46 protein-coding genes (2 of these 46 only partly in view) are annotated in these 57,671 nt (G+C 61.4%); 24 read left to right on the top strand and 22 right to left on the bottom strand.

The features are described from left to right. The 3 genes from E8E95_RS04605 to E8E95_RS04595 all read left to right on the top strand — a co-directional run. On the top strand, nucleotides 1-1,204 hold the 3' portion of the coding sequence (locus E8E95_RS04605) for a tyrosine-type recombinase/integrase (protein WP_280348485.1). Its footprint begins 17 nt before the window's first position; 1,204 of the gene's 1,221 nt are visible here — the last part of the coding sequence; its start codon lies beyond the left edge, outside the window; the stop codon is at nucleotides 1,202-1,204. Between the two features lie 481 nt (nucleotides 1,205-1,685). Beyond that, on the top strand, nucleotides 1,686-2,477 hold the full coding sequence (locus E8E95_RS04600; RefSeq protein ID WP_280348484.1) for a hypothetical protein: 792 nt from the start codon (nucleotides 1,686-1,688) through the stop codon (nucleotides 2,475-2,477). A 1-nt stretch (nucleotide 2,478) separates the two neighbouring features. Next, nucleotides 2,479-2,784: a hypothetical protein gene (locus E8E95_RS04595; RefSeq protein ID WP_280348482.1), complete on the top strand. Its 306-nt coding sequence runs from the start codon at nucleotides 2,479-2,481 to the stop codon at nucleotides 2,782-2,784. A gap of 43 nt (nucleotides 2,785-2,827) precedes the next feature. On the opposite strand, the gene E8E95_RS04590 is transcribed toward E8E95_RS04595, so the two are convergent. After that, on the bottom strand, nucleotides 2,828-3,235 hold the full coding sequence (locus E8E95_RS04590; protein WP_280348480.1) for a hypothetical protein: 408 nt from the start codon (nucleotides 3,233-3,235) through the stop codon (nucleotides 2,828-2,830). 194 nt (nucleotides 3,236-3,429) lie between these two features. Continuing rightward, nucleotides 3,430-7,764, bottom strand: a complete 4,335-nt coding sequence (locus tag E8E95_RS04585; RefSeq protein ID WP_280348478.1) for an AAA domain-containing protein — start codon at nucleotides 7,762-7,764, stop codon at nucleotides 3,430-3,432. A gap of 725 nt (nucleotides 7,765-8,489) precedes the next feature. On the opposite strand from E8E95_RS04585, the gene E8E95_RS04580 reads away from it, so the two are divergent. Both E8E95_RS04580 and E8E95_RS04575 read left to right on the top strand, forming a co-directional pair. After that, nucleotides 8,490-9,302: an endonuclease NucS domain-containing protein gene (locus tag E8E95_RS04580; RefSeq protein ID WP_280348476.1), complete on the top strand. Its 813-nt coding sequence runs from the start codon at nucleotides 8,490-8,492 to the stop codon at nucleotides 9,300-9,302. A 165-nt stretch (nucleotides 9,303-9,467) separates the two neighbouring features. Next, entirely contained in the window at nucleotides 9,468-10,034 is a 567-nt protein-coding gene (locus tag E8E95_RS04575; protein WP_280348474.1) for a GIY-YIG nuclease family protein, read from the top strand. Nucleotides 10,035-10,489: 455 nt separating this feature from the next. Here the strand turns inward: E8E95_RS04575 and E8E95_RS04570 are convergent, their stop codons facing one another. The 7 genes from E8E95_RS04570 to gcl all read right to left on the bottom strand — a co-directional run bounded on the left by E8E95_RS04570 (nucleotide 10,490) and on the right by gcl (nucleotide 19,045). After that, nucleotides 10,490-11,089: a hypothetical protein gene (locus E8E95_RS04570; RefSeq protein WP_280348472.1), complete on the bottom strand. Its 600-nt coding sequence runs from the start codon at nucleotides 11,087-11,089 to the stop codon at nucleotides 10,490-10,492. 385 nt (nucleotides 11,090-11,474) lie between these two features. After that, the gene (locus E8E95_RS04565; protein ID WP_280348470.1) at nucleotides 11,475-12,392 is read right to left on the bottom strand and encodes an urea transporter; all 918 of its coding nucleotides are present in this window, start codon (nucleotides 12,390-12,392) and stop codon (nucleotides 11,475-11,477) included. A gap of 148 nt (nucleotides 12,393-12,540) precedes the next feature. Then, nucleotides 12,541-13,956 carry a pyruvate kinase gene (pyk, locus tag E8E95_RS04560; RefSeq protein ID WP_280348468.1) on the bottom strand — a complete coding sequence of 472 codons (1,416 nt, stop codon included), beginning with the start codon at nucleotides 13,954-13,956 and terminating at the stop codon, nucleotides 12,541-12,543. Beyond that, nucleotides 13,946-15,226: a glycerate kinase gene (locus E8E95_RS04555; RefSeq protein ID WP_280348466.1), complete on the bottom strand. Its 1,281-nt coding sequence runs from the start codon at nucleotides 15,224-15,226 to the stop codon at nucleotides 13,946-13,948. Before E8E95_RS04555 ends, pyk begins: the two co-directional genes overlap by 11 nt. A 261-nt stretch (nucleotides 15,227-15,487) precedes the next feature. Beyond that, on the bottom strand, nucleotides 15,488-16,378 hold the full coding sequence (locus E8E95_RS04550) for a 2-hydroxy-3-oxopropionate reductase (protein WP_280348464.1): 891 nt from the start codon (nucleotides 16,376-16,378) through the stop codon (nucleotides 15,488-15,490). A 16-nt stretch (nucleotides 16,379-16,394) separates the two neighbouring features. After that, on the bottom strand, nucleotides 16,395-17,177 hold the full coding sequence (gene hyi, locus E8E95_RS04545; protein WP_179057783.1) for a hydroxypyruvate isomerase: 783 nt from the start codon (nucleotides 17,175-17,177) through the stop codon (nucleotides 16,395-16,397). 92 nt (nucleotides 17,178-17,269) lie between these two features. Beyond that, on the bottom strand, nucleotides 17,270-19,045 hold the full coding sequence (gene gcl / locus E8E95_RS04540) for a glyoxylate carboligase (RefSeq protein ID WP_280348461.1): 1,776 nt from the start codon (nucleotides 19,043-19,045) through the stop codon (nucleotides 17,270-17,272). 361 nt (nucleotides 19,046-19,406) lie between these two features. On the opposite strand from gcl, the gene E8E95_RS04535 reads away from it, so the two are divergent. Further along, nucleotides 19,407-19,844, top strand: a complete 438-nt coding sequence (locus tag E8E95_RS04535) for a heme-binding protein (protein WP_179057785.1) — start codon at nucleotides 19,407-19,409, stop codon at nucleotides 19,842-19,844. A 251-nt stretch (nucleotides 19,845-20,095) separates the two neighbouring features. Here E8E95_RS04535 and E8E95_RS04530 read toward each other — a convergent pair whose 3' ends face one another. Further along, nucleotides 20,096-20,725 (bottom strand): TetR/AcrR family transcriptional regulator, encoded by a 630-nt coding sequence (locus E8E95_RS04530; RefSeq protein ID WP_280348458.1) that lies wholly within the window; start codon nucleotides 20,723-20,725, stop codon nucleotides 20,096-20,098. A 201-nt stretch (nucleotides 20,726-20,926) separates the two neighbouring features. Between E8E95_RS04530 and moaA the strand changes: the two genes are divergently transcribed. The 5 genes from moaA to E8E95_RS04505 all read left to right on the top strand — a co-directional run bounded on the left by moaA (nucleotide 20,927) and on the right by E8E95_RS04505 (nucleotide 25,809). Then, entirely contained in the window at nucleotides 20,927-21,922 is a 996-nt protein-coding gene (moaA, locus tag E8E95_RS04525) for a GTP 3',8-cyclase MoaA (protein ID WP_280348456.1), read from the top strand. A 155-nt stretch (nucleotides 21,923-22,077) separates the two neighbouring features. Continuing rightward, entirely contained in the window at nucleotides 22,078-23,436 is a 1,359-nt protein-coding gene (locus E8E95_RS04520; RefSeq protein WP_280348455.1) for an 8-oxoguanine deaminase, read from the top strand. 66 nt (nucleotides 23,437-23,502) lie between these two features. Then, a complete protein-coding gene (locus E8E95_RS04515) occupies nucleotides 23,503-24,321 on the top strand; it encodes a transporter substrate-binding domain-containing protein (protein ID WP_280348453.1) in 819 nt (272 codons plus the stop codon). A gap of 234 nt (nucleotides 24,322-24,555) precedes the next feature. Next, the gene (locus tag E8E95_RS04510) at nucleotides 24,556-24,876 is read left to right on the top strand and encodes a hypothetical protein (RefSeq protein WP_280348451.1); all 321 of its coding nucleotides are present in this window, start codon (nucleotides 24,556-24,558) and stop codon (nucleotides 24,874-24,876) included. A gap of 123 nt (nucleotides 24,877-24,999) precedes the next feature. Next, on the top strand, nucleotides 25,000-25,809 hold the full coding sequence (locus E8E95_RS04505; RefSeq protein WP_280348449.1) for an outer membrane protein OmpK: 810 nt from the start codon (nucleotides 25,000-25,002) through the stop codon (nucleotides 25,807-25,809). A 252-nt stretch (nucleotides 25,810-26,061) separates the two neighbouring features. On the opposite strand, the gene E8E95_RS04500 is transcribed toward E8E95_RS04505, so the two are convergent. The 6 genes from E8E95_RS04500 to puuE form a co-directional block, all read right to left on the bottom strand. Beyond that, nucleotides 26,062-26,913 (bottom strand): nucleoside-binding protein, encoded by an 852-nt coding sequence (locus E8E95_RS04500; protein WP_280348447.1) that lies wholly within the window; start codon nucleotides 26,911-26,913, stop codon nucleotides 26,062-26,064. Between the two features lie 168 nt (nucleotides 26,914-27,081). Next, a complete protein-coding gene (locus tag E8E95_RS04495) occupies nucleotides 27,082-28,428 on the bottom strand; it encodes a nucleobase:cation symporter-2 family protein (RefSeq protein WP_280348445.1) in 1,347 nt (448 codons plus the stop codon). A gap of 239 nt (nucleotides 28,429-28,667) precedes the next feature. Then, on the bottom strand, nucleotides 28,668-29,987 hold the full coding sequence (locus E8E95_RS04490; protein WP_280348443.1) for a urate hydroxylase PuuD: 1,320 nt from the start codon (nucleotides 29,985-29,987) through the stop codon (nucleotides 28,668-28,670). A gap of 53 nt (nucleotides 29,988-30,040) precedes the next feature. Further along, nucleotides 30,041-30,544 carry an ureidoglycolate lyase gene (locus tag E8E95_RS04485; RefSeq protein ID WP_077521645.1) on the bottom strand — a complete coding sequence of 168 codons (504 nt, stop codon included), beginning with the start codon at nucleotides 30,542-30,544 and terminating at the stop codon, nucleotides 30,041-30,043. 161 nt (nucleotides 30,545-30,705) lie between these two features. After that, nucleotides 30,706-31,221 carry a 2-oxo-4-hydroxy-4-carboxy-5-ureidoimidazoline decarboxylase gene (gene uraD, locus E8E95_RS04480; protein ID WP_280348440.1) on the bottom strand — a complete coding sequence of 172 codons (516 nt, stop codon included), beginning with the start codon at nucleotides 31,219-31,221 and terminating at the stop codon, nucleotides 30,706-30,708. Continuing rightward, complete coding sequence (gene puuE / locus E8E95_RS04475; protein WP_280348438.1) at nucleotides 31,218-32,147, bottom strand: allantoinase PuuE; 930 nt, start codon at nucleotides 32,145-32,147, stop codon at nucleotides 31,218-31,220. The genes uraD and puuE overlap by 4 nt, the downstream gene beginning before the upstream one ends. Before the next feature lie 425 nt (nucleotides 32,148-32,572). On the opposite strand from puuE, the gene uraH reads away from it, so the two are divergent. After that, nucleotides 32,573-32,926 (top strand): hydroxyisourate hydrolase, encoded by a 354-nt coding sequence (gene uraH / locus E8E95_RS04470; RefSeq protein WP_179057999.1) that lies wholly within the window; start codon nucleotides 32,573-32,575, stop codon nucleotides 32,924-32,926. 547 nt (nucleotides 32,927-33,473) lie between these two features. Here the strand turns inward: uraH and E8E95_RS04465 are convergent. Continuing rightward, nucleotides 33,474-34,823, bottom strand: a complete 1,350-nt coding sequence (locus tag E8E95_RS04465; RefSeq protein ID WP_280348436.1) for an NCS2 family permease — start codon at nucleotides 34,821-34,823, stop codon at nucleotides 33,474-33,476. 616 nt (nucleotides 34,824-35,439) lie between these two features. Here E8E95_RS04465 and E8E95_RS04460 point away from each other — a divergent pair. Continuing rightward, nucleotides 35,440-36,210, top strand: a complete 771-nt coding sequence (locus E8E95_RS04460) for a GntR family transcriptional regulator (RefSeq protein WP_280348434.1) — start codon at nucleotides 35,440-35,442, stop codon at nucleotides 36,208-36,210. Between the two features lie 376 nt (nucleotides 36,211-36,586). Here E8E95_RS04460 and guaD read toward each other — a convergent pair whose 3' ends face one another. The 4 genes from guaD to xdhA form a co-directional block, all read right to left on the bottom strand. Continuing rightward, nucleotides 36,587-37,894 carry a guanine deaminase gene (gene guaD, locus E8E95_RS04455; protein ID WP_280348432.1) on the bottom strand — a complete coding sequence of 436 codons (1,308 nt, stop codon included), beginning with the start codon at nucleotides 37,892-37,894 and terminating at the stop codon, nucleotides 36,587-36,589. Nucleotides 37,895-38,024: 130 nt separating this feature from the next. Further along, on the bottom strand, nucleotides 38,025-38,858 hold the full coding sequence (gene xdhC / locus E8E95_RS04450; protein ID WP_179057799.1) for a xanthine dehydrogenase accessory protein XdhC: 834 nt from the start codon (nucleotides 38,856-38,858) through the stop codon (nucleotides 38,025-38,027). 244 nt (nucleotides 38,859-39,102) lie between these two features. Then, complete coding sequence (xdhB, locus tag E8E95_RS04445) at nucleotides 39,103-41,499, bottom strand: xanthine dehydrogenase molybdopterin binding subunit (RefSeq protein WP_280348429.1); 2,397 nt, start codon at nucleotides 41,497-41,499, stop codon at nucleotides 39,103-39,105. Between the two features lie 137 nt (nucleotides 41,500-41,636). Next, the gene (xdhA, locus tag E8E95_RS04440) at nucleotides 41,637-43,076 is read right to left on the bottom strand and encodes a xanthine dehydrogenase small subunit (RefSeq protein WP_153917078.1); all 1,440 of its coding nucleotides are present in this window, start codon (nucleotides 43,074-43,076) and stop codon (nucleotides 41,637-41,639) included. Nucleotides 43,077-43,479: 403 nt separating this feature from the next. Here xdhA and E8E95_RS04435 point away from each other — a divergent pair, with 403 nt between their 5' ends. The 4 genes from E8E95_RS04435 to ligA all read left to right on the top strand — a co-directional run bounded on the left by E8E95_RS04435 (nucleotide 43,480) and on the right by ligA (nucleotide 51,135). Then, the gene (locus tag E8E95_RS04435; protein ID WP_280348426.1) at nucleotides 43,480-44,139 is read left to right on the top strand and encodes a GntR family transcriptional regulator; all 660 of its coding nucleotides are present in this window, start codon (nucleotides 43,480-43,482) and stop codon (nucleotides 44,137-44,139) included. Between the two features lie 13 nt (nucleotides 44,140-44,152). Beyond that, nucleotides 44,153-47,641: a chromosome segregation protein SMC gene (smc, locus tag E8E95_RS04430; protein WP_280348424.1), complete on the top strand. Its 3,489-nt coding sequence runs from the start codon at nucleotides 44,153-44,155 to the stop codon at nucleotides 47,639-47,641. 234 nt (nucleotides 47,642-47,875) lie between these two features. Continuing rightward, nucleotides 47,876-48,691 (top strand): cell division protein ZipA, encoded by an 816-nt coding sequence (gene zipA / locus E8E95_RS04425; RefSeq protein WP_077520958.1) that lies wholly within the window; start codon nucleotides 47,876-47,878, stop codon nucleotides 48,689-48,691. Nucleotides 48,692-48,759: 68 nt separating this feature from the next. Further along, nucleotides 48,760-51,135, top strand: a complete 2,376-nt coding sequence (ligA, locus tag E8E95_RS04420; protein WP_280348422.1) for an NAD-dependent DNA ligase LigA — start codon at nucleotides 48,760-48,762, stop codon at nucleotides 51,133-51,135. Nucleotides 51,136-51,138: 3 nt separating this feature from the next. Here the strand turns inward: ligA and E8E95_RS04415 are convergent, their stop codons facing one another. Next, complete coding sequence (locus E8E95_RS04415; protein WP_280348419.1) at nucleotides 51,139-52,002, bottom strand: response regulator transcription factor; 864 nt, start codon at nucleotides 52,000-52,002, stop codon at nucleotides 51,139-51,141. A gap of 371 nt (nucleotides 52,003-52,373) precedes the next feature. Between E8E95_RS04415 and E8E95_RS04410 the strand changes: the two genes are divergently transcribed. From E8E95_RS04410 to E8E95_RS04380, 7 genes are all read left to right on the top strand, one after another. Then, the gene (locus tag E8E95_RS04410; protein WP_280348417.1) at nucleotides 52,374-52,568 is read left to right on the top strand and encodes a Flp family type IVb pilin; all 195 of its coding nucleotides are present in this window, start codon (nucleotides 52,374-52,376) and stop codon (nucleotides 52,566-52,568) included. Nucleotides 52,569-52,593: 25 nt separating this feature from the next. After that, nucleotides 52,594-53,112, top strand: coding sequence for a prepilin peptidase (locus E8E95_RS04405; RefSeq protein ID WP_280348415.1), 519 nt, complete (start codon nucleotides 52,594-52,596; stop codon nucleotides 53,110-53,112). Nucleotides 53,113-53,127: 15 nt separating this feature from the next. Continuing rightward, nucleotides 53,128-54,450: an AAA family ATPase gene (locus tag E8E95_RS04400; RefSeq protein ID WP_280348413.1), complete on the top strand. Its 1,323-nt coding sequence runs from the start codon at nucleotides 53,128-53,130 to the stop codon at nucleotides 54,448-54,450. 12 nt (nucleotides 54,451-54,462) lie between these two features. Continuing rightward, nucleotides 54,463-55,260 carry a Flp pilus assembly protein CpaB gene (gene cpaB, locus E8E95_RS04395; protein ID WP_280348411.1) on the top strand — a complete coding sequence of 266 codons (798 nt, stop codon included), beginning with the start codon at nucleotides 54,463-54,465 and terminating at the stop codon, nucleotides 55,258-55,260. Nucleotides 55,261-55,310: 50 nt separating this feature from the next. Beyond that, the gene (locus tag E8E95_RS04390; protein ID WP_348532570.1) at nucleotides 55,311-56,819 is read left to right on the top strand and encodes a type II and III secretion system protein family protein; all 1,509 of its coding nucleotides are present in this window, start codon (nucleotides 55,311-55,313) and stop codon (nucleotides 56,817-56,819) included. A 15-nt stretch (nucleotides 56,820-56,834) separates the two neighbouring features. After that, the gene (locus tag E8E95_RS04385; RefSeq protein ID WP_280348407.1) at nucleotides 56,835-57,110 is read left to right on the top strand and encodes a hypothetical protein; all 276 of its coding nucleotides are present in this window, start codon (nucleotides 56,835-56,837) and stop codon (nucleotides 57,108-57,110) included. A gap of 71 nt (nucleotides 57,111-57,181) precedes the next feature. Further along, a protein-coding gene (locus E8E95_RS04380) for a Tad domain-containing protein (protein ID WP_280348406.1) crosses the window boundary here: on the top strand, nucleotides 57,182-57,671 show its 5' portion. It continues 830 nt past the right edge of the window; only the first 490 of its 1,320 coding nucleotides appear in the window; the start codon lies at nucleotides 57,182-57,184; its stop codon lies beyond the right edge, outside the window.

The following is a 57,671-nucleotide window of genomic DNA, read 5'->3' as shown; positions in this document are numbered from 1 at the left end:
CTTCGGTGATGCAGCGATCCGGCGCGCGGCGGCAGATGAGGACGTGCGCGACTTGCGCGATGCGCGGTATCCGGACGTGCGGCTGCGATTCCGCCAGGACCGCCGGCAAGGCACCTGGGACGTGCGGCATGACGGCAAGTGGAGGAAGGCCGGCAACTGGCCGGCGATGGGCTGGGGTGATTTCGAGGAAGCCTTGCCGGCCATCCGCTCAGTGCGGGCTGGCGGGGCGCAGCCGACCAGAATGACCGGGGCGTTGCTCACCGTGGGCGATCTGCTGGCCTGGCATCTGAACCGGCTGCTGAATGATCGGATGGTGTCCGGGAGTCGCAAGGCGGGCTATCGCTCGATGTTCGGCAACTGGCTGCTGCCGCGCCTGGGGCCGGTGCTGTTGGCCGCACTCGACCGGGCGTTGGTGGACCGGCTGCTGATACAGCCGATGCGTCGGACCCTGGCACCGGCCACCGTGGTGCACGGCTATCGGATGTTGGTCGCGGCCATCCACGCGGCGCAGGCATTGCGCCTGCTGCCGGGGAATCCCCTGGAGGGTGTGAAGGTCAGCGACTTCGGATTGGGTTCGCTGAAGCCGAAGGAAGCGCGCTTGCTGCCGAAGGATGCGCCGGCCCTGGCGGCTGAGTTGGTCGCGTTGTTCCCGAGTAAGCCGAGCGCCGCCATGCTGCCGCTGCTGATGCTGGCCACCGGGGCAAGGGTGGGGGAAACGCGGCGGGCCCGCTGGTCGGACTTCGACCTGGGGGCCGGATGGTGGGTGATTCCGGCGGAGTGCACCAAGACGCGGACCCAGTTGGAGTTGCCGCTGCCGCCCGCGCTGGTGGCGCTGCTGCGTCGGTATCAGAGCGGGCAGGCGTGGAAGACCAGTGTCTTCCTGTTTCCAGGGGAGCGGGGGCAGCCGCTGTCGTCGTCGGCAGCGCAGGAGGCGATCCGCGCGGTGAGTGGTGGGGCGTGGTCCAGTCATGACCTGCGCAAGATGGCGCGGGCCGGGTGGGCGCTGCTGGGGGTGGACTACCTGGTGGCGGAGCTGCTGCTGAATCACGCGATGCCGGGGCTGTCCGCGACCTATGTGCAGGCGGACCTGTCCAGGCTGAAGCGGGAGGCGCTGGAACGCTGGCAGGGCGTCGGCAATGCCGGGGGAGCGAGTCTGGACCTGGGCGGTCTGCTGGCCGGTGTGTGCGACGCGGAGAAAACCTGACCACCTGGAACATGGCGAGCTAGATGGCTGTGCCAGGGGAAGCGGGGTGCCGCCTGTAAAATGATGTTTTTTTCGTGTGTTTTTCGCGGGTGTTTCTAATAGGCTTTTCCGTGCGGGTGGCGCGGTGGAAATAGGGAATGGCCGTCTAGGCCGGGGGTTGTCGGGTGGTGGGCGGAAAGGTCCGCCACCTCCAAGGCGTTAAATTTCTGAAGAGGCGATATGCGGCTCTGCGGCGCGGGTTTGCTCGGTCAGCGAAAGGAGCCCGAATAGCGCTAAATTATCGCCCGCCCGCGCTAAGGGGCGTTTCTGCACCGATATCGTATTTATCCTGCTGTCATATTTCTCGCCAAATCAGGCACTTGCGAGAAAAACGGCGGGAAATCGCGGCTTCCCCGGTCGAAGATGACGGTGTTCACGCTCTTCATGGTGATCGGTGTCACCGGGTCCACCCAGGACGCGCCGTTATACCGGGCCGGTCGATTTGATCGAGATCAAGGTCAAGGTCCAGATCGAGGTCGATGATGACATCGTCACCGACTGCCACGGTGAGCGGACCGGGCAAATGGTCCTGTTAGACGACACCCTCGACGTGGTTCTCGGCGACTACCTGTGCCTGTCGCAGGTGCTTAGCGCTTCGTCACCATTCTTGTCGCTGGCCCGTCGGACCATGGCGAGGTCAGTGACAGCCGATAGGGGCAGGAGTGTTTCAGGTGGCCGCCATCGCGGCCATGCTATCGGACCAGCGAGGCCACATGAGCAAAACCTCCATCTCTCAGCACTTCTTCAACCTGGGCGTCAGGGCACTGGGGGTTGCGCAATGACCATCAAGAAACGAGTGGACGGGCAAGTCACGGGCCTCTCGGGTGAACTTTTCGTGGCTGCCGAGCTGTTGAAACGCGGCTTGCAAACGTCGATCACCTTCGGTAATGCCAAGGCAATAGATCTGCTCGCCCATAACCCCGACACGGGCCGAATGTACAAGGTTCAGGTGAAGTCGATCCGAAAGCGCGGGGCTTTCCCCATCAATCACCAGAAGGTTCAGCGCGACTGTGTGTATGTCTTCGTCGTGCTGAATAAGGTCGGTGTGTCGCCTCAGTACGCCATCGTCCCCGGCGCTTCGCTGGCTGATGAGCCTGAGCGGTTCTCCAAGTGGTTTCTCGACGTGAAGTTCCCTGGCTTTCAATGGTCTGTTTTGGTGAGCCAAGGCTTTGAGGATAATTGGCAGGTGTTTTCCGAAGCCTCATCAGCCGGTAACAGCGAAGTAGGGGGCTGACATGCACAAACTTATGCCGTTCCTGCTGGCGCTGGCATCGATATCCACGACAGGCTGCGCGGAGATGATTGAGGCACGCCGTGACTACCTGCAATGGGTCGATTCGCTGAACTTACCTCGACAAACAACGCCACCTCAGCAGCAATTGCAGATGCAACAGCAATACGGCCAGCCGGTGTACCGCGCGCAGGATTGCATAGGCGCTGTGGTCAATGGCGTGTGTCATGGCAGTACGGGTGCAGCGCAGCCCCAATCGACCTGCTATGGCCAGATGCTCAACGGACAATGCACCGGCCCCCAGTTCTGATCTGCCAATAGACGTAATTACCGTGGGCAAATTTCGTCTGGGGTCACATGGCTGTCGGTGAGATGTCCATGCTGAACGATGTATCGATAGAGATTCGATACCGCTTAGTTTTGCCGCTTTCGATGACGACTTCTCGTTCCTTGAGCCCCGTGTAGCAGGCAGCGTTGCCTTCTGCCGCGAGAATAAATCCGCCAGCGGGAACGTAGAATGCTGCGGTCTCACCTGGTCCGATAAGTGCGGCCAGGCGGCCGTCGATCAATACTCTTGTATTGCAGGCACTGCCAGTGAAACCAGTGTCGCGGGTTACTACTAAGCGCGCAGGGCCATCCGACGAGGTTTGGTAGCTATACAGGCGATCGCTAGGGACTTGGTCGGCCTGCTCTGCCGAAATGGGGGAGGTAGCGCACCCAACCAATGCCAGCAATACGGCCCCTCCTATGGCGTTCCTCATGCTTCCCTCCTTTCGAAGAATGTTGGGGATCGCATCAACAGCTTCCCTCAATTTGGCTCCGGCCGAACGCTTTCGTGAACCTTAAACGCCGCTCCTTAGTTGCAACCTGGAGAGATCTCTCGGCTTTGTGGTTGAGGGGGCGATCAATATTTCTTTGGACCTTTTGCATTGTCTTTGCGACCGCCCCTACTCAGTTAACGCCAGCGCCGTTGGTCGTATCCGCGATGGCTGAGGTGCGTTGATTTCTCTTTCGCCTGGCCACGTTTGCAGGGCATGCACACTCGTCCATAACTACCGGCGCCACCAGACAGTGTCTGGTCGAAGTATTCGACCTTTTCTCGGATCTCACCGCACCGCGTACACGGCTTGAGATCCTTGGTTGCCAGCCCCTTTGCTTGGGACTGTATGTGGTTCACAGCGTCCGATATCTGCTCGCCAACCGCCATCTCGACCAACTGGTAAAGGCGATCCGACATTGTTTCCACAGGATCGGCGCCCAAGTTGAAACGATTGATACGGAGGAACCGGTACCCGTAGCTCTCCAACGTCAGCTGACGCTCCACGTCTGCCTCATTCAAGTAACGTTCGTGGTTGCCCACGTGGATATGCTTGCCCTTGGCGAAATGATACTCAAATCCATCGTACTCGATCACAATCTGTATTGGACCTTTCTTGGACTGGTACGTGACCAGAAAATCCACTCTCCAGTTTGGGTGCTCGTAGGTTGGGTCGAGCTGTCGCAGGTAAGCACCGAGCTCGAATTGGGCAAATACGTCAATGACGTCCATGTTGGCCTGATAGAATTTGGTCTTCTGGAACCAATCCAACACCTTGGCTTCCATCGGGCTGGACTGATCGGTGTCCCCCACAGTTGGGAGCCTTTCCGCGTTCTCCAGCACGTTTGCGTAGTGATTTAAGGCTTGGCCAATTGCACCACGGAACTCACTCAATGGTTTAGAAAGCACGAACCAAACCATCTCTTGAGCCCGACTGAATCCAACGTTAAGCCGTTGCACTTTCAATTTTTGCTCAACAGCCTGTTCAGCGTCGCTCAGCTCGACCGGGAAGATGTAGTTCAGAGCATCTGCATCAACGGTGGCTACCATCGAATAGAAGATGATTTTGCGTTCTTCACCTTGGCAACTGTCGAATGTCATTACCTTCAAGCGAAGCAAGCGCTCGAAGTCCGCCCCGTGAGGATGATTGAACAGTAACTTTGAGATAAGTGTCTGCTGTTCGCGGAAGGGCGTGATGATGCCCACTGTCGGCGGTTCTTCCTCCTCAACCAGTTTAAGGAGCCGTTCAAGGATAAATTCGGCTTCCGCTCCATTGGTGCCGCGAGTGACTTTATGGCCAGAAGGGTCGACCTGATTGAATCGGATTACCTCATCAACCGGGATTCCCCGGATCTTGATCGCCTGTAACTGGTGTCCGTAGAACGTGCCGGACGAGTACCCAATCAGCTCCTGGTAGGACCGGAAATGCTTGAGTAACATGATGGAGTACGAGGCAGCATGGTTGCAGAACTCAAGGATGGAGCGTTTGACATCAAACATGGATAGACGCTGAAGGGAATCTGCTGCATCGCTCACATGGGTCCTGAAGTAATTCTTCAGTTCACTCCGGTACTTCTCGTTCTGTTCGATGCTGGCATTGGCTGACTTCACGTTCGAGAACTGCTTGTCATCACCCAACACAACGACCTTCTTCGCTCGGAGTAACGCGGGAAGCGCCTGGGCGACCGACACCTGAGACGCCTCATCGATGACCACCACGTCGAACATATCTGGGGCTAGTGGCATGAACTCACCAAATTCCCGAATGCTCGCAATGATGACCGGGAAGCTCTCCCGAACGTAGTCGAACTTGTCCTCGGGGAACTTCTGTCGGTTAGCAATCACCCCGGCCAAGGCACGTGCATCCGACCGGTAGTTCTCCATGAAACTCAGCAGACGACTGTCAACATGAGCATTCATCACGGAGGTATTGAGGCGCTCGAGTTGATTTTTGGTGCCCACGTAGTCGTACTGAGGGGCGGCAGCGAAAATATCTCGAGTCCGAAGCCAGCCGTAAAGGAACCTCACAGACAGGGCCCACAACTGCGGATCGTCTTCGGGCTCCTCAAGCAGCACGTCAACTATCTCCGCATCGATGCGGCGGAAAATTGCCAGAGCCTTGATGACTACTTCTGAAATGGCGCTCGGCATAGCGCCCCGTGCCAGCGTACGGTAGCAGCTCTCAAACTCGTCCTCGAGCTTCTCACTTTGCAGCTTCTGGCGCAGCTGACTGGCCGCTTCCACAAGCTCGCGCAGTCGCATCTGCTCTTTTTTGAGCTGCATGGGACTTGAGACGGGTAGGGCATTGAGCTGGTTTTGAAGGTCACGAACCTGACTTGTGCGGAAGAGGTAGCCGAACAGCGGCATCCTCAACTGAGTGAAGTTCAGAAGCAGGTTTCCAAGCGTGCGCAGCTGGTCCGGGTTTAACGACTCAAATAGGTCCCATTGCGGGGTCGGATTACCTAAGAGGAACTTCGCCATCAGCGCGTCCCGCCTAGTCCTGTTCCATAGGCTCAAGGGAGTGAAATCCCCCTCTGCGAAAACGTCGGTGAGGTACTGCTCGACACCCTCCAGTTGCTCGGAGATGACCTTCAGCTCAGAAATGAGGTTAGAACTGCTTGCCCGCTTTAGGACCTCCAACAGCTTCGGCGACTTGCTTGCCAGCGTAGCTTCGTCCTGATGCATCGCCTGGACGCTTGCCAATTCGACTGTCCCCAAGGTCGTCACAGTCCGCTGAATCTGTTCCTTCAGATGCTCAGACCGACTCAAGCGTTCAGCCTCGAGCTTGGGCTGATTTGCCTTCATCGCTTTGGCGTAGGCCCCGATCTGTGCCACCGCCTGGTTTGAGGTTAGTTTGCGGAAATTGTGAGCCTGTTGACCCAACCGGAGGATCGGATTTGGAAATTCCGGATCGTGGCGAACGCGGGACATGGCTTCCGAAAGCTTGTCGTAAACCACATCCAAGGCCTCGGTCTTATCTGAAAGCACAAGACAGGAGCGCTGGTTAAATGCGCAGTCCGCAGCAATCGCTGTAATGGTGTGGCTCTTCCCAGTTCCAGGAGGACCCGAGACGACAACAATCTTGCCTTCCTCGCTCCGGACGGCCATCAGTACCTTACGTTGCTCCTCGTTCAGAGGAATGGGGGAGTCATAGACCATTCGGTCAACCATCGGCAGAGAGTCCCACTCGTCCTCCACCGCCGGCTTAATGGACTTTGGGTTTTCGCGCAGGACGCCGCCGACAATTCCCTCGAACAGGTCCACTACGGCAGACCCGCCACGTTTGAGCGAGTCAAGGATCTCCTCGTAGTCATTGAGCAATGCCTCGTCCGATCGCTCGTATGCGGCGAGAAAGAGGGCACTCGAGAGTCCCGCGGCCGAAGTTGAGGCGTCAGTGGCAGTCGAAGCGAGGTCGACCTTGCCACCCAGATCCATAGCGTTTGCCACTCGCTGGAACAGAACGCGAGCCTCTTCGTAGATGGATTGTTCCGGTCGGATATAGGTGATCCGCTCAGAGATCGGGGCAACCCAGGAGCGCTCCATTCCCGCTGCCAACTCCTGCAAGACGAAGTCGATCGCCTTGCGGTTTGCATAGAGCTGGTTGTGCAGCTTCAGCGTGTATCCGGAGTCGCGCTCCGACCTATGCACGTCAATAGGGATGAAGAACAGCGGGTATTGGTTTCCGCGGTATTTAAGTGCTCCGATGTATAGGTAAAGTTGCATTCCGTCGCTGGTGGCAACGTAAGTCTCCAGGTCGCGAAATTCATGATAGGCATCTGCTGCCACGAACCCCTCAAAGAAGGACATCAGGGCTTGGCGAGTACCTTCAAGCGTTAGAAACTGCGGGATTGCTTCCCTCAGCGGTGCTGGGTCCTGGGTAGCGAGCAGTTTGGCCAGGAGCTCGGGTAAAACACGGGCCAAATCGCCGCAGACCCGGTCGACAAGATCATTCTCCGCAGCAAACAGAGAATCCATCACCCAGTAAGCCTGGCTACGCAATGGACCATCCAGATGGGCGAGCAACGGCTTGATGATGTGTTCGGCAGCCTGGCTTCCCAGGAGGCCCTGAATCGACTCAACCCACCGCTCCGGATCATCGACGGCCTTCGCGTAGGTTTCGACAGCCTCGCTATCTACCGCTGCATGGACTGATTCCAGGGAAGATGATGGGATGGCGTTGACCTGTTCTTGAATGACCTTGCGAAGCACATCGCTGATCGGACGCGTATATCGCCGAGGGTCCATCGTCAGTGACAGATCCTCACCCGAGGGCCGGCCGAGGAGATTCCACAAATCGCGGTCCAGGGCTGGATAGGGTGACGTTCGCATCCCCGACCGGAATCCTGTGTCCGTGGTTAGTACGATCCGCCGGCGCGGCGCTTGCTGACGTTTAAAGTCGGACTCCAGAAAGTCTCGGAAGTACTGACTTATCCGAATGGCGACTGGCCGAAGTTCGTTTCCAAGAGTTTCCATCAGGTACTCCTAAAATCTTTGGCTGGTGCAGCCGGCCAGCAGGTAATGTGAACGCGTCATTTTGCACCGCCGTTGCAAGTCTGATGGTTCCAGCGGTTGCGCAGGTAAATGCCATTGACCACCCACAGTAGGCTAACGCCTGCCAAGGTGGTGGGGACGGTTAGAAGCCTTTGCATATGAACTCACTACAGGAGGTCGCGGCGACCTCAAAACCGAGGGGTTACTGCTTCCCTCGATTTCAACATGCGCCACGGCCAGTTGATCCCAATTGACATGCGGCAATGTCTTGTAGAAGTCCCCGACCGGTCCCGACCAGCGGCTGGCAAGCTTGCAGCACGCACTCGGCGTAGTCTCTGTACAAAAAGTGATAGGGCCGGGAAAGATCGAAAAGGGGGGGGCTTGGGGCAGCAGCTACTTTTTCAAAAAATCGGCCAATAGCTGCCCTTCGAATCTATCGCCTCCTGCCGTCGAGCGACCTCTGATCGCGCCTTCGCGAGCTCCTGGCCGGCCGAAAGCATCCTAAGCGGCTAACTGCAATGGTCATTTTGATGGGGACCGATGCGTACCTTTTCACGCGTCTTTCCTGATCCCAGTCAATAGCCACGGCCAGAGGCGGTGTACAAAAACTACAGAACTTGCCGTTCGATCCTTCTCCTCTGCCGGTTAGTCACACCGTCGGACGGAAATTGGAAACTCTATGATTGCCGCAGTTGGAGTAATTCACCATGCATGAGCGAGCCCTAGAGATACTTGTTAGAAGCTGTTTGGAGGATATCTTCGGGGCAGGCTGGAATCTGCTTGCTCAGCAACTTTCGCTGCCCTCTGGCCGTTTAGATCTGCTAATTGCGGATGGCGCTGGAAATCGTCACCTCATCGAACTGAAGAAGGGGCGCGCTAAGCCGGACGCGATCACTCAAGCCATCCGCTATTCCGAAGAACTATCTGCATTGCTGGACGGTGCCGCAGTAATGCCATGGGTTGTTGCTCATGAGATACCCAACCAAGTCGCGGAGCAAGCCGAAAATTCAGGAGTCAAGACGCTTGCTATCTCATATTCGAAATGTGAGGCACTAATGTTGGCGCGCGGTCTTGGTGAGAAAGATCTTATTGGCGAACGCAGAGCTGCCGGCGTACTACATGGAGGCACTGGAAAATCGGGTCTATGGGAGGCAATCGACAATGAGGGGGCGTTCAGTGAAATGCCGCACGCCACGGCCTCGCTATTGCGCGGGCTCGAAAGAACTATGCATTTCATTGTGCAGTCGGGAAGGATGCAAACCGCTGTTTACTACCGCGGAGTAAAACTTGGTGGCGTAAATCGCAAGCACCGTCACTGCTACATTTCGTCAGGTGTTGTCGTCCGAAGTGATTTTACTGAATTTCTTTCGCGTCACGGGTTTAGGCGTAAATGTAAGACGCAGGCATCAAGCTCCCATGAGCATATTTGGTGGGACGTGCCGTTGCAGAATTCCATAGAGTTCGGTTTGGCATTGCAACAGGCCAAGCTCGTCGTTGATCGTTCACTTCGCTTGATTTAAGTCTCGTTCGATTGCCGCAAGAGTCTATCCAGCTAGATGCTCAAGAATTCTGCATTATTGGTGCGGAAAGTGGATGGATTTATTTTTCCTGCCCTAGAAATGTATGGGTGTAGGCATGGCTAGGCTAGAGAAAATAAATACGTTTCAACTTTCGGAGTGCTGACCATGTCCCATGGGTATCTATACCTGCTCGTCCACAGTGGCGGCGATGTGTTCAAGGTTGGTATCAGCAAGGTGCCTACCAGTCGTCTCCACAAGCACACCCGCCAAGACTTCATCGTCGCTGAGGGAACGCTCTACAAGCTGCCAAGTATCGAAGTCGCGCGTCACATCGAGTTGCTAATCCTGCGTTCACTACAAAACGCACGCGGCAAGGGGGCGAGTCGCATCACTGATGGCCGTACGGAATGTTTTCGTATTGGCTACCTGCGCCTAGTGAGTAACCTCCTCCACGCCGCGCTAGAGTCGCCGTTGTGTAAGGGTTATGAGGTGTGCGACATCGACGGCCACAGCAAAGTCCCGTCCAGAATGAACGGCTGGGACATTCCGGAGGTGCGGGAAGCACGTCTAGACAGCCCCCAATGCAGGGTCAATGGGGTGATATACAAGAGCTTTCGAAATGCATGGCTTGAGCTATTCGGAGAAGCAACTCCTGGCCGCCAAACCGCACGGATAAAGTGGAAGAAGGCAGGTCAGCTGGAGATTCGAGGCCTGATATTCGAGAGGATTTGAGGATTTGAGGATTTGAGGATTTGAGGATTTGAGGATTTGAGGATTTGAGGATTTGAGGACAGATTTACTTTCTCGACTCTAATCTTCCACTCATGCCGGCTGGATGTGACAGGCTGCTTCTGGCCGATAGCTGCCTGTCATGAAGGACAGCAATCTGTAGATACTGTATGACCGCTGTTGGCCGGAAGCTGCCTCTCGAGAGTGGCAGCTACTGAACCGCATCTGTGGTGCCGCACTTCGGCGTGCCTGCTACCCCATATCCAAGTAGCTCCAGTCGATGGCTGATATCTGATCCGAATTGTATCGGCAAGCGCATAATGCGGACAAAAGCCTATCCCAAGCTGAATGGGGTGAACATTGAGGTCTGGTGGGCCCTACCGAAGAAGGGCCTAGCCTAAATCCAGCCAGAACAATACTCACCGGCTTGTTGCTCACGCGCGGCCGAAGCCAGCTAATTAGGTAGGGTCTACTTCCTGAAACCCAGCGATTCGTAGCTTGTCGATGGCCTCAGTTTCCGTGGTCGGAAGCGACCAAAGTTGCTTACGGGATTCCCATTTCGCGCCGGAATCCTTTGCGGTAAGCCTTTGCTCAAAGGTGCCAGAGAAGTAAATCCTATGGGGGATCGGTTCCATGTAGCCACGATCCTTTGCCTTGGCTAGGGCCTTCTCATCAGTCTCAGCTATCCACCATGCACCCAGCAAAGCGGACCACCGAGCGCCAATGCTGCTTGCCCGCCGGTTTTCTGCATAGGGAACGTTGAGTATCGCTCGACCCGCTTTTGGATCGAAGTCTGGCTCGCCGCTCCAACTGGGAGGATTAACCCATCGCCAAGTCTTGTATGTACCAGCGGTGTCGATGACAAAATACTCGTCTTTCAATTCCCCTGTGTGAAGGTCAAACACAACGGCAACGACCTGTGGGTTTCCGTAGTAAGGGGCTCGCCCCACCAGTTCACCTACCTCTTTGATCTTTGCAATCGTGTTGCCCCACGTTGTGCGCCTTACCCAGAAGCCAGGGCGCTTCCAGTGTTCAACGTACATTTCGTAGATATTCATTCCGTGATTACCCCCTCCCCAGCAGTGCGGACGAAAGCTGGTTGTACCTTTCTGAGAGTAATGATGCCAAGCCCACCCAGCCTCTGAAGTCATTTTGCTCGCAACCCGAGGGAAACGACTGGTCAGGTCGAAAGCAAATCGGTGGCTAAGATCTGTGGTTACTCGCGCGGTCGAAGCTGCCTGTTCTCTACTATGGCTATATGCGCCCCGGTCGCCATCTGGTCGGACATCTGAACTGCTTGCGCGCCGTGCTGTTTCAGCTCAATCGAGTCACACGCATTTCGAAAGTGTGGGGCTGGGTGTGGGGTTGGCGTAGATTTTTATTTTAAGACCATGAAATGCTTGGCCTGTGTGAATAAAAAGCCCGGACCTGGTCCGGGCTTTTTCATTTGAGGGCGCGTGTCCGTGACGGTGCAGGCTGTGCCAGTCCCATCATTCGCTTGGCCACCAGCACCAGCCAGCAAGCGAGGATGAAGGGCGCAGTCATGGCTGGCAGGCCGACGGCGGCGAAACCGGGTTGCAGGGCAACGCCCAGCAGGATGCCAGCCAGCGAGCACCAGGGGCGGCGCAGGTCCTTGCCCAGTGCCAGGGCGATCAGCGCTCCGTTGAGGCTGAACAGTCCGGCCAGCACCGCTTGCATCGGCATTCCCTGGAGGAGTGCCAGGGCCAGGGCGGTACCAGAGCCCAGCAGAGCCCAGACGCCGACTCGCCATCCGGCGAGGAACAGGGCACCGAGTACCAGGGCGCCGGCTATCGGCTGATCGAGGAAGATCACCTGGCCGATGCCTCGCACGATCGCCAGCGGCGTATCGACCCAGTTGAATTGCAGGGTGGTGGCAACCACCGGGGTGGGCGTCAGTTCCAGCGGCCCTCCCAGAGCCAGCAACAGCCAGCCGAGGCCAACGAACGGCGAGGTGTAGGCGGGCAGCCAGTTGCGCTGGCGAACCGCCTTGAGCAGGGGATTGAGCACCAGGCTGGACAACCCGCTGGCGCAGAGAATCAGCAGCGCCAGGTAGAGCGAAGGTTCGAAGCGCGCGCTCAGTAACAGGCCGAGCAGTACACCGTTGTAGCCGTAGAGTCCGGCTTCGATGTCTGCCGGGGCATAGCGGCGGCGTACGGCGGTGAGCCAGGAGGCAGCTCCGCCGAGCAGGGCTCCGCCCAGCAGGTTGGGAGCGCCCACCGCGATGGCGAGCAGGATCAGCGCGCCGCACGCGGGATGGCGCTGGAGGAATATCTGGCTGAAACCGTTCAACTGGGCAGAAGCCCAGCTACGGACTTCGGGTCGTAGGGGCAGTCGGTACATGGCAGCTTGCAAAAAAAGTAGGCGCCCGGGTAAGCGGGCGCCGATTAACTGGCATTAGCCAGATGGGATTTCTGTTATCGCCCCGGCATCAAGGCCGGGGCGGGGCGCGCGGGTTCTCTTCGGAAACCGTCGCACCGGGTGTTTCACATCAGTTCAGGGTCTCGATCCGCAGGCTGTTGGTGCTGCCCGGCTGACCGAACGGCACGCCGGCGGTGATCACTACGGTATCGCCACGCTTGGCCATGCCTTGGGCCTGGGCGATCTCCAGAGCGGTACTGGTGACTTCCTCGACCTTGTGCAGGCGTTCGTTGACGACCGAGTAGATACCCCAGGCCACGGTCAGGCGACGTGCGGTATGCAGATTCGGCGTCAGGCTGAGGATCGGTGCCTTCGGCCGCTCGCGGGAAGCGCGCAGGCTGGAGCTGCCGGACTCGGTGTAGTTCACCAGTGCGGCTACCGGCAGGATGCTGCTGATGCGGCGGATTGCGCAGCTGATGGCATCTGACGAGGTGGCCTCGGCCTGCGGACGACTGACGTCGAGCTGGCTCTGGAAGTCCGGGCCGTTTTCCACCTGGCGAATGATCTTGCTCATCATCTGCACGGTTTCCAGCGGGTAGTCGCCGGACGCGGTTTCAGCGGACAGCATCACGGCGTCGGTACCCTCGGCCACCGCGTTGGCAACGTCGGTCACCTCGGCGCGGGTCGGGGCAGGGGAGAAGCGCATGGATTCCAGCATCTGCGTGGCCACCACGACCGGACGGCCCAGTTGGCGGCAGGTGCGGATGATGTCTTTCTGGATGCGCGGCACATTCTCCGCCGGCACTTCGACGCCCAGGTCGCCACGGGCAACCATGATGGCGTCGCAGAGGCGGGCGATCTCTTCCAGGTGCACCACGGCCGAGGGCTTCTCGATCTTGGCCATGAGGAAGGCGCGGCCCTTGATCAGCTCGCGGGCTTCGACGATGTCTTCAGGGCGCTGCACGAACGACAGGGCGACCCAGTCCACGCCCAGGTCCAGGCCGAAGTCCAGGTCACGGCGGTCCTTGGCGGTCAGCGGCGAGAGTTGCAGCACCGCTTCCGGCACGTTGACGCCCTTGCGGTCGGACAGTTCGCCGCCGGCAATCACGGTGGTTTCCACTGCATCGGCGTGGCTGGCGGTCACTTGCAGGCGCAGACGACCGTCGTCCAGCAGCAGGTTCATGCCGGGTTCCAGGGCCTCGATGATTTCCGGGTGCGGCAGGTTGACCCGGCGCGCGTCGCCAGGGGGGCTGTCCAGGTCCAGGCGGAAGGCCTGGCCACGCTCGAGGTTCACCTTGCCGTCGGCGAAGCGGCCGACGCGCAGTTTCGGGCCTTGCAGGTCCATCAGGATGCCGATGGGGTAGTTCAGCTGGCGCTCGACTTCACGCACCCACTGATAGCGCTGGGCGTGATCGGCGTGTTCACCGTGGCTGAAGTTCAGGCGGAACAGGTTGACGCCGGCTTCCACCAGTTGGCGGATGTCGTCGATGCCTTTGATCGCCGGACCGAGGGTGGCGAGGATTTTTACTTTCTTGTCAGGCGTCATTTTCAGGGCTCTCGAGGATCAGGATGGCGCGGAAGTCGTTCACGTTGGTACGGGTCGGCTCGGTGACGATGAGATCACCGAGTGCGGCGAAATACCCGTATCCGTTGTTGTTGTCCAGTTCGTCGCTGGCGGACAGCTCCTGCTTGGCGGCGCGAGCGTAGCTGCAGGGGGTCATGATGGCGCCTGCGTTGTCCTCGGAGCCGTCGATGCCGTCGGTGTCGCCGGCCAGGGCGTAGACGCCCGGCAGGCCCTTCAGGGTGTTGGTCAGGCTCAGCAGGAACTCGGCATTGCGCCCGCCACGGCCATTGCCGCGCACGGTCACGGTGGTCTCGCCGCCGGAGAGGATCACGCATGGCGGCTTGATCGGCTGGCCATGCAGCACGACCTGGCGGGCGATGCCGGCATGGACCTTGGCGACCTCGCGGGATTCACCTTCCAGGTCGCCAAGGATCAGCGGAGTGAGGCCGGCGGCGCGGACTTTCTCGGCGGCGGCGTCGAGGGATTGCTGGGGCGTGGCGATCAACTGGAAGTGGCTGCGGGACAGGCAGGGATCACCCGGTTTGACGGTTTCCGAACGTGGGTCCTGCAGCCAGGCGCGCACGTGGGCTGGTACTTCGATTTCGTAGCGGGCGAGGATCGCCAGGGCTTCGGCCGACGTCGTCGGGTCGGCAACGGTGGGGCCGGAGGCAATCACAGTGGCCTCGTCGCCCGGCACGTCGGAGATCGCATAGGTGTAGACGGTCGCCGGCCAGCAGGCCTTGGCCAGACGGCCGCCCTTGATCGCCGAGAGGTGCTTGCGCACGCAGTTCATCTCGGAGATGGAGGCGCCGGATTTCAGCAGGGCCTTGTTGATCGCCTGCTTGTCCTTGAGGGTCAGGCCTTCGGCGGGCAGGGCGAGCAGAGAGGAACCGCCGCCGGAGAGCAGGAAGATCACCCGGTCCGATTCATCGAGATTGCTCACCAGTTCCAGTACGCGCTGAGCGGTTTCCAGGCCAGCGGCATCGGGTACCGGGTGGGCGGCCTCGACCACTTCGATCTTCTTGCAGTTGGCGCCGTGGTCGTAGCGGGTCACCACCAGGCCGGAGATCTCGCCTTGCCACTCGCGCTCGATCACTTCGGCCATGGCGGCGGCAGCCTTGCCGGCACCGATGACGATGACGCGCCCGGAACGATCGGCGGGCAGATGATCAGCCAGGACCTGGCGTGGGTGTGCGGCGGCGATGGCGGTGGCGAACAGGTCGCGCAGGAAGGCTTTGGGATCGAGGGACATGGCAGGCTCCAGGTGGCCGAATGCTTCTTGTGGGGCGGCATGCCGGCGATTGGAATCGCCGGGCGTTCAAGGCCGATTTCAGTCCCGAGCCGCCGCACGCAGCGGCTCGGGACTGGAATCGACCTTCCTGGTCGTTGGCGCCGTGTCACCGCGGACCAGGAGGGTCGAAAGGGATCGTAGGACGGGGAAAGCGGGCGCTGGCCATCGCGGGAGCTGCCGGCTCGATGGGCAGCGCTGACGCTCAACCCGTCCTACGAAACATCACTCCTCGCGAATCGAGAAGTTGGACATGTGCTCCAGGCCCTTGATCAGGCCGGAGTGGTCCCAGTTGCTGCCACCAAGGGCCGCGCAGGTGCTGAACACTTGCTGGGCATTGGCGGTGTTCGGCAGGTTCAGGCCCAGTTCGCGGGCGCCGGACAGTGCCAGGTTCAGGTCCTTCTGGTGCAGGCTGATACGGAAGCCCGGATCGAAGGTGCCCTTGATCATGCGATCGCCGTGGACTTCCAGGATCTTGGAGCCGGCGAAGCCGCCCATCAGCGCTTCACGTACCTTGGCCGGATCGGCGCCGTTCTTGGCAGCGAACAGCAGCGCTTCGGCGACGGCCTGGATGTTCAGGGCAACGATGATCTGGTTGGCTACCTTGGCGGTCTGGCCGTCACCGTTTGCACCCACGCGGGTGATGTTCTTGCCCATGGCCTGGAACAGCGGCAGCGCGCGTTCGAAGGCGTTCGGGCAGCCACCGACCATGATGCTCAGGGTCGCAGCCTTGGCACCTACTTCACCACCGGATACCGGGGCGTCCAGGTAGGCAGCGCCGGTCGCCTTGATCTTCTCGGCGAAGACCTTGGTGGCGGTGGGGGAGATGGAGCTCATGTCGATCACGACTTTGCCGGCACCAACGCCTTCGGCAATGCCGTCCTTGCGGAACAGGACGTCGTCGACCTGGGGGGTGTCCGGAACCATGACGATGATGAACTCGGCTTCCTGGGCAACCTCTTTGGGGTTGGCCAGGGCAACACCGTTCTCGCCCAGCAGGTCGGCCGGAGCCTTGTCGAAGTGTTCGGAGAAGAACAGGGTGTGGCCGGCTTTCTGCAGGTTCTGAGCCATGGGCTTGCCCATGATGCCGGTGCCGATGAATCCGATCTTGGCCATGTTGAATACCTCGTTCTTAGATGGCGTTATGGGTTTTCAGCCAGCCCAGGCCGGCAGCGGTGGTGGTTGCCGGCTTGTATTCACAGCCGATCCAGCCCTGGTAGCCGATACGGTCCAGGTGCGCGAAGAGGAAGCGGTAGTTGATCTCGCCAGTGCCCGGCTCGTTGCGGCCCGGGTTGTCGGCAAGCTGCACATGGTTGATCGCGGCCAGGTTGGACTCGACGGTGCGCGCCAGGTCTCCTTCCATGATTTGCATGTGGTAGATGTCGTACTGCAGGAACAGGTTGGCGCTGCCCACTTTTTCGCGGATGGCCAGGGCCTGCTTGGTGTTGTTCAGGTAGAAGCCGGGGATGTCGCGGGTGTTGATGGCTTCCATCACCAGCTTGATGCCGGCGGCCTGGAGCTTCTCGGCGGCGAACTTGAGGTTCTCGACGAAGGTGCTCTCGATGGTCGCGCAGTCGTAGCCCTGCGGGCGGATGCCGGCCAGGCAGTTGATCTGGGTATTGCCCAGCACCTTGGCGTAGGCGATGGCCTTGTCCACACCGGCACGGAACTCTTCCACGCGGTCGGGGTGGCAGGCGATGCCGCGCTCGCCCTTGCCCCAATCACCGGCCGGCAGGTTGAACAGCACCTGCTCCAGTTTGTTGGCGTCCAGGCGTGCGCGGATTTCCTCTACGGGGAAGTCGTAGGGGAAGAGGTATTCGACACCACTGAAGCCGGCTTCGGCGGCAGCGGCGAATCGGTCCAGGAAGTCCACTTCGGTGAACAGCATGGACAGGTTGGCGGCAAAACGGGGCATGAATGTCTCCTTCTGTTTCCCTTCTCCCGCGAGCGGGAGAGGGGAGGTGAAAGCCCCTCTCCCACCACGAATAGGAGAGGGGAAGACGGCAATCAATCCAGCAGCGAGATGGCGGTCGGAGCGTCGGCGCCAGACAGGGCCAGTTCCTCGAACTCGTTGATGGCGTTGATCTCGGTACCCATGGAGATGTTGGTGACACGCTCCAGGATGACCTCGACCACAACCGGTACGCGGAACTCTTCCATCAGCTGCTTGGCCTTGGCGAAGGCGGCTTGCAGGTCGTTGGCGTCGTGCACGCGGATCGCCTTGCAGCCCAGGCCCTCGACCACTGCGACGTGGTCCACGCCGTAGCCGTTGAGTTCCGGTGCGTTGACGTTCTCGAAGGACAGCTGCACGCAGAAGTCGATTTCGAAACCGCGCTGTGCCTGACGGATCAGACCCAGGTAGGAGTTGTTCACCAGTACGTGGATGTAGGGCAGGTTGAACTGCGCACCCACGGCCAGCTCTTCGATCATGAACTGGAAGTCATAGTCGCCGGACAGTGCAACGACCGGACGGGTCGGGTCGGCCTTGACCACGCCGAGCGCTGCCGGAACGGTCCAGCCCAGAGGGCCCGCCTGGCCACAGTTGATCCAGTGGCGCGGCTTGTAGACGTGCAGGAACTGCGCGCCGGCGATCTGCGACAGACCGATGGTGCTGACGTAGCAGGTGTCCTTGCCGAAGAACTCGTTCATCTCTTCGTATACGCGCTGCGGCTTGACCGGCACGTTGTCGAAGTGAGTCTTGCGCTGCATGGTGCGCTTGCGCTCGCGGCAGGATTCGACCCAGGCGCTGCGGTCTTTCAGCTTGCCTGCGGCTTTCCACTCGCGGGCAACTTCCAGGAATGCGTCCAGCGCGGAACCAGCGTCGGAAACGATGCCCAGGTCCGGGGTGAATACGCGGCCGATCTGAGTGGGTTCGATGTCCACGTGGATGAAGCGGCGGCCCTGGGTGTAGACGTCGACGGAACCGGTGTGGCGGTTGGCCCAGCGGTTGCCGATACCGAACACCAGGTCGGACTCCAGCACGGTGGCGTTGCCGTAGCGGTGCGAGGTCTGCAGACCGCACATGCCAGCCATCAGCGGGTGGTCATCGGGAATGGTGCCCCAGCCCATCAGGGTCGGAACTACCGGTACGCCGGTCAGTTCGGCGAACTCCACCAGCTTGTCCGAGGCATCGGCATTAATGATGCCGCCACCAGCGACGAGCAGCGGGCGCTCGGCGTCGTTCAGCATGGCCAGGGCCTTCTCGGCCTGGATGCGGCTGGCGGACGGCTTCACTACCTGCAGCGGCTGATAGGCGTCGATGTCGAATTCGATCTCGGCCATCTGCACGTCGAACGGCAGGTCGATCAGCACGGGGCCCGGACGGCCGCTGCGCATTTCATAGAAGGCCTTCTGGAAGGCGTAAGGCACCTGGCCCGGCTCCAGAACGGTGGTTGCCCACTTGGTGACGGGCTTGACGATGCTGGTGATATCGACGGCCTGGAAGTCTTCCTTGTGCAGGCGGGCACGCGGAGCCTGGCCGGTGATGCAGAGGATCGGGATGGAGTCGGCGGATGCCGAGTACAGACCGGTGACCATGTCGGTGCCGGCGGGGCCGGAGGTGCCGATGCAGACGCCGATGTTGCCGGCGTTGGTGCGGGTGTAACCCTCAGCCATGTGCGAGGCGCCTTCGACGTGACGGGCCAGTACATGGTCAATGCCGCCGATCTTGTTCAGGGCTGCGTACAGCGGGTTGATGGCGGCGCCGGGGATGCCGAACGCGGTGTCGATGCCTTCGCGACGCATCACCAGGACGGCAGCCTCGATTGCTCTCATTTTGGCCATGTTTTGTGCCTCTTTCTTGTGAAAATTGTATACAAGCTACGTGGCTGGATTCTATTCATCGTCTGACTGAAGGGTCAAGGCCATTTGTGAGGCTAAAGGTCGCAGGGCGTCGACTCTTTTAAAACGCCTGTTTCATGGGGCTCTCCAGCGGTAGTCAGAACGCTGACGGAAATACTGTATACAAAAAATAATGTGATTGTATCTATCTGTTGATTTTTTTGTGTTCGGTGGGATAGTGAGCTACAGCTTTCGGATGCGTCGCAGGACGGGCTGGAAAATGCCCGCGTGGATACAGGAGTGCGCCAACCCTGGCCCGGACGACGCCGCACAAGGTTCAACCACTCACGAGGAACGCTTGAAAATGACCACCCTGACCCTGGAAACCGCTGTGAGCATTTCCAATCACGCCCTGACCGTTGGTCGCGAGCTGCGCACCGCGCCGCTGACCATTGCCGTGCTGGATGCCGGCGGCCACCTGATCACCCTGCAGCGTCAGGACGGCGCGAGCATGCTTCGTCCACAGATCGCCATCGGCAAAGCCTGGGGCGCCGTGGCCCTGGGCAAGGGCTCGCGCCTGATCGCCGCGGACGCACAACAGCGTCCAGCGTTCATCGGTGCGGTGAACAACCTGGCCGACGGCAACCTGGTGCCGGCACCGGGCGGTGTGCTGATTCGTGATGGTGAGGGGGTCGTGATCGGCGCCATTGGCATCAGTGGCGATACGTCCGATATCGACGAGCAGTGCGCGGTCAGTGCGGTGGAAGCGGCTGGTCTGAAGGCCGATGCTGGCGCAGCCTGATCGTTGATGGGGGCTGCTGCGCAGCCCTCAGCGAATGAATTCGCCCCCACAGGGAGTACATCTCTGTGGGGGCGAAGTCTTTTGGGGGGGGCAAATCGCGACTATGGCTAGAAGGGGCTGCTCTACTGTAGGGGCGAATTCATTCGCCAAGCAGCCCGAAGGGCTGCCTAGGAGTGTCGGCAGGCGGTTACGGTGGGAGCGAATTCATTCGCGAAAGCAGCCCGCGGGGTTCCCATAGTCGGTGCGAGGCCTCAGGCGCTCTTCGCCGAAACCTTCTCTTCCACCTCGCAGCCCTTGATCACCAGGCGAATGATGGTTTCTGCAGCGGCGTCGTAGTCGGCCTCGCTGAGGCTGGACTTGCCGGTGACGGTGGAAATCTGCCAGTCGAAATCAGCGTAGGTCTGGGTTGCGGCCCAGATGCTGAAGAGCAGGTGGTGGGGGTCTACCTTGGCCATCAGTCCCTGATCGATCCAGCCCTGGATGCAGTCGATGTTGTGCTTTGCCTGCAGGTTGAGCTGCTCGGTCTGTTCCGACGAAAGGTGCGGTGCGCCGTGCATGATTTCGCTGGCGAACACCTTGGACGCATAGGGGAGGTCGCGCGAGATACGGATCTTCGAGCGGATGTAGGCCGTGAGCACCTCAAAGGGATGACCGGCCTGATTGAAGGGCACGGATGCCTGCAGGAGCGGCTCGACGATGCTCTCGAGAACTTCGCGGTAGAGGTTCTCTTTCGACTTGAAGTAGTAGTAGACGTTGGGCTTGGGCAGGCCGGCCTTGGCCGCGATGTCGCTCGTCTTGGTGGCGGCGAACCCTTTGTCGGCGAATTCCTCGCTGGCCGCGCGCAGGATGAGGTCTCTGTTGCGCTCGCGAATGCTACTCACATCGGCTCCTTTATTGGCTCGCCGAAGCGCCCGGAGGGCCGGCCGGCGAGAGGTCGGGCATGGTATCACCGGCATCAAATGGCTCTCAAGCGAGCCACTGGATGAATTTCCTGTATACAAAATAATTCTATTCTGTTTCCATTCTGCATCCGTCCATGTCATCGGTGCCCTGTCCGGTGCGTGTTGCGGCAGACGTCACCCATGCAAGACAACCACTTGCTCGACCCCTTCGGGCGTCGAATTTCCTATCTGCGCCTCTCGGTCACTGACCGTTGCGACTTCCGGTGCACCTACTGCATGAGCGAGGACATGGTCTTCGCTCCCCGGGCGCAGATCCTCAGCCTCGAAGAGCTCTATGCCGTTGCCGATGCCTTTATCGACCTCGGTGTGAAGCGTATCCGTATCACTGGCGGTGAGCCGCTGGTACGCAAGGGGTTGACCTCCCTGCTGGCGCGACTCGGCGCCCGCGAGGAACTGGAAGACCTTGCCATCACCAGCAACGGTTCGCAGCTCGCGCACATGGCCACCGATCTTCGTCGCAGCGGCGTCACCCGCCTGAACATCAGTCTCGATTCCCTGCAGCGCGAGCGCTTTGCCGCATTCACTCGTCGCGACCGCCTCGACCAGGTGCTGGCTGGAATCGACGCGGCGCGTACCGCGGGCTTTCGTCGGATCAAGCTGAACACCGTGGTGCAGAAAGGCCGCAACGATGACGAGGTACAGGACCTCGTTGCCTTTGCGGTCGAGCGTGGGCTGGATATCAGCTTCATCGAGGAGATGCCCCTTGGCAGCATCTCCAGCCACGAGCGCAAGGTCACCCTGTGCACTTCGGAAGAAGTGCGCGAGCGTGTTGGCCAGCGCTTCCAGCTGCTGCCCAGCAGCTATCGCACGGGTGGCCCGTCGCGTTATTACCAGGTGATCGGCACTGAAACCCAGGTCGGTTTCATCTCTCCCCACAGCCGCAACTTCTGCGGCGACTGCAATCGTGTGCGCGTCACCGCCGAAGGCAAGCTGGTGCTTTGCCTCGGCCATGAAGGCGCACTGGACCTCAAGGCGCTGATCCGTCGACATCCCGGAGATAGGGAAAGGCTGCGCGCCGCGCTGATCGATGCACTCAGGCTCAAGCCCGAGAAGCACCATTTCGAAGCGGATTCCCAGGTCCAGGTAGTTCGCTTCATGAGCATGACTGGCGGCTGATCGAGCTCCTTGGGTTAGCCCTGGCTGCGTTGCTTCATCTCGCCGTAGGAAACCTACTGTCTTCGATGAAGCGCCTTGCCATGGCGTCCCCAAGGACCCCGATTCCTTTCTGAATACTGAAAACAAGATCGCTTTCGAGGCGAAGGAGAATACGCATGGGCAAGACGCTATTGATGAAGAACGCCGACCTGCTGGTGACCATGGATGGCCAGCGCCGGGAGATCCGGCAGGGCGGGATGTTCATCGAGGACAACCGCATCGTGCAGGTCGGGCCGAGCAGCGAACTGCCGCAGACTGCCGACGAAGTGCTGGATATGAAGGGCAAGATCGTCATTCCCGGCCTGGTCAACACCCATCACCACATGTATCAGAGCCTGACTCGCGTGGTGCCGGCCGCTCAGGACGGCGAGCTGTTCAACTGGCTGACCAACCTCTATCCGATCTGGGCGCGGTTGACCCCAGAGATGATCGGCGTTTCGACCCAGACCGCCATGGCCGAGCTGATTCTCTCCGGCTGCACCACCTCCAGCGACCACCTCTATATCTATCCCAACGGCTGCAAGCTGGATGACAGCATCCACGCCGCCGGTGAGATCGGCATGCGCTTCCACGCCGCTCGCGGCAGCATGAGCGTCGGCCGCAGCCAGGGCGGTCTGCCGCCGGACTCCGTGGTGGAGAAGGAAGCGGACATCCTCAAGGAATCGCAGCGCCTGATCGAGGACTACCACGACGCGTCCCATGGCTCGATGCTGCGGGTCGTCGTGGCACCTTGCTCGCCGTTCTCTGTCAGCCGCGACCTGATGCGTGAAGCCGCCGTGCTTGCTCGACATTACGGCGTCTCGCTGCACACCCACCTGGCCGAGAACGTCAACGACATCGCCTACAGCCGCGAGAAGTTCGGCATGACACCGGCGGAGTATGCGGAGGACCTGGGCTGGGTCGGTCACGACGTCTGGCATGCCCACTGTGTGCAACTGGACGAGCACGGCATCGAGCTGTTCGCCCGCACCGGTACCGGTGTTGCCCATTGCCCCTGCTCGAACATGCGTCTCGCCTCTGGTATCGCCCCGGTGCGCCGCATGCGCGACGCCGGTGTGCCGGTGGGCCTGGGCGTGGACGGCTCCGCCTCCAACGACGGCGCCAGCATGATCGGTGAAGTACGCCAGGCGCTGCTGCTGCAGCGGGTCGGTTTCGGGCCGGATGCCATGACCGCTCGGGAAGCCCTGGAGATCGCCACCCTGGGTGGCGCGAAGGTGCTCAACCGGAATGACATCGGTGCCCTGGCGCCGGGCATGGCGGCCGACTTCGTCTCCTTCGACCTCAATCACATCGCCTATGCCGGCGCGCTCCACGACCCGCTGGCGGCGCTGGTGTTCTGCACCCCGACCCACGTGTCCACCAGTGTGATCAACGGCAAGGTGGTCGTACGCGATGGCCAGGTAGTGACCGTGGACCTCCCGCGCGTGCTGGAGCGCCACAACGAGCTGGCACGTCAACTGGTGCTCGGCGAGTAACCCGTAACCGGGAGCGGGTCGTCCCGCTCCTGTCTTTCCCGCACAATGGAAAACAAGGAGGAGGTCATGAAACCTCGGGTTTTCGGCTGGCTGGCTGCTGGCCTTTTGTCCGCGAATGGCGCCCTGGCGCAGACCTATGTGATTGGGGTCGAGCAGCAATCCTTCCAGCCCCATTACTGGATGAGCGATCAGGGTGAGTACAAGGGCTTTGCCCGCGACCTGCTGGATCTGTTCGCGCGCGATGCCGGGCTGGATATCCAGTACCAGGCGCTGCCGGTCCACCAACTCACCAAGCATCTGCTCAACGGCAGCATCGATTTCAAGTATCCCGACAACGCCAACTGGGCGGGCGACCTGAAAGGTGGCAAGGACATCCGCTACAGCCTGCCGGTGGTTGAGTACGTGGACGGTGTGCTGGTAGCACCCAAGCGTCAGGGGCAGGGCGTGGACCAACTGGCCAGGCTGGCGGTGGTGGACGGCTGGACGCCCTGGACCTACCAGGACCGCATCGACGCGGGTCACACGCAGGTTGTACGCAGCGACGACCTTGGCCAGATGATCAAGCAGGCAATGAAGCAGGAGGCTGACGGCGCCTACTACAACGTGGTGGTTGCCACTTACTACCTGGACAACATCCGCGCGCGGCCAGGCGCCTTGGTGTTCGACCCGAAACTGCCCCACACGCGCGGCACCTTCAACCTCTCCAGCCTCAAGTATCCGGAACTGATTGCACGTTTCGATCGCTTTCTTGCCGAGCACCGCCAGGAAGTGGATGCACTCAAGGCCCGCTATCAGGTGGAAGCCAACCTGGACTCCGAATACCTCGGGATGGAGCAGTGGAAAGTCGATTTTCTGAAGCGCCAGAAGGAGAAGGCCAATCCCTGAACCGTTCCGGTGCGCAAGCGCCGTTCCAGAGGCGTTCCATGGACCTGGAGCGAATCAGGCTCGAAATGTTGTACACAATTCTGAAAGAAACTGTTGTTTGAGATGTTCACAGAGTGTATATAATTCGCAAAACCTGACCGCCAGATCAGCTTTTTCTAATGAAGCAACTGCATGAGGGGGCTCACGCCACCCTGTAAGCCCACGACCGACAAAAACAATAGGCAGGCTTTACCCATGAGTTCATTCGATATCTCCGAGGTTCGTGACGACCTCAGGCACGGCGCCCACCGCCGGCCGCAGGCGAGGCGATACCGCTTCGCAGGTTCCCATCCATTGCTTGCTCATCTGTCCGCCACCCGTGACCTGGCGCCTGTGTACGGCCGCCTGCCGGGTTGCCCGAACCAGCCGGACAGCAATGCCGACGCAGAAGAATGCTTCCTCCTGTCCTCAATGCCCGAGGCCAGGCAGTACTCCCTGGACGTAGCCGAACAGCGCAACGCTGAAGACAGCCCGTCCGGCATCGCCCGCCAATACCGCCTCGGCCTGACCGGCTGACGCACGGCGCGCGTAACTCCCTCCAATCCCGAACCTGCCTGCAGCCTGCCCGGAAACCGGGGCGGGCTCCGGGTGGGTGCGGGGCGGAAAAACTGAAAACCCACTACAACAAGGGAAAAAACCATGAATGCCAAGTATCTGCCGCACTGCCTTGCCCTCACGACCGGCCTGCTCGGGGGCGGCCAGGCCATCGCCGGTGACCTGCTGTTCTGGCAGAACAACAGCCTGACCTACCTCTACGGCCAGAACTTCAAGGTCAATCCGGAAATCCAGCAAACCGTCACCTTCGAGCATGCAGACGGCTGGAAGTACGGCGATAACTTCTTCTTCGTGGACAAGATCTTCTACAACGGCGAAAAGGACGCGCAGGTGGGCGACAACACCTACTACGGTGAATTCCAGCCGCGCCTTTCCCTCGGCAAGATCTTCGACCAGAAGATCCAGTTTGGCCCTGTGACCGACGTGCTGCTCGCCATGACCTACGAGTTCGGCGAAGGCGACGTCGAGTCCTACCTGATCGGCCCGGGCTTCGACCTCGCCATTCCCGGCTTCGACTTCTTCCAGGTCAACTTCTACAACCGCACCACCGACGGCAGCCGTCCCGGCGATAACGTCTGGCAGATCACTCCAGTGTGGAGCTACACCATTCCGGTGGGTAACTCCGACATCCTGATCGACGGCTTCATGGACTGGGTCGTGGACAACGACGAGAACAGCCGCGGCACCTACCACGCCAACCTGCACTTCAACCCGCAGGTGAAGTACGACCTGGGCAAGGCTATGGGTTGGGGCGAGAAGCAGCTCTACGTTGGTTTCGAGTACGACTATTGGAAGGACAAGTACGGTATCGACAGCGAGAGCTTCCTGGGTGACGAGATCCTCGATGGCACCGACCAGAACACCGCCAGCCTGCTGGTCAAAGTGCACTTCTGATCCATCGGGAAAAAAGACCGGGGGAGGCGCAATGCGCCATCCCCACGGTTGAAAGGGGAGGAGAGCCAATCCATGGCACAAGCCTTTCGCTGCAATGTGGGAGCGAATTCATTCGCGATGCGGGCTTGCGGATTTCCCGGTGTACCAGACCGGGCGCCGCTGCACGGCCACTCGCGAATCAATTCGCCCTCACAGCGACTGGCCTCCCTCCGGGTCGCAAAGGGGATTGAACGCCTTAGGGCGAGACTCGGTTCAGAAGGTGAATTCCAGGTTCACCGTCGGCGTCGAGGTGCGGCTGCCACGCCCGCCATCGACGCCGAACTTGTTGTGCCAATACTCGTAGCCGACGCCCAGCCACAGGTTCGGCTTGCGCTTGGCGCCGGGCATTGCGGCGACCATCAGCGAAGTACGCATCAGGGTTTCCGGGGCAGTGTCCTTGTCGAAATAGTCTTCGCCCTTCTCGCCGACGTAGTTGACGAATCCCTGGAACTTGGCGTCGTGGTCACCGAGCTGGAAGGGCTTGAGCCAGGTCAGGTTCACCATGTAGGTGGCGTCGAACGTGTGGTCTGGATGCTTGGCGCTGGGGATGCCCGAGTGGTTCTTCTCGCGGTAGTACATCAGGCTCAGGTCGAGTACGGCGGCGCCGTTGAACTTGAGCGTGGGGCCGAACACGAGCGCGCGCTTCTTGGCCGAGGCCAGGTTGTTGTTGCGATTGGCATCGAAGCCGAAGGTGAAGGCGTAGTCCTTGATCAGGCCGGTGCCCAGTGGCTGGTCGAACACCCGCGAGGCGAACAGCTGGTGACGGTAGACCGCATAGACCTCGCTGCCGCCGTGGTCGGTGCCCTTGCGTGGGTCACGACTGTCGGAGAGGAACACGTCCAGATTGAAGAAGTTGCTGCCGTACTTGTAGCCATCCGCATGGGTGAAGCTGTAGGTGCGTTTGGCGAACTTGTTCGGGTTGTTGGGGTTGGTGTACTGCTGGCCGTAGCGGAAGCCAACGCTGTTGTTCACCCATTCGAAGATCTGGCCGTCCTCGGCGGCGAATCCGGTCTGGCCAGTGGCCAACAAGGCGGCGCCAAGCGCCAGGCTGGTGTAACGACGCATTCGGGTACTCCTTCTTTTTGTTGTTGAGCAGAAAGCGGAAATGACCTGTCCTTGACGGCGGTGCGCGAAGGCAGCCGTCTCCGGGGTTGGGGTTAAAAGAGCCCGCCGGGTAGGCAGGCTTTGGAATTCCGGCCGGACCTCATGGGTACCGGCCAGATGGGAGCAAAATCAGTGTGCGGCGCAATGCCGGCTGCGTTCCTTTTCACCCAGGATGTTGAACAGCAGGTTCAGGGTGAGGGCGCTGACAGTGGCCATGGCGATGCCGCTGTGGGTGATGGGCTCCATCCAGTGAGGAAGCTGGGCGAAGAGCTCGGGGCGAACCACCGGTGCCATGCCCATCCCCATGCTCACGGCGACGAGCAACTGGTTGCGCCGGTCGCTGATGTCGGCCTCGTGGAGAATCTTGATGCCGGTGGCGGCCACCATGCCGAACATCGCCAGGCCTGCGCCACCCAGTACCGCAGGCGGGATCGAAGCCACCAGGAAGGCGGCTTTCGGCAACAGACTGAGGCCGATCAGGAAGGCCCCGGCGGCGACCGTCACGTAACGGCTGCGGACGCCCGTCATCTGTACCAGACCGATGTTCTGGGCGAACGACGAATGGGTGAAAGTATTGAAGAAGCCCGCCAGGAAGGACGCGCCGGCGTCACACATCAGGCCACGGCGCAGGGCGTTGGGGCAGACCTCGCGTCCGGTGATCTTGCCCAGGGCCAGGAACATGCCGGTGGACTCGACGAAGATGATCACCACCACCAGGCACATCGACAGCACCGAAGCCAGCTCAAACTTCGGCATGCCGAAATGCATCGGCTCCACCAGCTGGAACCAGGGCGTCTCTTCCAGGCCATTCAGGTCGACCATCCCACTGGCACCGGCCAGGGCGTAGCCCAGGGCCATGCCGATCAGCACCGAGACGTTGACCCAGAAGCCTTTGAGGAAACGGTTCACCAACAGGATCGTGCCCAGTACCAACCCGGCGATGGAAAGGTACTCCAGGGCGCCGAAATGGGTTGCCGCGTTACCGCCGCCGGCCCAGTTGACCGCTACCGGAAAGAGCGTGAGGCCGATGGAGGTGATCACGGTTCCGGTCACCAGCGGCGGGAAGAAGCGCACGATGCGTGACATGAAGGGGGCGAGCAGCAGGCCGAAGAAGCCAGCGGCGATGGTCGCGCCGAAAATCCCCTGGATACCGACGCCAGGCATTCCGGCCATTACCACCATGCTGCCGACCGCAGCGAAGCTGGCACCCATCATCACCGGCATGCGGATACCGACCGGGCCGATGCCGATGGACTGAACGATGGTGGCGATACCGGCGACCAGCAGGTCGGCGTTGATCAGGAAGGCGATTTCTTCACGGGAGAGACCGGCGGCCTGGCCGACGATCAGGGGTACGGCAACGGCGCCACCGTACATAAGCAGGACATGCTGGAAACCGACAAGCAGCAATTGCATCAGGGGCAGGCGCTGGTCAGCGGGCGAAAGGGCGATTTCTCGCTCTGTCGGAGTGGTCATGCAACACCTCGGGCGCTTTTGTTCTTGTAAGTCGCTTGGCAATGCCGCACCTCGTGGGAGCGGCTTGCCGGGTATTCATGTTGCTGGCCGGGAGGGTGACTCCCGGCCGGGGTCGTGCAGGTACTGCGAGGAATAAAAAAAGCCCGCCTGGGGGCAGGCTTGAAAGCGGGTGATGCTTGGGGTCACCACCCGCCGTGGTCGTGCGCGAGGTCCCAGGGTTTCAGGAGCCTCGCCGATGCTCAGTTGGTCTTGGCGCCCTGGGCGATCCAGCTGCCGATCAGGTCACGCTCTTCCTGGGTCATCTGGGTGATGTTGCCCAGCGGCATGATCTGGGTGGCGACAGCCTGGGCCTGGATCTTCGGTGCGAGCATCTGGATCTGTTGCGGGGTGTCGAGCATCACGCCGCCCGGCGCCGAGGTGAACATCGGGCTGGTGGGCTTGGCGGAATGGCAGACAGCGCAGCGTTCCTTGATCACGCTGTGGACCTTGTCGAAGTTACCGCCTGCGGCGCTGGCCTGGGCCGGCGCTGCAGCAGGTTGCGCCGGAGCGGCAGCCTGCGGCTTGCTTTCGCTGGAGCTGGTTGCCGGGGTAGCGGCGCTGCTGGTGGCGGGGGCGGCCTGCTCCTGGTGGGCGGGTTCCACGGCCAGGCTGGGTTCGGCGGCCTTGTAGTTCGGCGCGGTGACGAAGGCCAGGCAGATCATGCCCAGGGCGCCGGCCGGCAGGGTCCAGGCGAACTTGTTGCTGTCGTGGCGGGTGTTGAAGTAGTGGCGCACCAGTACTGCGATCACCGCGATCCCGGCCAGGATCAGCCAGTTGTACTGGCTGCCGTAGGTGCTCGGGAAGTGGTTGCTGATCATGATGAACAGCACCGGGAGGGTGAAGTAGTTGTTGTGACGCGAACGCAGCAGTCCCTTGGCCGGCAGGACCGGGTCCGGGGTGCGGTTTTCTTCGATGGCCTTAACCAGCGCGCGCTGGGCCGGCATGATGATGCGGAATACGTTGCCGACCATGATGGTGCCGATCAGGGCGCCGACATGGATGTAGGAGCCACGGCCGCTGAACACATGGGTGAAGCCCCAGGCAGCGCCGATCACCAGCACGAACAGGACGAGGCCGAGCAGGGCAGGGGTCTTGCCCAGCGGCGAGTCGCAGAGGAAGTCATAGATGAACCAGCCTGCGATCAGCGAGCCGATGCCGATGGCGACGGCGGTAGCCGGAGCGATGTCCACGCCGGGTGCGATCAGGTACAGGGTCGGGTTCATGTAGAACACCACGGTCAGCAGGGCGACGCCCGACAACCAGGTGAAATAGGCTTCCCATTTGAACCAGTGCAGGTTGTCCGGCATTTTCGGCGGAGCGAGCTTGTATTTCTCCAGGTGGTAGATGCCACCACCGTGGATGGCCCAGAGGTCACCCGACAGACCGTCGCGCGGGTTGGCACGGTTCAGGTTGTTCTCCAGCCAGACGAAATAGAAGGATGCGCCGATCCAGGCGATACCGGTGATCATGTGAACCCAGCGAATGCTCAGGTTCAGCCATTCGGTCAGATGTGCTTCCACAGTGTTTACCTCTTTTCCCGCTGACCAGCACGCCGATCATTGGGCTTCTCTTATTAGTGGTGGGGGTCGAGGAGGAGCTGCTCGTCCTCAGTGAAGAAATGCTCATCGCAGTTGTTGCCAGAACCGCTGCGATCAACCACCAGGAAGTCATCCCGCTTTTCGATCGTCAGCACCGGGTGGTGCCAGACGCCGCGATGGTAATTAACGCCCTGCCTGCCATTGGAGAGGAAGGCACGGACCAGACCCGGTACAGGTACATCGCCAAGTGGCGCTACCACGACCAGAAAGGAGTTGCCGAGCAGCGGAATGAAGGCCTGGCTGCCCTGCGGATGTCGTTCCAGCATGCGGATGCGCAGCGGCATCTCAAGGGATTCGGCGCTGAAGATGCTGATGATCGCCTTGTCGTCCGGCTGGGCGGTTTCGACCGTCGCCAGCTTGTGATAACGGCGGGTGGAGCCGTTGTTGATCATGAAGTACTCGCTTCCGTCGGTTTCGATCACATCTCCGAACGGGGCGAAGGCTTCTTTGGTCAGGGGCTCGATCTTCAGGGTTCGCATGGCTGTTCTACTTGTTCGTTGCTGGTTCCCATCCCCCGAGAGGGCGGGGCCGGTAGGGGAGGTGGAATTTCCATCCTCTCCCCTGGCTCTCCTGTGTGGCGGAGAGCCGATGGGCGGGCCGTGGCCCACCCGGTCCTGAATAGGGGCGGTGCGACTGCGGCTTACATTTGCTGCAGGCGGAACAGCGCGATCTTGTTGATCTCGGCCAGCGCCCTGGAGAACTCGGCTTCGGGAGAGTTGTGGATCCGCTCTTCGAAGGCCGCCAGGATCTGGTGCCGGTTGCTGCCTTTCACCGCCATGATGAAAGGAAACCCGAACTTGGCCTTGTAGGCGTCGTTCAGCTCGGTGAAGCGCGCGAACTCTTCAGCCGTGCATTCTTGGATACCGGCACCGGCCTGTTCGCTGGTGCTGGCTTCGGTCAGCTCGCCACGGACGGCTGCCTTGCCGGCCAGGTCCGGGTGAGCATTGATCAGTGCCAGCTGGGCTTCATGGCTGGCGCTGAGCAACAGGTCGGCCATGCGCTGGTGCAGGCCATCGATCTCGTCGACGCAGTCGTCCTGGCCCAGGTCGAATGCCTTCTCGGCGACCCAGGGCGAGTGCTCGTAAATGTCGGCGAATGCTTCGACGAAGGCTTCGCGGGACAGGGTGGACGGAGTCAGGGTCTGGAAGCGGCTCATTTGGCTTGCTCTTTGAAAGGGTGGGTGGCGTGCCAGTGGCGGGCGATGTCGGCGCGGCGAGCGATCCAGACCTTCTCGTGACCTCTCACGTACTCGATGAAACGTGCCAGGGAGGCGAGGCGAGCCGGACGACCCAACAGGCGGCAGTGCATGCCGATGGACAGCATCTTCGGCGCGCCGGCGGCGCCTTCGGCGTAGAGCACGTCGAAGGCGTCCTTGAGGTATTCGAAGAAGTCATCGCCCTTGTTGAAACCCTGCACCTGGGTGAAGCGCATGTCGTTGGTGTCGAGGGTGTAGGGAATGACCAGGTGCGGTTTTTCCGCGGTGCTGGCGGCGTCCCAGTAGGGCAGGTCGTCATCGTAGGTGTCGGAGTCGTAGAGGAAGCCGCCTTCCTCCATGACCAGGCGACGGGTGTTCGGGCCGGTGCGGCCGGTGTACCAGCCTACCGGGCGCTCGCCGGTCAGTTCGGTGAGGATGCGGATGGCCTCGAGCAGGTGTTCGCGCTCCTGGGCCTCGTCCATGTACTGGTAATCGATCCAGCGGTAGCCGTGGCTGCAGATTTCGTGGCCGGCGTCGACCATGGCGCGGATCACATCCGGATGACGCTGGGCGGCCATGGCGACGGCGAAGATGGTCAGCGGGATGTCGTGCTTCTTGAACAGGTTCAGCAGGCGCCAGACGCCGACGCGGCTACCGTATTCGTAGAGGGATTCCATGCTCATGTTGCGCACGCCCTGCAGCGGCTGGGCGGCCACCATCTCGGACAGGAAGGCCTCGGACTCCTTGTCGCCGTGCAGCACATTGCGCTCGCCGCCTTCCTCGTAGTTGAGGACGAAGGACAGGGCGATGCGGGCTTCGCCTGGCCAGTGCGGATGGGGGGGGTTATTGCCGTAACCGATCAGGTCGCGTGGGTACTCAGCGCTCACTGCAGTCTTCCTTCTCGTCTGTTGGATCGATCAGCGACAGCCCGGGAAAGTGGTGCGCGACCGTGGATGGGGTGATTGTATACAAACTGTCACGCGTTTTGTAAATCAAAAATTCGCTAAATTCGTCGGCGAGGGTGGGGGTGGTAAACCTGCCCATTTGGTCAGGTATAAACAGGCAAAGGCCCGGTGCGTGCCGGGTACGTTGAAATCCGCTGCTGGCGCGGATTGGGCAGGGTTGATCCGTATTGATGTGATTATTGTGTACAATTTTTTGTGTTTATGTCTTACATTCGACTGGTCGCGTGTTATTCTGCGCTCCGTACCTGGGGCTTTGGCCCCTGACCACGCACCTATATGAACAAGCAGAGGAGGTGTGGCGTTCCGATCGCGGCCAGTGCAACGGCCCGGTGGACGCCCAGCGAGCAATGGGACGTTTGACCACGCATGTACTGGATGCCGCCCACGGCTGCCCTGGCCGTGACATCAAGATTGAGCTCTACCGCGTCGAGAGCGCAGGCCTGGAGCTGGTCGCCACTACCGTTACCAACGATGACGGCCGCTGCGACGCGCCTGTGCTGCAGGGTGCCGATTACCAGAGCGGCGTCTATCAGATCCATTTCCACGCCGGCGACTATTACCGCGCCCGCGGCGTAAAACTGGCCGAGCCGGCCTTCCTCGATGTGGTGGTGCTGCGCTTTGGTATTTCAGCCGAGCAGGACCACTACCACGTGCCGCTGCTGATCTCCCCTTACAGCTACTCCACCTACCGCGGTAGCTAGTCCACGATTCTCGTTACCCTCGACTCACTGGAGTCTTTATGGCCCGTTCACACTGCGGGCCTTTTTTATGCCTGCAAGAAAGTGCGGCGTAAAAAAAGCCCGGCGCAAGGTCGGGCTTAAGCGCATCACGGGGAGATGCGCAAGGGAGCATGGGACCGATAAGACCAGAGCTGTATGCCAGCCTCGAAAGGCTTTGCAGGCGCATGGGTGAATGTCGGATCAGGGAAGAGTCTAGGCGGCAATTGCCTGGGCGCAGGTCGGTGGTCGGAAATCGTTTCGGACTGTCGTGGCCAGGCATCCTGGCGGATTGGCGTCACGCTCTGCAGGGCTGCGTTCCGAAAGGGGCCTGAAGCTGAATTTCCATCAGTCCGGACTACCGATTGCCTTGCAGGAGCGAACTGTTCTGTTTGCGAGATTTCGCGCACGAGATATTCGCGAGCAGAGCTCGCTCCTACGGGAGGAGCGGAGGCGGCGCGTCGTATTTCCACGGCCAAATGAAAAGGCCCTGGCGCAGAGCGACAGGGCCTGGTGAAGCGGGTGCTTGTGATTACAGGAAGATGAACTTGGCCACGAAGATGGCGCACAGGGCATACAGGCTTACCGACACATCCTTGTACTTGCCGGTGAAGGCCTTCATTACCACGTAGGTCACGAAGCCCAGGGCGATGCCGTCGGCGACCGAGAAGGTCAGGGGCATCATGATCACGGTGACGATGGCGGGGATGGTTTCGGTGTGTTCCTTCCAGTCGATGTGGGCCATGCCGCCCATCATCAGCATCGCAACGTAGATCAGGGCGCCAGCGGTGGCGTAGGCGGGGATCATGCCGGCCAGGGGCGCGAAGAACATGGCGGCGATGAACAGGATGCCCACGGTTACCGCGGTCAGGCCGGTGCGGCCGCCAGCGGCTACACCCGCGGCACTTTCCACGTAGCTGGTGACCGGCGGTACGCCGAGCACGCCACCGAAGACACTGGAGGCGCTGTCCGCTTTCATGGCCCTGGAGAGGTTCTCGATGCGGCCGTCTTCCTGCACCAGGTTGGCACGCTGGGCAACGCCCATCAGGGTGCCGGCGGTGTCGAACATATGCACGAAGAGGAAGGCGAGGATCACGCTCACCATGGTCACGTTGAACGCACCGGTGATGTCCATGGCCATGAAGGTCGGGGCCAGGCTCGGGGGCATGGAGAACACGCCGCCGAACTTGACGATGCCCAGGCCAACACCGATCAGGGTCACGGTGAGGATGCTGATCAGGATGCCGCCGAAGATGCGGCGGTATTCCAGTACCGCGATCATCAGGAAGCAGATGGCAGCCAGCAGCGGACCGGGCGAGGTCAGGTCACCGATGTGCACCAGAGTGGCCGGATGGGCGACGACGATGCCAGCGGTCTTCAGGCCGATCAGCCCGAGGAACAGGCCGACACCAGCGCCCATGGCGAACCGCAGGCTGCTCGGAATGCTGTTCAGCAACCACTCTCGAATGCGCGAGAAGGTCAGGATCATGAACAGCACGCCGGAGAGGAACACCGCGCCAAGCGCGATCTGCCAGCTGTAGCCCATGGTATTGACCACGGTGTAAGTGAAGAAGGCGTTCAGGCCCATGCCCGGTGCGAGACCCACCGGCCAGTTGGCGTAGAGGCCCATGAGGAGGCAGCCGAAGGCTGCTGCAAGGCAGGTGGCAACGAAGGCTGCGCCATGATCGATCCCGGCATCGGCCATGATGTTCGGGTTGACGAAAATGATGTAGGCCATGGTGATGAAGGTGGTCAGTCCGGCAGCCAGTTCGGTCTTCACGGTGGTGCCGTGAAGGCTGAGCTTGAAGAGACGTTCAAGTAGACCGTTGGCGGGCGGTGTTGCGGCGTACGTTCCTTGTTCTTGTTGTTTGATGCTTTCCACAGCGTGGTACTCCTCATCTCTTTTGTTTTGTTCACCCAGAGCCTGGAGTTGGCTCCGGACTGACTGAGGCGGATGGCGTGAGTGGTGCACTTCCTCCAATACTTGACCGCAGGGTCAGGAAGTCACGGCGCGATTATGCCTTTGTATACAAAAAAAACAAATAATGTTTTCAATGTTCGAAAAAACGCACCAATCCCTAAAAGCTGACTAATGGGTTAAGTTTTGCTGCGACAATTTGCAGCCTAACGAACTCACAATTTCGTTTATAAACAATTAGTTAGTGAAATTTGTGGTTTGGAGAGAAAAACGGAGGGAGGCAGTCGAAAGCACGGAATGGCACTCGGCCAGGCGCGCTTATGACAAAAAAATGTAGGGAAATACGCTGATTTGTCGCTTCAGTCTTCCCTCGATGAGCAATTCGAGAACGGCTGTAAAAACCTGTGCAACCGGTCAGGAATGGGCTTCGAGCTGCGGCGAAACTGTTCAAGGTCGGATGATTGTGTACAATATCCTTCGCTTTTTCCCTGATTTCCCTCGCTGATCTACCCGTTCAGCCTGGCGGAAAGGGGCAAAAAGGGCCCTGGAAGACCGCCGCCCCCCTTTGACGCGAGCCCCCATGAACGAACAGTTGCAGCCACTCAAGAAGCAGCCGCGCACCGCCAAAAGCACCCGCAGCGGCACTCAGGACGACGTCGTCTACGCACATATTTTCGATGCTATTCTCGAGCAGCGCCTCGCACCCGGTACCAAGCTGAGCGAAGAAGCCCTGGGCGAGATCTTCGGTGTCAGCCGCACGATCATCCGCCGTGCCCTGTCGCGACTCGCCCACGAAGGCGTGGTGCTGTTGCGGCCGAATCGTGGCGCCGTGGTAGCTAGCCCCAGCGTCGAGGAAGCCCGTCAGATCTTCTATGCCCGCCGTCTGGTGGAGCGTGCCATCACCGAGCTCGCGGTCGAGCACGCCACCGCTGAGCAATTGCAGGAACTGCGGCAAATGGTCCTCGAGGAGCAAGCTTGCTTCTCCCGCGGTGATCGTGGCGCCGGCATTCGCCTTTCCGGCGAGTTTCACCTGAAGCTGGCCGAGGCGGCGAAGAACGCCCCGCTGGTGAGCTTCCAGCGCAGCCTCGTGTCGCAGACCTCGCTGATCATTGCCCAGTACGAGAGCGGTAGCCGCTCCCACTGCTCCTTCGATGAGCACAATCGCCTGATCGACGCTATCGAGTCCCGCGATGCAGAACGCGCCGTGATGTTGATGATGCATCACATGGACCACATCGACGACAAGCTCAACCTGGACGAAAGCGGTGCCTCGGACGACCTGCACGCGGTGTTCTCGCACCTGCTGCAGACCAAGAAGAAGCCTGGCCGCAGTTCACCCCGCAGCGCCTGATTTGACCCGGCAAACAAAGCCCCGCGAATGCGGGGCTTTTTGTTTTGTGGGGGCGAATTTATTCGCTAAGGACCGCATGGCGGTCCCCAGGATGGGCAAAGGGCAGGCCTGCGGCCTGCATCGCGAATGAATTCGCTCCCACATTGCGTAGGATGGATCGGGCGGCGTTCCGCGAGCTTGCGATACCCATCAATTGGCGTCCGCAGGGGTATCGCTCCGCTCAACCCATCCTACGGGTTGCATTGCCCGTAGGAGCTGGCTTGCCAGCGAATGGCCCCTTTTCGCTAGCAAGCTAGCTCCTACAAGGCTCCTGAACCCACGGGAACTCCCAAAGAAAAGCCCCGCCGAAGCGGGGCTTTTCTGTCTACGCGTTCGATCAACCGCGCTTATGAACGCTGCGACCGGCGGCAAAGGTTTCCTTCACGGTGCGGTCGTCGCCGAGGATGGTCAGGGCGAACAGGCGTTCCGGAAGGCTCGTGGCCTGCTGCATGCGGTAGTCCAGCAGCGGGGTGGCCTTGTAGTCCAGGACCACGAAGTCCGCGTCCTTGCCGGCCTGGAAGTTGCCGATCTTGTCGTCCAGGTAGAGCGAGCGGGCGCCACCCAGGGTGGCCAGGTACAGGGACTTGAACGGATCGAGCTTCTTGCCCTGCAGCTGCATCACCTTGTACGCCTCGTTCAGCGATTGCAGCTGGGAGAAGCTGGTGCCTGCGCCCACGTCGGTGCCCAGTCCCACACGCACGCCGTGCTCTTCCAGCTTCTGCAGGTCGAACAGGCCGCTGCCCAGGAACAGGTTGGAGGTGGGGCAGAAGGCCACTGCCGAACCGGTTTCCGCCAGGCGTTTGCATTCGTCGTCGCAGAGGTGCACGCCGTGGGCGAATACGGAGCGCTCGCCGATCAGCTTGTAGTGGTCATAGACGTCCAGGTAACCCTTGCGCTCCGGGAACAGTTCTTTCACCCATTCGATTTCCTTGCGGTTTTCGGACAGGTGGGTGTGCATGTACAGGCCCGGGTATTCGGCGTACAGCTTGCCGGCCAGCTCCAGTTGCTCGGGGGTGCTGGTGGGGGCGAAGCGCGGTGTCACCGCATAGTGCAGTCGGCCCTTGCCGTGCCAGCGCTCGATCAGCTCCTTGCTGTCTGCATAGCCGGACTCGGCCGTGTCGGTCAGGTAGTCCGGGGCGTTGCGGTCCATCAGCACCTTGCCGGCGATCATCCGCAGATCGAGCGCTTGCGCAGCCTCGAAGAACGCATCCACCGACTCCTTGTGCACGGTGCCGAACACCAGTGCGGTGGTGGTGCCGTTGCGCAGCAGTTCCTTGATGAAAATACCGGCCACATCGGCCGCGTGGGCCTTGTCGGCGAACTGCTTTTCCGTGGGGAAGGTGTAAGTGTTGAGCCAGTCCAGCAACTGCTCGCCGTAGGAGGCAATCATGCCGGTCTGGGGGAAGTGGATATGGGTGTCGATGAAACCGGGAGTGATCAGGGCATCGCAGTACTCGTGCACCTCGACGCCGGCGTCCAGGCCCGGCAGTAGGGTCTTGGCGTCGCCCAGGGCCTTGATGCGGCCGTCTTCCACCACCAGCAGGCCGTCCTCGAAATACTGATAGGACTGCTCGACGCCCACCAGGGCGGGGTCGGCGATGCTGTGCAGGATGGCGGAGCGGTAGGCGGTTACGTGGCTGGTCATGTCAGTCTCGTTCGTTAGCGTTGCGATTCTTGCGTTCCGCGAAGGGAGGGCCGGAGTGGGGAGCTCCCTGTCACGCGGCTCTCCCCACCCGGCACTTACGCGTCGCCTTCCCCGTGGGGGAAGGAATAATTCAGGCCTGTTCCCGGCGCGAGGCGGGGACCAGCTTGGCGACGGTTTCGCCTTTCTTCACTTCGGCGCCGAAGTTGGCGTTATAGGTGGCGACGACTTCACCGGCGATCGATATGGCGATCTCTACCGGCAGCTTGCCTTTGACCTCCTGGATGCCCATCGGGCAGCGCATGCGTTGCATGGTTTCGGCAGCGAAACCACGATCACGCAGGCGATGCTCGAACTTGACGCGCTTGGTCTTCGAACCGATCAGGCCGAAGTAGGCGAAGTCGTTGCGCTTGAGGATCTCGGCGGTCAGTTCCAGGTCCAGCTGGTGGTTATGGGTCATGACGATGAAGTAGCTGCCCTTGGGCATCTCGGCGATCTCGTCGACCACCTCTTCGTTGACCACTTTCTCCACGCCAGCCGGAATGTGTTCGGGGAACTCGTTTTCCCGTGAGTCGATCCAGCGCACCTTGCAGGGCAGGCTGGCGAGCAGCGGGACCAGTGCACGACCGACGTGGCCGGCACCGAATACGGCGATATGTGCCTGGGGCTGGCCCATGGGTTCGAACAGCAGGACGGTGGCGCCACCGCAGCACTGGCCAAGGCTGGCGCCCAGGCTGAAACGCTCCAGGCGCGTGTCCTGGTTGCGATTCTCGAGCATCTCGCGGGCGATCTCCATGGCCTTGAACTCGAGATGACCACCACCGATGGTCTCGAAGATCCGCTCGGCGGTGACGACCATCTTCGAACCGGCGTTGCGCGGGGTCGAACCACGCTCTTCGATGATGGTCACCAGCACGCAGGGTTCACCACGGTGCTGAAGGTCGGCGAGGGCGCTGATCCAGCTCATTTGCTCAGTCTCCAGCTACGCAGTGGCCTGGTGGTCCGTGACAGCCGCCAGTCATCCTTGGGACGGACCGGGGCCGGCAGCGTTTCCAGCAGCACAGGTTCGTTGTCCGGCTGCGTCGTCTTCGTTCGATCGGTGGATGTTGTCATTGTTCTGCACCGTTTTTTCTCTATGTAGGAGCCAGCTTGCTGGCGAAAGCGTTGCTTCCAACGACAAGCGATTCGCCAGCAAGCTGGCTCCTACCGGGTCATGCCGGTTCGACCTGCGCCTGTTCGGCGGCCTGGGCCGGCTGTTGGAGTTTGCGCATCTGCTCGACGCCCCAGAGCACGCGCTCGGGGGTGGCCGGCGCGTCGATCTGCGGCTGCGCCTTGTAGTCGCCGAGACTGGCGACGGCGTCCTTGATGGCGCACCAGACGGCGATGCCGAGCATGAAGGGCGGCTCGCCCACAGCCTTGGAGTGGAACACGGTCTGCTCGGGGTTCTTGCGGTTCTCTACCAGCTTCACCCGCAAGTCGATGGGCATGTCGGCGATGGCCGGGATCTTGTAGCTCGCCGGGCCGCTGGTCATCAGCTTGCCCTTGGCGTTCCACACCAGCTCTTCCATGGTCAGCCAGCCCATGCCCTGGACGAAGGCGCCTTCCACCTGGCCGATGTCGATGGCCGGGTTCAGCGAGGCACCCACGTCATGCAGGATGTCGGTGCGCAGCATCTTGTACTCGCCAGTCAGGGTGTCGACGATGACTTCGGCGCACGCCATGCCATAGGCGAAGTAATAGAACGGACGGCCGGAGGCTTTATCGCGGTCGTAGAAGATCTTCGGCGTGCGATAGAAGCCGGTGCTGGAGAGCGAGATCTGGTTGAAGTAGGCGAGCTGGATCATTTCCTCGAAGGAGAGGAAGTGGTCGCGCACGCGTACCTGGTTGTTCTTGAACTCCACGTCCTCGGTGGTCACCTTGAAGTGATTGGCGAGGAACTCCACCAAACGGCCCTTGATGGTTTCGGCTGCGTTCTGCGCGGCCTTGCCGTTCAGGTCGGTACCGCTGGAAGCGGCGGTCGGCGAGGTGTTGGGCACCTTGTCGGTATTGGTGGCGGTGATCTGGATGCGTGAGATATCCACCTGGAAGACTTCGGCCACTACCTGGGCGACCTTGGTGTTCAGGCCCTGGCCCATCTCGGTGCCGCCGTGGTTCAGGTGGATGCTGCCGTCGGTGTAGATGTGCACCAGCGCACCGGCCTGGTTGAGGAAGGTGGCGGTGAAGCTGATGCCGAATTTCACCGGCGTCATCGCCAGGCCTTTCTTCAGCACGGGGCTCTTGGCGTTGAACTCGCGAATTTCCTCGCGGCGCTTGGCGTACTCGCTGCTGGCCTCCAGCTCCTCGGTCATCTCGACGAGCATGTTGTGCTCGACGGTCTGGTAGTAGTGGGTGACGTTGCGCTCGTCCTTGCCGTAGTAGTTCAGCTTGCGGACTTCCAGCGGGTCCTTGCCCAGATGGCGGGAGATCGCGTCCATGATCTCTTCGATCGCGACCATCCCCTGCGGGCCGCCGAAACCGCGGTAGGCGGTGTTCGAGGCGGTGTTGGTCTTGCAGCGGTGGCCGTTGATGGTGGCGTTTTCGAGGAAGTAGGCGTTGTCCGAGTGGAACATCGCGCGATCGACGATGGAGCCGGACAGGTCAGGCGAATAGCCGCAGTTGCCCGCCAGTTCCAGCTGGATGCCACTGAGCAGGCCGTTGTCATCGAAGCCCACGTCGTACTCGACGTAGAAGGGGTGACGCTTGCCGGTGATGCTCATGTCTTCCATGCGCGGCAGGCGCATCTTGGTCGGGCGACCGGTCAAGTGCGCGATGACCGCGCACAGGCAGGCCGGGCCGGCAGCCTGGGTTTCCTTGCCGCCGAAGCCGCCACCCATGCGGCGCATGTCGATGACGATCTTGTTCATCGGCACGCCCAGCACCTCGGCCACCAGTTTCTGCACTTCGGTGGCGTTCTGGGTGGAGGTGTAGACGATCATGCCGCCGTCTTCGGTGGGCATGACGGAGGAGATCTGGGTTTCCAGGTAGAAGTGCTCCTGGCCACCGATGTGCAGGGTGCCCTGGATGCGGTTCTTCGCGCTGGCGAGGGCGGTGCTGGAATCACCGCGCTTGTGCTGGTGGCTGTCCAGCACGAAATGCTTCTTGCGCAGGGCGTCGACCACATCCAGTACCGGCTCGAGGTCCTCGTACTCGACGATCGCCGCCATGGCTGCCTTGCGGGCGGTTTCCAGGCTGTCGGCACCTACGGCCAGGACCACCTGGCCGACATACTCGACTTTGCCGTCCGCCAGCAGTGGGTCGCCGGCGACTACCGGGCCGATGTCCAACTGGCCGGGAACGTCCTCGGCAGTGATGGCGATCGTCACGCCCGGGAACTGGTAGCAGGGGCTGGTATCGATGCGGGTGATGCGTGCATGGGCACGATCGCTCATGCGGGCATAGACGTGCAGCTGGTTGGGGAACTCCAGGCGGTCGTCCACGTATACCGCTTCACCCGAGACGTGTTTGGGCGCGCTCTCGTGCTTGACGCTGCGGCCCACGCCGGTGGTGATATCGGCTCGGAACAGTTCCGCCAGTTCTTCCTGGGTCTTGTGGTTGAAGTGATTAGACATGCTGTGTGTCTCCAACAACTGCTGCGCTCGGCCATGCTGCGTTAGCTGCTGGCTCGAAATGCTCATTTAGCCGACTAAACTCCGCTTTCTCGCCAGCCGCTGCCTTGCCTGGCGCTTCGCTCGCGACGTTTTTGAAGTCACACATACGCGGTCACCCGGGTTTCGACTTCTGGGGATTGCAGCTCGAGGAAGAACTTGCGCAGCAGGTTCTGGGCGGTCAGCAGGCGGTATTCCTTGCTGGCGCGGAAGTCCGAGAGCGGGGTGAAGTCCTTGGCCAGTGCTTCGCAGGCGCGCTCGACGGTGCCCGGGTACCAGGCCGCGCCGATCAGGGCCTGCTCGCAGGCGCTGGCGCGCTTGGGAATGCCGGCCATGCCGCCGAAGGCGACGCGGGCCTTGCGCACGACACCGTTCTCGATGACCAGGTTGAAGGCTGCACAGACTGCGGAAATGTCGTCGTCCAGGCGCTTGGAAACCTTATAGGCACGGAACGCCTGGTTGTTGCGGGCACGGGGCACGCGCACTTTCTCGATGAACTCGGACTCCTGGCGGGCAGTGACCTTGTAGTCGAGGAAGTACTCGTCCAGCGGCAGGATGCGGGTCTGGTTGCCCTTGCGCAGGACGATCTCGGCACCGAGGGCGATCAGCAGCGGCGGGGCGTCACCGATGGGCGAGGCGTTGCCGATGTTGCCGCCCAGGGTGCCCTGGTTGCGAATCTGCAAGGAGGCGAAGCGGTGCAGCAGCTCGCCGAAGTCCGGGTACTCGCGGGAGAGGGTTTCGTAGCAGTCGGACAGCGGGGTAGCGGCGCCGATCTCGATGAAGTTGCCGTTCTCCTCGATGCGTTTCATGGATTCGATGTGGCCGACATAGATCATCACCGGCAGTTCACGGTGGAACTGGGTGACTTCCAGGGCCAGGTCGGTGCCGCCGGCCAGCAGGCGGGCCTGCGGGTTGGAAACATAGAAGTCGGCCAGGTCGGCGACGGTCAGCGGAACCAGGCAGCGCTTGTCGCCGCTGTTCAGTTCAGCGGTATCGCGCGGGGCGATGGACTTCAGCTGGGCGACGGTCTGGGCTTCGGCGGCATCGAACTGGTCGGGCTGCTTCTGGCAGCAGGCCTGTTCGGCGGCGTCGATGATCGGGCGATAGCCGGTGCAGCGGCACAGGTTGCCGGCGAGGGCTTCCATGGTCTGGGCCTTGTCGAAGCCATCGCTGTTCTTCTGCAGGGCGAACAACGACATCACGAAGCCAGGCGTGCAGAAGCCGCACTGGGAGCCGTGGCAATCCACCATCGCCTGCTGCACGGAGTGCAGTTGGCCGCGGTGCTTGAGGTCTTCGACGGTAATGAGTTGCTTGCCGTGCAGCGAGGACACGAAGGTCAGGCAGGAGTTGAGCGTGCGGTAACGGACGCGATCACCGTCAAGCTCGCCGACAACCACGGTGCAGGCGCCACAGTCGCCCGAGGCGCAGCCTTCTTTGGTACCGGGTTTGCCGACATGCTCACGCAGGTAATTGAGCACCGTGACATTGGGATCGAGGGCATGCTCGGTGCGCAGCTCCCGGTTGAGTAAAAACTGGATCAAGGACGACCTCCAGGCACTTTATTGTTTTTACGAGGGCTCGTATGACGGCAAATTTAGAGAGGTCTGACTTTTGGGTCAATAAATATTTGACTCGGAAGTCAGGAAATCTTCATCTGTTTCGGTTATTAGCACGTTGCGTCCGCTCTGCCTCTAGGCTCACACGCATTTCGTACCACCTGCCCTAAGTGTAGGTAAGTGAGGGATGGGTGCCGGGGCAAGTCGTTCAGGGGCGCTCGATGCCTTGTGGTAGACTGCGCGCCTGCCCGCGTCCTGCGGCAGAGTCGGAAATTTCCCCCTTTCGCTCTTGCACCCACTGCCCGTACCCGTAGTACTGTCAGCGCCGGAGCTTTGGCGCGGGAAAGCTCCGGCGCAGCGCACCATGCCCCTAGTTCAAAGGAAAACCATGACGTTCAAGGCACCGGACAGCCTCTCCGAGCAGATTGCCCAGCACCTGGCCGAGCGCATCATTCGCGGCGAGCTGAAAGAGCGTGAGCGCATTCAGGAACAGAAAGTCACCCTGGCCATGAATGTCAGCCGGGGGTCGGTACGCGAAGCGCTGTTGATCCTGGAGCGTCGTCATCTGATCACCATCCTGCCGCGCCGTGGCGCCCAGGTGTCCGAGTTGACCCAGCAGCATGTGCGCAGCCTCTATACCCTGGTGATGGAGCTGTACATCCTCCTGGGCTATGCGGTTGCCGAGCATTGGCGCCGCGAGGAAGACCTGGCGCCCTTCCGGGTGATCCAGCAACGCCTTGTCGAAGCGCGCGAGCGGGAAGACATCCTTGCGTTCGTCGATTCCAGCTTCGCCATCATGCAGGCCGCTTATCCCTTCGCCGACAACCCGTACCTGCAACAGACCTTGGACAACCTGCAACCGGCCATCGCCCGCACCTACTACATGGCCCTGGAGCGACGTCGCGGCCAGATGGAGAACCTCGGCGCGGTGTTCGACGACCTGCTGCTGGCGGTGATCGCACGCGACCAGGCAAAGGTCCGCGAAGTGCTGCTGGACTACGGCAAGCAGAACTGCGAGCTGGTGCTCGCGGCCCTGGCCGAACGTTGAGCGGAGCACGTCGATGCGGCTGAAGTGCATCAAGCTGGCCGGGTTCAAGTCCTTCGTGGACCCGACCACCGTCAGCTTCCCCAGCAACATGGCCGCTGTGGTGGGTCCCAACGGTTGCGGCAAATCGAACATCATCGACGCCGTTCGCTGGGTAATGGGTGAGAGTTCGGCGAAGAACCTGCGTGGCGAGTCGATGACCGACGTCATCTTCAACGGCTCCAACACCCGCAAGCCGGTCGCCCAGGCCAGCATCGAGCTGATCTTCGACAATTCCGACAACACCTTGGTAGGCGAATACGCCGCGTTTGCCGAGATTTCCATTCGCCGCCGCGTCAGTCGTGACGGCCAGAACACCTACTTCCTCAACGGCACCAAGTGCCGTCGCCGGGACATCACCGATATTTTCCTCGGCACCGGTCTGGGCCCGCGCAGCTACTCGATCATCGAGCAGGGGATGATTTCAAAGCTGATCGAGGCCAAGCCCGAGGACCTGCGCAACTTCATCGAAGAAGCCGCCGGCATCTCCAAGTACAAGGAGCGCCGTCGCGAGACCGAAAGCCGAATCCGTCGTACCCAGGAAAACCTCGCACGTCTCACCGACCTGCGCGAGGAGCTGGAGCGTCAGCTGGAGCGCTTGCACCGGCAGGCCCAGTCCGCCGAGAAATACCAGGAATACAAGGCCGAAGAGCGCCAGCTCAAGGCGCAGCTCGCCGCCCTGAAATGGCGGGCGCTGAATGAGCAGGTTGGCCAGCGCGAAGCGGTGATCGGCAACCAGGAAATCAGCTTCGAAGCCCTGGTGGCCGAGCAGCGCAATGCCGACGCCAGCATCGAGCGCCTGCGTGACGGGCACCATGAACTGTCCGAACGTTTCAACCTGGTGCAGGGGCGCTTCTATTCAGTTGGGGGCGATATTGCCCGGGTGGAGCAGAGCATCCAGCACGGCCAGCAGCGTCTGCGCCAATTGCAGGATGACCTGCGTGAGGCCGAGCGCGCTCGCCAGGAGACCGAATCTCATCTGGGGCACGACCGCACGCTGCTCGCCACCCTGGGCGAAGAGCTGGATATGCTCGGCCCCGAGCAGGAAATGAGTGCTGCGGCTGCCGAAGAGGCTGCCGCCCAGCTTGAAGAATCCGAAACCGGCATGCATGCCTGGCAGGAGCAGTGGGATGGCTTCAACCAGCGCAGCGCGGAGCCGCGTCGCCAGGCGGAGGTCCAGCAGTCGCGTATCCAGCAGCTCGATCAGAGTCTGGAACGTCTGCTGGAGCGCGAACGTCGCCTGAATGACGAAGCGACGCAACTGGCTGCCGACCCGGAAGATGCTGCAATCCAGGAAATGCTCGAAGAGCTGGCGGTCGGCGAAATGCGCCTGGAAGAGCTCCAGGCTGCCGAACAGGGCCTGGCGGAGCGCCTGGACGAACTTCGCGAAGAATTGCAGCAGGCCACTCAGGCCCAGCAGCAGGCCCAGGGCGAACTGCAGCGCCTGAATGGTCGCATCGCCTCGCTGGAAGCCCTGCAGCAAGCCGCGCTTAACCCGGGCAAGGGTGCCGCTGAATGGCTGCGCGAGCAGCAACTGGCGGAACGCCCGCGACTGGCTGAAGGTCTGCGGGTGGAGCAGGGCTGGGAGCTGGCGGTGGAAACCGTCCTCGGTGCCGATCTCCAGGCCGTGCTGCTGGATGATTTCAACGGTCTCGACCTTTCCGGTTTCAGCCAGGGCGAACTGCGCCTGGCCAGCGCCGGCAAGGGCGGTGCGCGAGCGCCCGGCAGCCTGCTGGACAAGGTCGAAGCGCCGATGGACCTGGGGCCCTGGCTGGGCAAGGTCCTGCCGGTGGAAACCCTTGAACAGGCATTGACCCGCCGCAGCAGCCTGGCAGAGGGCGAAAGCCTGATCAGCCGGGATGGTTACTGGGTCGGTCGCAACTTCCTTCGGGTGCGCCGGGCCAGCGAGGCGGAGAGCGGTTTGCTGGCGCGTGGCCAGGAACTGGAACGCCTGCATGCCGAGCGCGAGGAGCGCGAAGCTGCCCTGGAACAACTGGAAGAACGCCTGCAGCAGCTTCGCGACGGCCAGCGCCAGCAGGAAGAGTCCCGCGAGCAGCAGCGCCGCCTGTTGCAGGATGAATCCCGCAGCCTGGGTGAGCTCAAGGCAAGACTGTCCGCCCAGCAGGCGAAGGTGGAGCAACTGGCGTTGCGTCGCCGTCGCCTGGAGGAGGAGCTTCGCGAGCTGGGCGAGCAGCGCGCCCTGGAGCACGAGCAACTGGGCGAGGCTCGCTTGACCTTGCAGGACGCGCTGGACGCCATGGCCAGCGATACCGAACAACGGGAAAAATTGCTGGCCGAGCGCGATGGCCTTCGTGAACGCCTGGATCGAATCCGCCAGGAGGCTCGCCAGCACAAGGATCACGCGCATCAGTTGGCCGTGCGTGTCGGCTCGCTCACGGCGCAGCACGACTCCACACGTCAGGCTCTCGAGCGTCTGAGCCTGCAGTTCGAGCGCCTCAATGAGCGTCGCGAGCAACTCAGCCTCAACCTGGAGGAGGGCGCCGCACCGCTGGAGGAGCTGCGTCTGAAGCTGGAGGAGCTGCTGGAGAAGCGGCTGGGCGTCGAAGAAGAGCTGAAACTGGCCCGGCTGGCCCTGGAAGATGCTGATCGTGAACTGCGTGACGCCGAGAAGCGCCGTACCCAGGCCGAGCAGCAGTCGCAATTGCTGCGTGGCCAGCTGGAACAGCAGCGTCTGGAGTGGCAGGCACTGACGGTCCGTCGCAAGACCTTGCAGGACCAGCTCCATGAGGACGGCTACGACCTGCACGGCGTCCTTGCGACCCTGACCGCCGAAGCCAGCGAATCCGCTTGGGAAGAGGAGCTTGAACGCCTTGCCGCGCGCATCCAGCGCCTCGGCCCGATCAACCTCGCCGCCATCGACGAATACCAGCAGCAATCCGAGCGCAAGCGCTACCTGGACGCGCAGAACGACGACCTGGTGGAAGCCCTGGAAACGCTGGAAAACGTCATTCGCAAGATCGACAAGGAAACCCGCAACCGCTTCAAGGAAACCTTCGACCAGATCAACGCCGGCCTCCAGGCGCTGTTCCCGAAGGTGTTCGGCGGCGGTCATGCCTACCTGGAGCTGACGGGCGAGGACCTGCTGGATACCGGTGTGGCGATCATGGCGCGCCCGCCGGGCAAGAAGAACAGCACCATCCACCTGCTTTCCGGTGGCGAAAAGGCGCTGACCGCGCTGGCGCTGGTATTTGCCATCTTCCAGCTCAACCCCGCGCCGTTCTGCATGCTGGATGAGGTGGATGCGCCGCTGGACGACGCCAACGTCGGCCGATATGCGCGTCTGGTGAAAGAAATGTCCGAGAAAGTGCAATTCATCTATATCACCCACAACAAGATCGCCATGGAAATGGCCGATCAGTTGATGGGTGTGACCATGCACGAGCCCGGCTGCTCGCGCCTGGTGGCGGTGGATGTGGAAGAGGCGATGTCGATGGTCGAAGCCTGATCGTCGGCTGAATTCGAACCCTTGACGGGTCGGAGGATCAAATTCGCGTTGGCACGGTTGTAAGCCGCTATCAGAGGTTTCTCTGCTGGGCTGGTCGTGCTAGCTTTATGCCCAATTTTGTCGCACGTGGAAAACGCCATTCAGAACATGGAGTTGGGCGCCACGTTTCAGGGGACGGGATGTCCTTTCTTCACCATTGTCTGTTTGCATTTTCACTAGGGGACACAGGACTACATGGATATCGGTCTGCGCGAGTGGCTGATTGTTATTGGCATCATCGTAATCGCCGGCATTCTGTTCGATGGCTGGCGCCGCATGAGTGGCGGCAAGGGGAAACTCAAGTTCAAGCTGGATCGCAGCTTCTCCAATGCCCCGGATGACGATGAGGATCCGAACCTGCTTGGCCCTTCACGGGTCAAGGATCGTTCACACCAGGAACCCTCCCTGGACGAGGAAGACCTGCCTTCCCTGAGCGCGCGCGAAGCCGGCAAGCGCCGGGGCGAGCCGCAACAGGGCGACCTGAACCTCGACGAACCGGTGCCGACCCTGCTCAACCCCGTCGATGAGGGCAAGAAAAACGGCAAGGTCCACCCGCAGGTGCAGGCGCAGGAAGTTCCGGTCGAGGAAGTTCTGGTCATCAACGTCGTTGCCCGCGACGAAGCCGGCTTCAAGGGCCCGGCCCTGCTGCAGAACATTCTGGAAAGCGGCCTGCGCTTCGGCTCCATGGACATCTTCCATCGCCACGAAAGCATGGCTGGCAATGGCGAGGTACTGTTCTCCATGGCCAATGGCGTCAAGCCCGGCACCTTTGACCTGGATGACATCGACCACTTCAGCACCCGCGCCGTGAGCTTCTTCCTCGGCCTGCCGGGTCCGCGCCATCCGAAGCAGGCCTTCGACGTGATGGTTGCTGCCGCACGCAAGCTGTCCCAGGAGCTGAATGGCGAGCTGAAAGATGACCAGCGCAGTGTGATGACTGCGCAAACCATCGAGCATTACCGCCAGCGCATCGTCGAATTCGAGCGCAAGCACCTGACCCATAAGCGCTGATCCGGCGCGCAGTCAACGAAAGAGCAGCCCCGGCTGCTCTTTTTGTTTCAAGAGAAAGAGCCTGAACCATGACCGATGCCCAAACCGCCGCCGAACGCATCCTCGCGCTGCGCGCCGAGCTGGATGCGCACAACTATCGCTATTACGTGCTGGACGAGCCGAGCGTGCCCGATGCCGAGTACGACCGTCTGTTCCGCGAACTGCAGGCCCTGGAGGCTGAACACCCCGAGCTGGTGACGCCGGATTCCCCGACCCAGCGGGTCAGTGGTGCTGCCTTGGCGGCCTTCGGCGCTGTGCGCCACGAGGTGCCCATGCTCAGCCTGGGCAACGCCTTCGAAGAACAGGACCTGAAGGACTTCGATCGCCGCGTGCGCGAAGGGTTGGGAGAACTCCTGCCGGGTGGCGACCTGTTCGGTGATGGCCCGCAAGTGGAGTACACCTGCGAGCCCAAGCTGGATGGCCTGGCGGTGAGCCTGTTGTACGAGAACGGCATGCTGGTGCGTGGCGCGACCCGTGGTGATGGCACCACGGGCGAAGACATCAGCAGCAATGTGCGCACGATCCGCAACGTGCCGCTGAAACTGCAAGGCGAAGGCTGGCCGGCCGTGTTGGAAGTACGTGGCGAAGTGTTCATGTCCAAGGCCGGTTTCGATGCGCTCAACGCGCGCAACCTCGAACTGGGCGCCAAGACTTTCGCCAACCCGCGCAATGCTGCGGCGGGCAGCTTGCGTCAGCTGGACTCGAAGATAACCGCGAGTCGTCCGCTGGAGTTCTGCTCCTATGGTTTCGGCCGTGTCGAAGGCGAGCTGCCGGACAACCAGTACGCCATTCTCCAGGCGCTCAAGGGGTGGGGACTGCCCATCAGTCGCGAGCTGAAGCTGGTGAAAGGCGCCCAGGGTTGCCTGGATTACTACCGCGACATCGGCGAGCGCCGTGACGGCCTCGCCTATGAGATCGACGGTGTGGTCTACAAGCTCAACAACCTGGCCTGGCAGCGCGAACTGGGCTTCCGTGCGCGTGAGCCACGCTGGGCGCTGGCCCACAAGTTCCCGGCGCGGGAAGAACTCACCGAGCTGCTGGGTGTGGAGTTTCAGGTTGGCCGCACCGGCGCGGTAACGCCGGTCGCACGCCTGAAGCCGGTGCAGGTGGCCGGCGTCACCGTTTCCAACGCCACCCTGCACAACATGGATGAGGTCGAGCGCCTGGGCCTGATGATCGGCGACACCGTTGTCATCCGTCGCGCGGGCGATGTGATCCCGCAGGTCATGCAGGTCGTGCTGGAGCGTCGCCCGGACGATGCGCGCCCGGTGCACATCCCTGAGCAGTGCCCGGTCTGCGGTTCGGCTGTGGAACGTACCCAGCTGGTCAAGCGCGGCAAGGGCAAGGAAACCACCAGCGAAGGCTCGGTGTATCGCTGCGTCGGTCGTCTGGCCTGTGGCGCCCAGTTGAAGCAGGCCATCATTCACTTCGCCTCGCGCCGCGCCCTGGATATCGAAGGCCTGGGCGACAAGATCGTCGAGCAACTGGTGGATGTCGGCCTGGTCGCTTCGCCGGCTGATCTCTACACCCTCAAGTACGAGCAGGTGGTGGAACTGGAAGGCTTTGCCGACCTGTCCACCCGAAACCTGCTAGGGGCCATTGCAGAGAGTCGCAAGCCGGCGCTGGCGCGCTTCATCTATGCACTGGGCATCCCGGATGTCGGTGAGGAAACCGCCAAGCTGTTGGCCCGCGCTCTGGGCTCCCTGGCGCGCATCCAGCAAGCTCTGCCGGACGTGCTGACCTACCTGCCAGACGTGGGACTGGAGGTTGCCCACGAAATCCACGCGTTCTTCTCCGATGAGCACAACCAGAAGGTGATCAGCAGCTTGCTGGAACGTGGCGTCGAACTGCAGGAAGAGAGCGGCCTCAGCCCGGAGTTTGCTGCTTGCGCCACTTTTGCCGGCTTCATCGACAAGCTGAATGTGTCCGGCATTGCCAGCACGGGTGCGAAGAACCTGGCCGAGAAGGCCGGCAATCTGGAGGGCCTGATCGCCCTCAGCCGCGACTGGCTGGACCTGAGTGTAATGAAAGGCCTGAACGAAAAGGCCAAGCAGGCCTTGCGTGAGTTCTTCGCCGTGGACGACAACGTCGCTCGCGCCCAGGCAATCGAAGCCCAGTTGCGTGATTTCGGCATGCACTGGGAGAGCGAGAGGAAAGCGGTGGAAGGGCTGCCGCTGGCCGGACAGACCTGGGTGCTCACCGGTACCCTGGAAGTCATGAGCCGGGATGTGGCCAAGGAAAAGCTCGAGGCGCTGGGCGCCAAGGTCGCGGGCTCCGTGTCGGCACGTACCCATTGCGTGGTGGCCGGTCCCGGTGCCGGCTCCAAACTGGCCAAGGCCAACGAGCTGGGAGTCCGGGTGCTGGATGAACAGCAGTTCCTGGCCGAGTTGGCCCAGTTGGGCTGACGGTCAGGCGCTGAATCCCAGCGTTGCGGCATCGAGTTCTGCAGGCGTGGCGGCCTGAGCCATCGCCATCGCCGCGTGGCAGCTCTGGCGATATTCGCTGGGGCTACAGCCGACCAGCTGCTTGAAGGCTCGGGCGAAGTAGGACGGGTCCTTGAAGCCCGCTTCGTAGCCGATGCTGGTTACCGGCATCTGGCTGTTCTCCAGCAAGTGTTTGGCGAAGTCCATGCGCTTGCCGAGGATGTATTCCATGAAACCCACGCCGTTGACCTCCTTGAACAGGCGGCTGAAACGGAAGGGTGTCATGCCGCATTGCTGGGCCAGTTCCTTCTGGTCGACGCTGTCGCGGAAATGCTGCTCGATGTAGGGCATCACCTTGCTCAGGGCCTTGTGCTTCTGGTGGCTGCTGGTCAGGCGAATGCTGTCGGGGAGTGGGGGATTGCGTTCCAGCAACGGTTTGCGACCCAGGCTGGTGACCGCGCGGCGCACTTCGCAGAGTTGTTGGAGACTCTCCAGATAGCGAATCTGATCCTCTGCCGCGAGGGGCAACACCACGAACTCCCAGACCCGCGCCCTCATCGCCCAGATCGCCAACTCTTCTGAATGCTGGACAGTGAACATACTGATGGGGATGGACGGATAGGCGCGCTTGGTTTCCAGCAGCAGGTTGAGCCCATTCACATCGGGGCGGTCGAAGTGCACGCAGATCATGTCGATCTGGCGGACCTGCTCCTTGCCCGGTGCGTTTCGGCCGCTGGCCAGCCGGCACTCGCAGCCTCCGCTGAACTGTTCGATGAGTTTGCCCGTCGACCTGTCGCGAGTGAGGTCGAGCCAGAGCAGGACTGGTTCTACGGCGGAGTTCGACTGCATGTTTTAACCCTGCGCCCATTTATTGTGCTTCCCCGAGCTGCAGTATTGTCAGTGTGCCACTACGCCAAAGAACCAATCCCTATAAGTCCGCGCAAACTCCAACAACACCGTTCTACCCAAAAGTGGGTGCCCCAATTTTCGCGGCTTCCACGCCCTCCTTACCGTTCGTCATCCGACCAGTCGCCCGCCTGTAAGCCGCGCCCTTGCTGGGCTTGAGCGCTTTTAGCGTCGCGCTGCAAAAACCTGCAAGAAAGTCCTAGCGATCCGCAAAAAACTCCTAACTCCCCACTTTTGGGGGTGACTAGGGTGGACTCAGGCGGGGCGAAGAGCGCCGTCGGACCTGTGGATACAACCTGAGTGAGGTGGGCGAAATGACTTTTGAAGCGATCAAGACTTCGGTGATGAAGTTCCTGAAAGACGAAGACGGCCTGACCATCGTCGAGTACGCCGTAGCCGGTGGGCTGATCACTGCCGCGGTAGCTGCGACCTTCACTGCTCTGGGACTCAACGTGGAGACCCGTATGAACACAGTTTGTAACGCTGTTGGCGGCGGCGCTGCCTGCTGAGTCGCGCGGAACAGGAAGGCTGGCAATGGCCATCGAGCATCTCGCCTCCGTTCCCGTCTTGCTAGGGCTGTTGGGCATTGCGGTGATAGTCGACCTCGCCCGTCACCGCATCCCCAATCTCCTAGTGTTGTTGGGGATCGGGCTTGGTATAGCCGGACAAATCTATTCCCAAGGATTGCTCGGCCTCGGCCTCGGTGTCCTGGGAGTGTTGATCGGACTGGCCGCCTTTCTGCCGTTGTACGCCCTAGGCGGAATGGCAGCGGGCGACGTCAAGTTGATGGCCATGGCAGGTGCCTTCCTGGCCCCCCTGGACGCGACCTGGGCTGCTGCTTTCAGCCTCATGGCCGGCGCTCTATGTGGTCTTGCGCTGGTGCTGATGCGTGGTCAGTTGCCAATGACCTTGAACCGTTACTGGCTGATGTTCAGGTTGCAGACCTACGTTGCACCAGAGGCGGGCGAGGTGGCTGGCAAGCCATTTCCCTTTGCGATTGCCGTGTTGCTCGGAACGCTGGCCAGCGTTCTCTGGCAGCCTTTCGGCCAGTAGATAGGGAGCCCGTACATGTACGCTGTCAGCGATAGTGGCGCCTACTCCAGCGAACGCGAGGCGGTGCAGCGTCTGGCACCTTTGCCGCGCAATATCCGTGAAACCGGCCTGGCGGAAAATTTCCTCGGCGACCTGGTCTGCAAACATCTGCACGACGCGGGGGTCCTTGACCTGTCGCGCCTGGTCGAGCGGCTGGCGCTGACCGGCGCGGTGCTGGAAGAAATTCTCGGCTTTTTGCGCAAGGACGGCCGCATCGAAGTCCTCGGCCAGTCGGGCGGCCAGGCCCTGCGCTATGGGCTCACCGAACGTGGCCGCAGCGCCGCCCGCGATGCCCTGGCCCGTAGCGGCTACATCGGCGCCGCACCATTCCCGGTAAGCACCTACCGCTCGCTGCTCAAGCTCCAGACCATTCACCACGGCCGAGTCACAGCGCGTGACATGCGCAGCGCCTTCCAGAACGTGGTACTCGCCGACAGCATGCTGGACCAGCTCGGCGTGGCGATGAACTCCGGTCGCGCCATCATGATCTACGGCCCGGCCGGTACCGGTAAGACCTACATCAGCAGCCGGCTGATCCGGCTGTTCGACGAAGCCATCTGGGTGCCCTATGCCATCGCCATCAACGAGGCTGTGGTGGAAATCTTCGACCCCCAGGTGCACCAGGTGCTGGAGGACAGCGCACAACCGAACAGGCTGCTGCTGGACGAAGGCATCGACCGCAGGCTGGTCTGCTGCAAGCGGCCGATACTGATTACCGGCGGCGAACTGAGCATGGAGCAGTTGGACATCCGTTATGACGCCTTCACCCGGCTCTACCAGGCGCCCCTGCAACTGAAGGCGAGCAATGGCCTGTTCATCATCGATGACATGGGGCGCCAGCGCATGGCCCCGGCCGAGTTGTTGAACCGCTGGATCGTGCCGATGGAAGAGAAACGCGATTTCCTCAACTTGGGAGGCGGGCGCCACTGCGAACTGCCCTTCGACCTGATCCTGGTGTTCTCCACCAACCTCAATCCGCTGGAACTGGCCGACGAAGCCTTCCTCCGGCGCATTGGCTACAAGCTGCATTTCAACTACCTGCAGCCCCAGGAATACGAACGCATCTGGCGCCAGGAGACCGAACGGCTGGGGATTCCTTTCGATCCGATCCTGCTGCGCTACGTGCTCCAGGGCCTCTATGAGCTGCAGGGCATGCCGCTGGTGCCTTGCCACCCGCGGGACCTGCTCGGCATGGCGCTGGACCGCCAACGCTATCTCGACGGCTCCGGCCCGCTGTCGCCGCAGGATCTGGAATGGGCCTGGCACAACTACTTCGTCCAGCTCGACTTCCTTGATTGAGGAGAGACCGACATGAGCGCACGAACCCTCACACTGATCGCCCTGTCCCTGCTGCTGGGACTCGGCGCGGCCTGGATGGCCAACAGCTGGCTGAGCGCCAAGCTCAATGCCAGTCCGGATGACAACCTCCAGGCCATAGTGGTGGCCACGGTGGAAATTCCCTTCGGGCAGATGATCGAGGCCCAGCAGGTGACGGTCGTGCGCATGCCCAAGGGAACGGTGCCGGACGACGCGTTCGATACCCCCGAGAAAGTGGTGGGCAAGATCGCCACCTTCCCCATGCTACGTGGCGACATCCTGCGCAGCGCTCGGGTCGCCGAGCATCTAGGCGGGAGCACCCTCGCTTCGCTGATCGAGTCGGACAAGCGCGCGATCTCGGTGCGGGTCGATGACGTGGTAGGGGTCGGCGGCTTCCTGTTGCCGGGTAACCGGGTCGACGTGCTGGCCACCCGGCAAGTGAACGGCAGCAATGACAGCGAGTCCCGCACCATTCTTCAGGATCTTCGGGTACTGGCGGTCGACCAGACGGCCAGCACCGATAAGACCCAGCCCGTAGTAGTGCGCGCCGTGACCCTGGAGATGACGCCCAAGGAGGCGGAAGTTCTGGTCAAGGCCATGAGCGAAGGGCGCCTGCAACTGGCGTTGCGCAACCCGCTGGACGACCGCAAGAAAACCGAGGCCGTGGCAGCGGCCAAACCCGCGCCGGCCGTACCGGTCGCACCTCGTCCCTTGGTGCGTCGGATGGAGGGGCCCAGCGGCGTGATCATCATTCGTGGCACTGAAGTGAAAGTGGCTAAGGCCCAGTTCTAGCGGGCCCAGCGGGCCGGTGTAGTCGCGGCCAGTCAACGGAGGAGTGCGTTATGCAAGGCATTCGGAAACTAGGGGCCCTGGCAGCGCTGCTGTTGGCCTGGATGGTACAGCCTGCTCCCGTGCCTGCGGCGCAGCCCTCGGCACAGGTGATGGGGATGTCCGCGCAGAACAATGGCCATATCCAGGTTCCCATCTATAAAGCGCGCATCCTCACCACTCGCGCGGCAGTCAAACGCATTTCGGTGGGTAACCCCGAGATCGCCGACATCCTCATGACTACGCCCAACCAGCTCTATCTGCTAGGGCGCTCCCTGGGCAGCACCAATGTGCTGTTGTGGGACAACAGCAACCGCTTGATCGACAGCCTCGAGCTGGACGTCGTGCATGACCTTGCCGGTCTCAAGGAGAAGCTGCACCAGCTGATGCCCAACGAGCGCATCGAGGTATTCAGCGCCCAGGGCTCCCTGGTGCTGCGTGGCCAGGTCAGCAGCGCCGCGGTGATGGACACGGCGGTGAAGGTGGCCAAGAGCTACGCGGCGCAAACCGCCAGCATCGTCCAGGGCGAAGGTGAGGCGGCCAAGCTGGCCCCGGCGCAATCGCTGGAAGTGATCAACCTGCTCACGGTTGGCGGAACCCAGCAGGTGATGCTGGAGGTGAAGGTCGCCGAGATGCAGCGGAGCCTGTTCAAGAACCTGGACGTGCGCTTCAACGCCCTCGACTTCGGTTCCTCCAGCCGCTGGTCCACTGGCGGTTTCAACAACGGTAGCGGGCTGGGCTTCGATGCCGATGGCAACATAAATCCCACCACCTTGTTCGGCAACGGCAAGGGCTTCCTCGCTCAGTTCCTGTCGGACGAGTTCCTTTTCAACGTGGTGCTGGAGGCGGCCAAGGACAACGGTTCGGCCAAGGTACTGGCCGAGCCCACCCTGACCACGCTGAGCGGACAGCAGGCCGAATTCATTTCCGGTGGTGAGTTCCCGATCCCGATCACCGAGGACGAGGGCATCACCATCGAATTCAAGGAATTCGGCGTTGGGGTGAAGTTCCTGCCCGTCGTGCTGGATGCCGGCCGTATCAACCTGAATCTCAATGTCTCGGTCAGCGAAATCTCCAACGCCAACTCCCTGGTGCTGGATACCGGCCTGGACAGCGTGCTGGGTGACGGCGTCGCGCAGATCATTCCGTCCCTGACCAAACGCAGCGCGCAGTCCACCGTGGAACTCGGCAATGGCCAGACCATCGCCATCGCCGGCCTGATCAGCGAGAACACCCGGGACTTCGTCAGCCGCTTCCCGGGGCTGGGCGACGTTCCCGTGCTCGGCCACCTGTTCCGCAGCCAGCAGTTCATCAATGGCGAGACTGAGTTGGTGATCCTGGTCACGCCGCACCTGGCCAAGCCAGTGGATGCCCGGACCGTGCGCCTGCCCACCGAGAAGTTCGTCGAGCCCAGCGATATGGATTTCTACCTGCTCGGCAAGACCAAGGGGCGTGAGGCGGGCCGGCCAGTGCCGGTCAGTCTCGGCGTCAGCGAAGGCCGGTTCGGCCATGACCTCAAGTAGCCGGAGACCCTGCACATGAAAACGATCATTTCCTGCTGCCTGCTGGCGCTCTGTGGCGGCTGCGTCATGAGCTACGAGGAAGGCCGCGTTGGCACCACTGGCTATAGCGTTTATCAGACCACCTACCAGCAGATCGCCGACAAGCAGCGCGCCGCCAATCCCGGCACCGAGGTGTCGCCCGCCGGCGTGGACGGGGACCTGACGGAACAGGTCATGGACAGCTATCGCGGAACCAAGGGAAATGCCGCACAGGTCGCCCAGCCCATCGAGATCAACATCGGCAACGAGTGAGGCCAGTAGTCATGAGCCCGAGATTCCCCGGAACACCTTGCGCCACGCCCCGGCGCCAACGGGGCTCGGTCATGGCGCTGCTAGCGGTGGCCATGCTCGCTCTGGTGGCCATGGCCGCCCTGGCACTGGATGGCGGACACATGCTGGCGAACAAGACCCGCCTGCAGAACGCGGTGGATGCCGCCGCCCTCAGCGGCGCCAAGACCCTCAGCCAGGTCCAGGGGTCACCTGACGCCGCCCGACTGGCGCGCGAGGCCGCGTTGGACACACTGGCACTCAATGCCGCCGCCGCTGGTAATCGCGAACTGGCTACGGCGGTTGCTGCAAACACGGGCTTCGTTGTGGTTACCCAATCGGCCAGTGTCTACGGGCCCTTTACCGTTTCAGGCCCCGTGGGGAGCAGCCCGCGCTATGTTCGCGTTTCTGTCCCCAGATACCCCTTGACGGGAATTCTCTGGGGCGCCCTGGAACTCATCGGCGGCGTCGGTACGGGCAAGGCAGTGGCCGCCATCGCCACGGCAGGCCCCAGCCCCACCAGCCCCTGTGACCTGGCTCCGGTGA

Origin of the sequence: Pseudomonas sp. BN414, assembly GCF_029871275.1 — a bacterium.
Taxonomy (GTDB): Bacteria; Pseudomonadota; Gammaproteobacteria; order Pseudomonadales; family Pseudomonadaceae; genus Metapseudomonas; species Metapseudomonas resinovorans_C.
The sequence above is the reverse complement of the archived record's forward strand: the minus strand, read 5'-3'. Positions and strand labels throughout refer to the sequence as shown.

What these genes read in the sequence shown, in the direction of transcription:
- E8E95_RS04595 (WP_280348482.1), top strand. Translation starts at nt 2,479, where the DNA reads ATGCACAAACTTATGCCGTTCCTGCTGGCGCTGGCATCGATATCCACG.
- E8E95_RS04590 (WP_280348480.1), bottom strand. Translation starts at nt 3,235, where the DNA reads ATGAGGAACGCCATAGGAGGGGCCGTATTGCTGGCATTGGTTGGGTGC.
- E8E95_RS04585 (WP_280348478.1), bottom strand. Translation starts at nt 7,764, where the DNA reads ATGGAAACTCTTGGAAACGAACTTCGGCCAGTCGCCATTCGGATAAGT.
- E8E95_RS04580 (WP_280348476.1), top strand. Translation starts at nt 8,490, where the DNA reads ATGCATGAGCGAGCCCTAGAGATACTTGTTAGAAGCTGTTTGGAGGAT.
- E8E95_RS04575 (WP_280348474.1), top strand. Translation starts at nt 9,468, where the DNA reads ATGTCCCATGGGTATCTATACCTGCTCGTCCACAGTGGCGGCGATGTG.
- E8E95_RS04570 (WP_280348472.1), bottom strand. Translation starts at nt 11,089, where the DNA reads ATGAATATCTACGAAATGTACGTTGAACACTGGAAGCGCCCTGGCTTC.
- E8E95_RS04565 (WP_280348470.1), bottom strand. Translation starts at nt 12,392, where the DNA reads ATGTACCGACTGCCCCTACGACCCGAAGTCCGTAGCTGGGCTTCTGCC.
- pyk (WP_280348468.1), bottom strand. Translation starts at nt 13,956, where the DNA reads ATGACGCCTGACAAGAAAGTAAAAATCCTCGCCACCCTCGGTCCGGCG.
- E8E95_RS04555 (WP_280348466.1), bottom strand. Translation starts at nt 15,226, where the DNA reads ATGTCCCTCGATCCCAAAGCCTTCCTGCGCGACCTGTTCGCCACCGCC.
- E8E95_RS04550 (WP_280348464.1), bottom strand. Translation starts at nt 16,378, where the DNA reads ATGGCCAAGATCGGATTCATCGGCACCGGCATCATGGGCAAGCCCATG.
- hyi (WP_179057783.1), bottom strand. Translation starts at nt 17,177, where the DNA reads ATGCCCCGTTTTGCCGCCAACCTGTCCATGCTGTTCACCGAAGTGGAC.
- gcl (WP_280348461.1), bottom strand. Translation starts at nt 19,045, where the DNA reads ATGGCCAAAATGAGAGCAATCGAGGCTGCCGTCCTGGTGATGCGTCGC.
- E8E95_RS04535 (WP_179057785.1), top strand. Translation starts at nt 19,407, where the DNA reads ATGACCACCCTGACCCTGGAAACCGCTGTGAGCATTTCCAATCACGCC.
- moaA (WP_280348456.1), top strand. Translation starts at nt 20,927, where the DNA reads ATGCAAGACAACCACTTGCTCGACCCCTTCGGGCGTCGAATTTCCTAT.
- E8E95_RS04520 (WP_280348455.1), top strand. Translation starts at nt 22,078, where the DNA reads ATGGGCAAGACGCTATTGATGAAGAACGCCGACCTGCTGGTGACCATG.
- E8E95_RS04515 (WP_280348453.1), top strand. Translation starts at nt 23,503, where the DNA reads ATGAAACCTCGGGTTTTCGGCTGGCTGGCTGCTGGCCTTTTGTCCGCG.
- E8E95_RS04510 (WP_280348451.1), top strand. Translation starts at nt 24,556, where the DNA reads ATGAGTTCATTCGATATCTCCGAGGTTCGTGACGACCTCAGGCACGGC.
- E8E95_RS04505 (WP_280348449.1), top strand. Translation starts at nt 25,000, where the DNA reads ATGAATGCCAAGTATCTGCCGCACTGCCTTGCCCTCACGACCGGCCTG.
- E8E95_RS04500 (WP_280348447.1), bottom strand. Translation starts at nt 26,913, where the DNA reads ATGCGTCGTTACACCAGCCTGGCGCTTGGCGCCGCCTTGTTGGCCACT.
- E8E95_RS04495 (WP_280348445.1), bottom strand. Translation starts at nt 28,428, where the DNA reads ATGACCACTCCGACAGAGCGAGAAATCGCCCTTTCGCCCGCTGACCAG.
- E8E95_RS04485 (WP_077521645.1), bottom strand. Translation starts at nt 30,544, where the DNA reads ATGCGAACCCTGAAGATCGAGCCCCTGACCAAAGAAGCCTTCGCCCCG.
- uraD (WP_280348440.1), bottom strand. Translation starts at nt 31,221, where the DNA reads ATGAGCCGCTTCCAGACCCTGACTCCGTCCACCCTGTCCCGCGAAGCC.
- uraH (WP_179057999.1), top strand. Translation starts at nt 32,573, where the DNA reads ATGGGACGTTTGACCACGCATGTACTGGATGCCGCCCACGGCTGCCCT.
- E8E95_RS04460 (WP_280348434.1), top strand. Translation starts at nt 35,440, where the DNA reads ATGAACGAACAGTTGCAGCCACTCAAGAAGCAGCCGCGCACCGCCAAA.
- guaD (WP_280348432.1), bottom strand. Translation starts at nt 37,894, where the DNA reads ATGACCAGCCACGTAACCGCCTACCGCTCCGCCATCCTGCACAGCATC.
- xdhC (WP_179057799.1), bottom strand. Translation starts at nt 38,858, where the DNA reads ATGAGCTGGATCAGCGCCCTCGCCGACCTTCAGCACCGTGGTGAACCC.
- xdhB (WP_280348429.1), bottom strand. Translation starts at nt 41,499, where the DNA reads ATGTCTAATCACTTCAACCACAAGACCCAGGAAGAACTGGCGGAACTG.
- E8E95_RS04435 (WP_280348426.1), top strand. Translation starts at nt 43,480, where the DNA reads ATGACGTTCAAGGCACCGGACAGCCTCTCCGAGCAGATTGCCCAGCAC.
- smc (WP_280348424.1), top strand. Translation starts at nt 44,153, where the DNA reads ATGCGGCTGAAGTGCATCAAGCTGGCCGGGTTCAAGTCCTTCGTGGAC.
- zipA (WP_077520958.1), top strand. Translation starts at nt 47,876, where the DNA reads ATGGATATCGGTCTGCGCGAGTGGCTGATTGTTATTGGCATCATCGTA.
- ligA (WP_280348422.1), top strand. Translation starts at nt 48,760, where the DNA reads ATGACCGATGCCCAAACCGCCGCCGAACGCATCCTCGCGCTGCGCGCC.
- E8E95_RS04415 (WP_280348419.1), bottom strand. Translation starts at nt 52,002, where the DNA reads ATGCAGTCGAACTCCGCCGTAGAACCAGTCCTGCTCTGGCTCGACCTC.
- E8E95_RS04410 (WP_280348417.1), top strand. Translation starts at nt 52,374, where the DNA reads ATGACTTTTGAAGCGATCAAGACTTCGGTGATGAAGTTCCTGAAAGAC.
- E8E95_RS04405 (WP_280348415.1), top strand. Translation starts at nt 52,594, where the DNA reads ATGGCCATCGAGCATCTCGCCTCCGTTCCCGTCTTGCTAGGGCTGTTG.
- E8E95_RS04400 (WP_280348413.1), top strand. Translation starts at nt 53,128, where the DNA reads ATGTACGCTGTCAGCGATAGTGGCGCCTACTCCAGCGAACGCGAGGCG.
- cpaB (WP_280348411.1), top strand. Translation starts at nt 54,463, where the DNA reads ATGAGCGCACGAACCCTCACACTGATCGCCCTGTCCCTGCTGCTGGGA.
- E8E95_RS04390 (WP_348532570.1), top strand. Translation starts at nt 55,311, where the DNA reads ATGCAAGGCATTCGGAAACTAGGGGCCCTGGCAGCGCTGCTGTTGGCC.
- E8E95_RS04385 (WP_280348407.1), top strand. Translation starts at nt 56,835, where the DNA reads ATGAAAACGATCATTTCCTGCTGCCTGCTGGCGCTCTGTGGCGGCTGC.